Source organism: Methanobrevibacter sp. V14, assembly GCF_963082475.1.
GTDB lineage: Archaea > Methanobacteriota > Methanobacteria > Methanobacteriales > Methanobacteriaceae > Methanocatella.
In genome coordinates this window covers 1-57,671 of record NZ_CAUJAM010000004.1, presented here as the reverse complement: position 1 = coordinate 57,671, position 57,671 = coordinate 1, and the positions used below count along the sequence as shown (strand labels likewise).

Sequence of the window (57,671 nt, the reverse complement as noted above, 5' to 3'; positions counted from 1 at the left end):
GGTACGATTTCTAAAGCTTCTGCAAATGCATTTACTGCTAATTGTTCTCTTCCGGAAATAGATTCCGCATAATCTTTGAGTTTTTTAGCCATTGCAATTTCAGGAGCTCCTCCACCAGCAACAACTTCATCATCCTCTATGGTAGCTGCTACTACACCAATTGCATCTTCAATTGCCCTTACAATTTCATCTACAATGTGTTTGGTACTTCCCCTTACAAATAAAGTTACAGATTTTGCACCTGAGCATTCTTCTACGAAAATCATTTCTTCGCCGGATATTTTTCTTTCTTCAACAGTTCCAGCAATACCTAAATCATCAGCAGTCAAATCATCTAAGTTAGTAATAACATTAGCACCGGTTGCTCTGGATAATTTTTCAATATCGGATTTTTTAACTCTTCTTACTGCCAATACTCCAGCTTTAGACAAGTAGTGTTGTGCTAAGTCATCAATACCTTTTTGTGCAAATAATACATTTGCACCAGCATCAACCACTTTATCCACCATATCTTTAACCATTTTTTCTTCTTGTTCAATGAAAGCTTGCATTTGAGCAGGATCAGTAATTCTGATTTCAGCATCAACTTCAGTTTCTTTTACTTCCAATGGTGCGTTAACCAATGCGATTTTAGCATCTTTGATTTCAGATGGCATACCTGGGTGTACTCTTTCTTTATCTACGATTACACCTTCAACTAAGTTAGATTCTTCAACAACAGCTCCATCTTTTTTCTCGATTTTGATGTTATCAGCATCAACTACGCCGTTTTCTGCTACAGCTTCAACAGCATCTACGATTAATTTTGCTAATGGTTCACGTGCTGCTTCAGTTCCTTTACCAGTCATAGCAGTCATAGCTACTTTCATTAAGGTTTCAGAATCTACTTCATCGATTGCGATTTCATCTAAGATTTCTTGTGCTTTTTCAGCGGCTTTTCTGTATCCCATAGCTATGATTGTTGGGTGGATATCAGAATCAAGTAATCCTTCAGATTTTTTTAATAATTCACCAGCAATAATTACTGCAGTTGTAGTTCCATCCCCAACTTCATCTTCTTGGGTTTTTGCTACTTCCACAAGCATTTTTGCTGCAGGATGCTCAATATCCATTTCTTTCAAGATGGTTACACCATCATTGGTTACAACAATATCTCCAAGTCCATCGACTAACATTTTGTCCATTCCTTTTGGACCTAAAGTAGTTCTTACAGTTTCAGCTAATACTTTACCAGCTAAAATGTTATTTCTTTGTGCATCTTTACCGACAGACCTGTTAGTACCTTCAGGTAAAATAAAAATTGGTTGTCCTTGTGCCATTAATAATCACCTTTTTTAGTTTATAAATAATTAGATCAGTTTAAACATCAACATGAGAAAATAAGTTATAGTGTTGACAAAACCTTTCTACATAATACATGAGTTTAAGGTTATATAAATACTTTGCGATATAAAGTAAATTAAAGTAAGAAAAAGATGAATTGAAAATCCATATGAAAATGACTCTTGAAATATTGAATTGAGCGAAGAGCATTCTAATTGAAATTATATGAAACTGCCAAATAATTGGCATTAGGATTAATTAAATGAAAGAATATCTAAAAAATATGTAAGGAATTAAAATAGAATATACATGAAGATAATGAATATATGAAAAATGAAAAAAATAATTTGGCAAAGTTATCTGCCCTGTTTTTTCTCTAATCTGAAAGGAGGAGTAGCTTCCTGAGTTTCATAAGCTTCTTGTTCCTCTTGCAAATCATTAAAGAAATTATTAATTTCTTCTAATCTTACGATTTTATCTTCTTTTCTTTGTAACTCACTTTGAAGCCTAATATAGTCTTCACGTGAAACAGAATGTTCTTTTAAATAACGAAGTTCGCTTTCACGAGCATTGAGTTCAGTTTGCAATTCATTTTGAAGATTAATATAATCCTCTTTAGAAACAGACCTTTCCTTTAAATAGTTAATTTCACTATTTCTAGCATCAATTTCACTATCAAATCTTTCTTGAAGATTGATGTAATCTTGTTTAGGAACAGAATTTTCCTGTAACTCCGCAAGTTGACCATCTAAAGATTTAATTTCATGACTAAATTTAGACTGTAAATCTTCATAGTCTTTTTTAGGGATAGAGTCATGTTTTAAATCTTCGATTTCAGTGTTCATCGCATTAATTTCAGAGGTGAATTGAGTTTGAAGGGAAATATATTCATCTCTAGGAATTGTTTGTTGTTTTAACATATCGAATTCAGTATTAATTTGAGCAATTTCACTTTCTTTAATACGAATTTCATTATTTTTAAGCTCAATTTGCTTTTCAAGCTCTAAAATTTGTGCTTGAGCTTCAACATCATTTTCTAATTTAAGAATTTTAATTTTATATTCATCAATTGTTCTTGAAAGAGTGTTAATTTGAGCATCTTTTTCTGCATTACTTATATAAGACTCATTTAATCTTTCATTAACATCAGCTAATTCTTTTTTCTTATAATCACGCAATTGTTCTGCGAAATACTCTTTAATTTCATCAAGAGAATTATTTACATAATCCAATTCATAGATTCTATCTTCTTGATTTTTAATAAGAATATCTTTTTCTTCCATCTGCTTTTTCAAAAGATTAATTTCATCTTCAGCTTTAAATTTAATAACAGAAACTTCTTTTTCTTTATCTATGATATTTTTTTCAAGTTCTTTAATTCGCTGTGGAGTGTTGTCATTGGCTTTTTCTACTTCAAGCACGGTTAACTCTAATTTTAGTGAATTAAGTTCAAGTAGGCAAGAACGAATTAAAGATTGTAAAGTATCTTTTTCATCATCAATTCCAAGTTCCATTCTATCCCTTAGTTTAAATTTTTCCCAATATTCATTTCCAAATAATAATTTAATATTAAATTGAAAATTATGATATATTTTACAATATAATTCCTTGTTATAAAGTATTAATTTTATACTATTTAAATTAAACCCTTAAATTAATTGAAAAATGAAATTAAAAACAGATAGAAAACAGATAGAAAAACTAGAAAATATTAAAAAAAATAGAATAAAATAATTGATAAAATTAAAGTATTTTATCATTAATCAATTCTGCATTTAAAATAGAAGCTCCAGCTGCACCGCGAATGGTATTATGTCCAACCAAAATATATTTAAAGCTATTGTCAAATGCTGCATCTTTTCTGAGTCTACCAACAGTAACAGACATGCCATCACCACCATTTCTATCCATTCTCGGTTGTGGCCTGTCAGATTCCTCTTTGACAATTACTGGATTTTCAGGAGCTGAGAATAAATTAAGTTCCTGAGGCAAACCTTTAAAGTTAGCCATGTTGTCCTTTACATCATCAATTTCGAATTCATCAGCAAGGTCGATGAAAACCGCTTCAGTATGACCATCAATAACCGGCACCCTATGACATGATGCGCTTAATTTGAAATCCGCTCTAACTACATCATTTCCATCATATGATCCAAGCAAATAAAGTGATTCGCTTTCCATTTTTTCTTCTTCCCCTCCTATGTAAGGAACAAGATTATCAACAATAGCCATTGATGGAACACCATTATAACCTGCACCAGAGACAGCCTGCATAGTTGACACTCTAACCGATTTAACATTGAAATTATCAACAATAGGTTTTAATGTTAAAGCTAAAGCAATAGTAGAACAATTTGGATTAGTTACAATGAATCCATCCCAGTCATTTTCCTTTTGTTGAGCATCAATCATGTCTAAACATTCAGGATTGACTTCAGGAATTACTAATGGAATGTTTTTATTCATTCTATGTGCACTGGCATTACTTGCAACAACATAATCTTTTGCAAATTCCTTCTCAACAGTAAGTGCAAAATCGGCTGGAAGAGATGAAAATACAATATCCACATCATCATCCATAGATTCAGGATTAGTTTCAATGACCTCTATGTCTTTTACAGACTCGGGCATTTCATTATCCATATACCAAGTAGTGGCATCCTCATATCTTTTACCCGCAGACCTAGAAGATGCTGCTAAAGCTGTAACTTCAAAATCTGGATGATTTTCAAGCAATTGTATAAATCTTTGACCTACCATCCCAGTTGCTCCAAGTATTCCTACATTAACCATATTTAACACCTAGTCTAATCCTATAACATCATTCATGCTACTAACAACACCAGTTTCAGCATTTGGAATGTATCTAATAGCTTTAATTACCCCAGCAATAAATACTTCTCTTGAATGTGCTTGATGTTTGAGTTCAATTCTCTCCCCATCACCGACAAACATCACAGTATGATCACCAACAATATCTCCGCCACGGATAGCATGAACTCCAATTTCTTCAGGAGTTCTTTTTCCAACTAAACCATGCCTTCCATAAACTCCAACTTCTTCAGTGTCCCTGCCTAATTCTTCAGCAATAACTTCGAATGCAGTCATAGCTGTTCCGGATGGAGCGTCCTTTTTCTGGTTGTGGTGAGCTTCAATAATTTCAATATCGAAATCATATAACAATGGAGCTAATTTCTTTAAAGTATTGAAGAATACATTGACTCCAATAGACATGTTTGAAGAAATAACTGCCGGAACATTGTTTTTTTTAACATTATTAATGTTTGATTGCATTTGCTCTTCACTAAATCCAGTAGTGCCTACAACAATTCCAACACCACAAGAAGTTGCAATTTTAATAGTTTCAACTGCTGCAGGAGCAATAGTGAAATCAACCAATACATCAGAGTCTGTTGCTTTTAAAGTTTCTTCTAATTTTTCAGAACCGACAATTTCAACACCAATTTCCCCAATTCCAGCTTGAAGACCAGCATCTTTTCCTGCAAGAGGAGTGTTAGGCATTTCAATAGCTGCAACTACTTCCATATCATCCTGTTCTGTGATTTTTTTAATAATTCCAGAGCCCATTCTTCCTGATGCTCCAGTTACGGCTACTTTAATCATATTATTACCTGCTTAAATTAATTCTGAGTCTTTCAATGCTTTTTTAAGAATTTCAACATTTTCTTCTTTCATTTCGCCTAACGGTTGTCTTAAAGGTCCCGCTGGCAATCCCATAATATTCATTGCGGTTTTAACAGGAACCGGATTACTTTCAATAAATAATGCTCTGATTAATTCAAGCATTTCATAGTGAAGTTCCATAGCTCTTGTATAATCATCATTTAAGATACTGTCAACCATTAAAACCATTCTTCTAGCATCAACATTAGCAGAAGCAGAAATTACCCCAGTTGCTCCTACAGCCATGAGAGGCAAAGTCAATGAATCCTCGCCTGAAAGAATATTGAAATCATCTTCAAGCCCTTCCAAAGTAAGTGATCTGTAAATGTCGGATACTTTATCAACACTTCCACTAGCTTCTTTAACAGCGTCAACACCATCAATTTTAGCCAATTCTACAATAGTTTCAACATCCATATTAATTCCAGTACGGGAGGGTACATTATATGCAATAATTGAAATATCAGCTGCTTCAGCAACAGTTCTGTAATGTTCAATCATTGCATGCTGTTGTGGTTTGTTGTAATATGGAGTGATTAATAATGCAGAGTCTGCTCCAGCATCATAAGCATATTTAGTTAAAGAAATGGCCTCAGAAGTTGCATTACTTCCGGTGCCTGCTACAGTATCAACCCTGCCATCAACTTCATCAACTAAAATATCGATGATTTTTTGATGTTCTTCATGGGTTACAGTAGCAGATTCGCCAGTAGTGCCTGCACCTACTAAACCTGAGACTCCTTTCTCAATCAAATAGTTAATATTTGACCTGAATCCATCTTCATCAATTTCTTTATTTTCTGTGAATGGAGTTACCATTGCAACATATGTTCCTTCAAAGTTCATTCTAAAACCTCATTAATTAATTCACGTGCTTTATCACCATCTTCCCAGTTAACGAATAATACAATAGCTGTTTGTGATGAAATAATCTCGACAATGTTGATATCATTTTTCCTAAGTGGCTCTGTAATATCTGAAATAATTCCTGGAGTATCAATTATATCCGGACTTACAAATGTAATCATTGCAGTATCCCTTCCTAGAGATAGGGAACTTAACACATCAGTTTCAAGAACTACATTATGCAATAAATGATATGCCTTGTTCGAATCAGCTTTATCCACAAATGCGGTAATTGAGTTTTGACCAGCTGAAATACCGAAAATATTAATATCTTCCTCAGCTAGACTTCCAGTTAAACGAGCTAGCAAACCGGTAGTTTTTACCATTGCCTCTCCGACAATAGCTATAAGAGAAATAGGATTCTTGTACTTAGTTACACATTTCATCATGTCACCTTCATAAGGACCTACAATACGTGTGCCTTTAGAGGACAAATCCCCATTAGCGAAATTTATAATTTTTGCAGTTATTAATGGATCTTTATATTTTAATGCATGAGGATGTAAAACCTGAGCTCCATGAGTGGCTAAGTCTCTCATTTCTTCAACTGAAATTTTATCTAATAGTTCAGCCTCTTTTATTTTATTAGGATCAGTTGACATTACACCATCTACATCAGTTACAATTATCACTTCATTTGCATCTAAACAATGCCCAATTAAAAATGCAGTTACATCACTGCCCCCTCTTCCAAGAGTTGTGATTTCACCATTAGGGCCTTGTCCTAAAAATCCGCAAATAACTGGAATAATTCCTTGATTGACAATTTGTATAATCCTTTCAGTTATTTTATTAGTTGTATTAAAATCAATTTTTGCTTCTAAGTAATTGGAATCAGTTTTGATTGGCCATAACTCACTATAAGGATCAATAAATTCTGACTTTACACCTAAAGATTCGATAGTTGCTGAAAATAACCTAGCACTGGTCAATTCACCCATAGCCATAATTTCTGCCTTTTGTTTATCCGTTAAACTTCTACCAATAGCTTCATCAGATAATCCGATGAGGTCATCAGTAGTCTTATTTACAGCTGAAACTACAACTACTACTTGGTTACCTTTCATATATTCATTCACGACTGATTGCGCCGCTTTTTTGATTCTAGAACCATCACCTACCGAGGTTCCACCAAATTTTACTACTACTAAATCCATTAAGTTCACCTATTTCTTAAAAATATTAATTGAATTTTTGTTAGATTATCAATTAAATAAAATATACATTTCTATTTCTATTTAATCATATTAATAAACTTTAATTAAAACATGGGACTGTCAACTTGTTAGGTCTTGAGTGTGTATTTTGTGTTTATTTTTTTATTTTTCATTTTAATCTGTAGTTCATGTTGAATTTTCTTGTAGGTGTGGGTCTTCTGGCCAATTTTCTGTTTTTTTTAAATTTTTTCAGACGATTTGATGCATAATTTGATTATTGTTCGATGGATATTTGTCGTTTTTAGGTGTAATTTTCGATGTAATATCTGTTTTTAATGTGTTGTAATTAGTTTCTATTCCCCATTTTTGAGAGTAAATTTCAAATATCTTCTGTTGTCTATCATGTTTCTAATATATAAACTTTTCTTAGTTGAATAGAACAAGCAGTTAAAATTAATTAGATAAAATAAAAAAAATTGACCAAGAAAAATGGCCAATAGATTTTATTATATAAGCTATTTTGAAAATAAACAATTAGTAAATCTATTTGATTGCTAATTTGATATCTTCAGCTTTTACAGTTTTTCTACCAGCGTGGCGTGCGAAATTAACAGCTTTTTGTGCGATTTCGTCACCTTTTTCTTCTAATGCTTCAGCTAATGCAATTTTTGCATCGTCACTAATTCTTTGTGCGCCAGCATTTTTTAAGATACGACCGACTGGTGCGATTGGTAATTCACTCATAATTACACCTCCAATTAAAAGATAGTAAACAATAGTATATAAAGGTATCGGTAAAACTCAATAATAATCGCTCATATTATACCACAATAACTGTTACAAAATACTTTTGAATATTAAAAAAAAATATAGATATTATAAAAATTTAAAGCATAAAAAAAGACAATTATATAAAAATAAGAATAGTAAGAAAATTAAAAAATTATTCTTCCAATAATTCGCTTTTAAGATAAGTTGAGGTAGCTTCAGTTATCTTTACATCAACAAAGGTTCCCAATTCAACATCCTCAACAATAACTGGAATATATGAATTAGTTTTTGCTATATATCCACCTTTAGAACCTTTTTCAACAACCAAAACATTTTGAACCGTATTGACTAATTCCTTATTTTCTTCTTTGGTTATTTCCTGTTTAATTTCAGACAAAAATTTTGATCTTTTTTTCATTATTTCATGAGGAATCTCAACTAGAGATGATGAAATTGCACCAATTCTATGCTGATATTTTGACAGATGTATCAAACTTGGTTTTATCTCTTTTAATAATTTTACAGTTTCACCGAAATCTTCATCACTTTCAGTTGGATATCCAACAATAATATCAACAGCCAATGTCAAACTTGGAATTTCCTTTTTAAATTTTGATACAATTTCCTTATATTGTGAGATGGTATGGCCTCTTCTCATGTCGGACAATACCTTATCACTTCCACTTTGTACAGGTAAATGAATAAAATCATATACCTTCGGATGTTTTATTGCATCGATTATTCCATCAACATCATTTAATATGTTTTTAGGATGCATCATTCCAACACGAACTCTGAAATCTCCATTTAAATTAGCCACTTCTTTAATTAAATCAGATAGTTTTACACCACTGTCCCGACCAAATGCCGCAGTATCCTGAGCAGTCAATTGTATTTCACAAGCACCATTTTCAATAGCTTCCTGTGCTTCAGCAACAATATCTTCAATAGAATAACTATTTAAAGGTCCTCGCGCAAAACGAGTACAGCAAAAAGTGCATGCCCCTAAACAACCTTCACAAATCTGAAGAATATGAATTAAACTATCATCCCCGACTTTAGGAATGCCAACTTTAGATTCTTTTGAAAATCCTGTTTCACGAATAATTTCTCCACAATATGATGCATTAACCACACGGGCAGATTTATTTAATTGATGTGGGCCAATCCATGAAATATCCTCCCCGAGTTTATTTAATTTTTCAGGATCGATTTCAACCATACATCCTCCAACAATGATTTTTTTATCAGGATACTCTTTTTTTAATTTTTGAATCCTGTAAGTCATTTTATCTTCAGTAGGCAATTTGACATAGCAAGTATTTACAATGATTACATCTGCTTCCCCAATATTATCAACAAGAACCATACCATTTTCTTGCAAATTTCCAGCGATGATTTGTCCATCTGCTTGGTTAAATGTACAACCATAAGATTCAATGAAAACTTTCATTTAGATACCTTATTTAGTTTTTTTAAAAATATTTCTAGTTAAATCATAATCATAATTATTGAATTTAACTGGTTTAGAATAAACTCTTTTGATTACTCCTGCTTTTGCAAAGCCAGAAGTTAATTTTCTTTCCTGTGTTTTAATAACATGTACTTTAACTATGTGTTTATCAAGTTTAATAATATCTCCAAGAGCTATTTCAAAATCCCTTTCAAGGTCGAGTTTATATGAATCAACTTCACCATGCAAATCTACTGAAAATCCAATACGTGCTGGAATTTCAACTGAAGAAGCCCAAATTGTATCAACATCTTCCAGTTTTGATTTATTTACTCGCCTATCTCCAATTTCAATACCGGTTACCTCAACTTGACCTAAATCACTAAGTAAAGTGTCGCCAACTTTTAAGTTATCGCTTGGAGACAAATCAATTGTGGTTTTATGAGATTTGTCCTGCTCTGAAATAATTAATCTGTAAGGTCTAGGTTTCTTAAGAGAAATAATGTTCCTGTACACATGACCGCAATCTTCACATTTTAATAAGTACTCTTCTGTAAATTTCTTTTTTGTTGTTTTTTGTTTTGAATTTAATATTTCAATATTATCCGACCCGCAAATTGGACAATCCATTTTTATGCCTCCTTATTCAGAATCATTTAAATAGTGATTAACTAATCCTCCATCCTCTAATATAGACAACATGAATTTTTTAAATGGTTCAAAAGTTTTTGACACCCCTGTGGTTTTATTAACCAATGTTCCTTTTGACAAATCAATACTAATAACATCTCCATCTTTAGCTTCAATATCGCAAACAATAACCGGCAGCCCGATATTTATTGCATTTCTATAAAAAATCCTCGCAAATGATTTGGCAACAATGGCGCTTACCCCAGCAGTTTTGATTGCAACGGGCGCCTGTTCCCTTGAAGAACCACAACCAAAGTTTTCATCAGCCACTATGATATCTCCAGATTCAACATTTTGAGTAAAATCAGGCCTTTCACCTTCTAGAACATGATCTGCTAAATCTTGAGGATCAAATGTTCTTAAGTATCTTCCAGGAATAATAACATCAGTATCAATATTCCCCCCAAAGATCCATGTTTTTCCTTCAATAGTATCCATAAGTATCACTCTAAAAAAGATTAATAAATAAAAAAAAATAAAGTATCTGAAAAATCGCAAATACGAAGTTAAGGTGATTTTTGTAAGTTTATTCCTTTTTTCGTTTTAATGGTTTTGCGAATTTCTTTTCAACACCCGGACGATACATTGAATTGAATGTGCAGAATGGAATAATCCTACCATCCGGTGTTGCATAGTGGATAACACATTTTTTAACCCTATCTTCATCAAAATTAAACGGATCCATAAAGTGCATGCATGAGATAAGCATTGCATCTTTAGAAAAGTCCCCTAAAGCGTCATAATCCCCTTTAACGAATACATTTAATAAGACCTTAGTAATATCCAAATCTTTTGGAGTTCTACTGGTATGAACCATTTTAGTAAGATTTCCTGTTAAACCAGCTAAAACCCTTTTACGAGACCCGAATTTACCTTTTTTGAGTATTTCATTATATTCCTTTAATTTATTAAATAAATCTTCAACATCAATAAAGTCAGTGATTGGAATTAGTTTGTCTTTACCCTCACCTTCAGTTTTTTCTCTAAACACATAAGTAGCTATACCACAATGCTCATGACAGTTTAAAGTTACTTTTGCTGAATCTTCACCATGTAAACGAGAAATAAACTCAGCAATTGGTTCTACAGAAGATGGCGGGTAAAAAGAACTTGTCGGTACTTGGCCATCAGTTTCCTTCTCAATAATTTTAACAAAATCCGGAATAGTAATTCTTTGTTCTTCAACATGATCTGCAGGAGTCCTTCCAGCAAAGGAGACCGGTTGGAAGTTTACTCCATAAATTATGTCATTGTGATCAAATGCGAATTTAATAATCTCTCCAACTTGATGGTCATTGATGCCTTTAACTAAAGTCGGTACAAGAACAACGCCCAAACCAGCTTTTCTACAGTTTTCAATAGCCTGAATTTTATCTGGAAGCAAATTCCTAGCCCTATTGTAAATGTAAGGTTCGGGAGTTACTCCATCAAAGGCAAGGTAAACTGTATTCAATCCTGCTTCTTTAAGTTGTTTAGCAAAATTATCTCTTTTAGCTAATCTGATACCATTAGTGGCGATTTGAACATGAGTAAAACCTTCTTCTTTTGCCATTTTAATAAGATCAACTAAATCTTTTCTGACAGTAGGTTCTCCACCAGCATATTGAATAGCAGGACAGGGATAAGGTTTTAGATTCCTCAAATTTCTAAGCATTTGTCTAATTTCATCTTGAGTAGGTTCATAAATATAACCAGCCGCTGCAGCATTGGCAAAGCAGACTGGACATTTTAAATTACACCTATTTGTTACATCAATTAATCCTAATACCGTAGAAGTCTCATGTTTTGAACATAAACCACAATTACTTGGACAGGAAGCAGTATCTTCAACACAAGGATTATCAACACCCGTAATTGTTGGAATAAAATTCTCCATCCGATTGTATAAACTCTCATCACTCCAATAAGTGTTTACAAACTCTCCATGTTCATCGCAAGTTTTTTTGATGAAAACTTTCCCATCTTCATCGAAAACTTCAGCATCAACAGGTTTTCCACACTCTGGGCATAAACTTTTTGTATTTTTTATTTTCAAATAATCACCTTTTTACTAATAAAATTCTATTAGTACAAACTTACATAATATAATATATTTAAAACAATTTAATATTTAAATATTATTAATTTTATATATGTATATAAGTATAATTTCAAATGGTGAAAAAATTAAATGGCATTCAATATTCAAATAATTTCAATAGCATTCTTAACCACATTATATTTTATTCTTCCAGCATATTTTTCAAATGGAGGGGCATTAGCATTCGGTGGAGGAACACCAATTGATTTTGGAAAATGTGACTCAAAAGGTAACCGTTGGATTGGAGATGGAGTTACTTGGAGAGGGCTAATTGCTGGAACGTTAATTGGTATGATTACTGGTGCCATTCAAGGATATCTAGCCCCTATGATTTTAAATGGCGTTGAACCTTATTTAATAACCCCAATTGTGACTAATGTAGCTAATGGAATATTGATTGGATTTTTATTAGGTTTTGGAGCATTGGTTGGTGATGCTTTAGGCAGTTTTTTAAAAAGAAGACTTAGAATTGAAAGAGGCCAACCTGTTCCCTTTCTAGACCAATTAGATTTTATAATAATCGCAATAATTTTTGCAACACCCTTAGTTAGTGTTGATTGGATATTTATCATTATTGCCCTTATATTAACCTTGATAATTCACTTAATAGCTAATGGTGGAGCTTATTTAATTGGATTAAAAGATATATGGTATTAAACTAAATACTTCTCCATCATAACTGCCGTTCCAATAGCTGGAGCAACAGTACATTCATCATCAGTTAAGATATCCCCCATTGATTTAACCTCCAACTTTAAAAATTCAGCTGCCTTTCTATCTAAAATATCTTTTCCAAGACCTGTTGTCACTATTAAATCTAATTTTTGAGTATCGACAACCTGTTTTAGGCCATCAGCAATTTGTTCAACTTGTTTTTGATGAACAAATTTAGACATTTCAACAATATCCTCCATAGATAACATTTCTAAATCAGCACAGACTACACGTGCAATTCTGCGGGCACATTCAATTTTAGATTTGCCTTCACCATCAAAAGTATCACAGATATAATCATCTTCAGTGATTAAATCCAATACTGTGTAAATATCAGCAGTTTGAGCAAATAGTTCACTAGCTACCCTGTAAGTTTTTCCATTTAATTCAACCTTATCCAAAAAACTTGCAAGAGAGGTTCTCAGAGTACCTGTATAAACTAGCTCACCAGTTGCAGACCTATCAAAATCAGATTTTCCGATTGCGCACTCTTTACTATCTTTAATAGGAATAATGTCCGTTGTTGTACTTCCAGTATCGACAAATATGCAATTATCAGATATTAATGTTGCAATTTGAGCTGTTGCAATCCAATTTGCAGCCGCCGCTTTAAGTGGGGTTTTTTCAATTTCTTCACTGGATAACATTCCATCAACACCAACATATGCAACGGAACATGAAAACGTATCTTCACATTTTTTAACCACATCCAAAACTCCATCTTTTTTAGTGTCATAAGCATCGACAAGTTCAGCAGTCATTGAAATACCTACAGCATCAATTTCAGAAACCGGACAAATGTTTTCAATCAGTTCAATTAAAACTTGTGACAAATCATCATTATTACTCCACATTGGCAGATATGCAAAGTCAACTTCAATATTCTTAATTTCACCTTCTTCAAAGTCAACTATTGCCAAATCGGTGTTTGCACCCCCAATGTCAAATCCTGCAATTTTCATGTTATATTCTCCTAATTTTTAATGAGTCTCCAGATTTTTTAAATTCAATTTCACCATCTAGAGAAATATCTAACTCCCCAATAGCTATTTCTCCATCGATTAGTTCGATAATGGATTTGGCAATGTTGAAATTAGCCACTTTGTTCAATCCTACATAAGGTGTTGTAAATCTGGAATTTATTTCTAAAAGATAAACCGAATAAACATCTTTTTCATCTGAATTTATTAATAAATCAACACCGGCAAAACCCTTTATACCTTCAATAGATTCAATAGCTTTTGTTGCAATTCTAAAAGCTTCATCTTCATATTTACTTTCAAATGGTAGTTTACCACCCAGATAAATTCCTTTATCATTTTTAAGTTCAACATATTGTTCATTGAGACTTATAGGAATTGCCTTTTTGCCATCCGAAATTAAACTGACACTAATATCAATCCCATCAATATATTCCTGAACAATCACACGGGAACCGGGCTTGAAAATTTTATCCAAATCCAAAGTTAAATCTTCAATGTTTTCAATTATGACAATGTCTTCACAGTCAACACCCATCAATGGTTTTATGATTAATTTAAGTGGAGTTAAAGGATCTTCTGATTGCCATTTTTCATGCAGATTTTCAATTGCCCTTTTCCAGTATCCTTTTGAATCGATTTTAAATCTAAATGTTCTTGGTTGAGGAACATCCATTGGCAATGATTCATAAGTTTCATACTTATCCGATGTTTTAAAACAAGCTTCAGCTGATGAATTATATGTTTTAACATTATTGTCTTCCAATATTCTAGCAATATTGTATAAATTGTTGTTGTTTTCTGCAGATATGAAAATAGCATTGTTAAAGTTTGCTGCATTGTCAACTAACCAATCAACAACATCACAATCAATTAAAATAGGATTTGCATTATCATAATTTTTTATAATATATTCATAGGATTTATTAACTACAACATCAACATTAAAATCCTTCAAATCATCCAAAAGAGCAAACAATAATGCTTCTGCTTCTGAAATAATGCACTTGTCTTTTTCGCCAGAAGCGGTAAAATACTCAAATACCAATATGGACTCATTCTCTTTTATCATAAGTAATCATCATGCCTTTTAAATTTAAATCATCAGCCGGAAAACACATCTTATCCCCATCATAAGCCATGTGAATCAAAGCATTTTCTGTTTTTTCAAATTCGCCAACAGTTACATTTTCTGTAATTTCAGCCATTTTCCTTGTAAATGAATCCATAATATCTTCTGGAGCTTCAATGTCAAGTAACCCCTTATCATAATAATCTTCAATAGCATCAACTGTTAATTTTGCGGAATTTCCTTGACCATATGGATTTTTTGCATTTTTCATTTTATCTGCAAATTCTTTATCATCAAGGATTTTGCAAGCATTTTCAACTATGGCCTGTCTGTCAGATCCGACAAGAATATTGCCTCCTGCCGTTACTGTTTCTGGCCTTTCAGTATTATATCTTAACGTTAATGCAGGCACATCTAAAGTAATGGCTTCTTCTTGAAGACCTCCGGAATCGGTTAAAATTAAAGTTGATTTTGAAGTTAAAAGTAAAAAATCAAGATAACCTACCGGATTTACAATATGAACATTGTCTAAATCATTCAATTCATCAAATAATCCAAAGTTTTCCAAAGTTTTTTTAGTTCTCGGATGAATTGGAAAAATAATATTCAAGTCAGACAATTCTTTTAAAGCATCAATGATGTTAACTACCCTTTCTTTAATATCAACATTCTCTGCCCTATGCATTGTTAAAGTTGCAATATTTTCCATGTTTTCAATATCCAAGCCAGTAAGAGATTCATCTTCAAAACCTCTCTTTTTAGCTAAATCCAAATGTCTAAAACAGGCATCAACAACAGTATTGCCTGTTATGAAAAGATTTTTATGTGAAAATCCTTCAGACAGTAAATTAATAGCTGACTCCTCCGTTGGTATAAAATACATTATAGAAGCAACGTCCGCAGCTCTGCGATTAAGTTCTTCAGGCATTGTCATGTCAAAAGATCTAAGTCCCGCTTCAACATGGCCAACAGCAATATGTAATTTAGAAGCTACAAGTGCTCCTGCCAATACAGCATTAGTATCCCCTTGAACAAGTACAATATCAGGCTTTTCCACAAGAAGTACCTCTTCAATACCTCTCATCATTAAAGCAGTCTGTTTTCCATGAGTGCCGGAACCAACATGAATATTATAATCAGGAGTTGGCAGTTCCAAGTCTTTAAAAAAGTTATCTGACATTTCTTTATCGTAATGCTGGCCTGTATGTAAAACTATTTGATTGATGTTTCTTTTTGAGATTTCATCAATAATTGGTGCCATCTTAATAATTTCAGGCCGTGTTCCTAAAATTGTTGCTATTTTCATAATAATCACTTAAATAATATATATGTAAAATACTTTAAAACTTTTTATAAACAATTGAAATGCTGGGGAATTAAAAACCGTGCAGATCCTCTAAACTTTTTATCATAGCTTCACGAATTGCATATCTCTTTTGTAAATCCGTCAATGACCCCACAAGGTCACGTCTAAATCTTTCACAGGCATAATTGTCATGATTAAACTTGACTCCATCATATTGAATGTCCATTAAGATAAGATAGTCCGGCTCCATAACTTTAATATATGCTCTTGGTTCATCTTCTTTGGGATTTAATAATCTTTCAACCTCATCCAAATCCATTTTTCCAATAGCCACATCTACAAAGACCCTCATCATTTTACGAACCATGTTCCATAAAAATGATTCGCCATAAATATCCACAAATATTGGAGATAGCGTTTCATGAAGATTTGGGAAGTCTCTTTTGTGATAATCGGTGAAATTAACTTTCGTGATTTTAATATCGTCAATAGACCTGACAGTTGTTTTTTGAAATCTTTTAGTAAAATTAGTGAAGTTATGAGTGCCTTTAAATAATTCAGCACATTCATTTAATTTATCAATATCCAAATCCTGAAAGAGCATGTAACGGTATTGTCTCATCTGAGCATATCTCGGTTTAAAAGCATATCTTACCGGCGCACTTGCTAAAATTTGAATATCATCAGGTAAAGAATTGTTTATTTCGTTAACACGAACTTCTTTTTCAGACTGAAAACTAATTACATTGCCTAAACTATGAACTCCTGCATCAGTTCTACCTGCAATTCTAAATCTAGACTTTTTTAAATCATCAATATAGTTTAACTTACGTAAATGATAGATTAACTCTTCTTCAACTGTTCTAAGATTAGGTTGTCTTTGAAAACCATGGAAATTAATTCCTATATATCCAATTTTTAGTGCTGTTCTCTTCATCAATATACTATTAAACTCAATGTAAAATAAAGTTTATTGAAAAATAATATGAGAGCAAATAGCTATACTTTGATAGCTATTTACAGTTATATGACATTTATAACGGATCCCGTATCAATTCGTCAATACAGCAGAGATAATAAAAATTAAAAATAAAAAATTGAAAGATAGAGCATGCATATTATATTTTATTTTTATCATCCCAATTATTCAAATAATTAAATAATCCAAATAATTATAAGTAGTAATAAGCATATAAAACTTAGCATATAATTAATCTTTAATTATAGCTTAAAAATTAAAATGAACCAATTAAATTAAATATAATAAAAAAACAGTTAATATGCATTTAGATATTTTAATATAACTGAAGCAAATGACTTTATTAAAATAAACTGACAAACCCGAAAATTTATCAAAATGAGTTATATTTCAAAAAACAATTATTAAAAACATTATCTTGAAAAATAAATATTAATTTGCTCTAACATCATAATTTCAAATAAACATACCTTAAAAATAAAGAAACAAGCATAAATAATTAAAATAAAAAAAATGTAATAATTTTTTATGAAAAAATAATAAAATGCAATATAAGTATTTAAATGTATATTTACTATATTAACCTATTATCTTCCTCCTAATCATAAACGTGTTTGACAATTATTTTCTAAGTTTTACCATAACCTTATCGGTCTTTACTGATTTGTAATACCAATAGTCATGATAAGTTAACTCATCTTCCCCATCATCCCAATTACTCCATTTCCACTGACCTTTATTTTTAAAGTGAACTTTAGATAAGTAATTATCAGGATTTACAATTTTACCATTTTTATATACATATATTTTAAGTTTAAAACCTTTAGGTGTTTCCTTTTGATAAGTTTTAATCTTATATTTTCCACTATATTTTGTAACATATTTATTATTTTTAACTGCTACCTTAATATTGACATATTTACTTTTAGTAGCAGATTTCTTGACTATTAAATTAAATGTAGTGGAATCGCCTCTATACTTAGAATCTCCACTATATTTTACTTTACACACATATCTTTTAGCTTTGGATGGAGCTTTAAATGTTATTGAAAACTTTCCGTTTTTAACCTTAGCCGAATATTTTTTACCATCAACTTTTAATGATACCTTCCCCTTTGCAGTTTTTGCGATTTTATCAGTTTCATCATCAAAAATATAGCTGGTAATTTTAACTTTTTTACCGCTTTTTACAATTTTTGAATCGATTTCTAAGTCGCTTTCTTTTTTCTTATTTCCAACTGCTGAGAAATCATCATCGTCATCATCATGATCACGTGAATTAATTTTATCCATATTATTTTCAGAATCCAAAATATCAGATTCTGACAAACCCGTCATGCTATTTTCATTATTCTCAATAGCAGTTACGGCCGTAACTGCTAATAAACTTACAATAAATATCGTAAGTAAAACAAATTTTTTATTCAACATTTTTTCCACACCTGTAAAATATGTCTAACATTTATATAGTTTTATGTACAAAAGTACATAATCAATATTATTTAATCTACTAACATATTAAGTTATTTACTATTCATGTAATTTGTGTTAAACTCAATTTTGTTTTTATAAAATCTTATTGAGATTAATTTCTGAAGGTGTTTTTTATGGAAGATTAACTTATAAAAAACCTAGACGAATAGGTATAAATTGAAAATTCAAAAAAGGTATGTGAAGAGTCTGTTTGATAATGATATAATTTAAAACAATATTTCCAGAAAAAATAAAAAGAACATGCAAGAGTGCAAAAAAGAAAATAAAACTCAATGACATCAGATGGTTTGAGAAATCCGTATTTTCAAAAACTAAATTTAACAAAAATCAGCGAATTTTTTTACAGTAGGATCTTTAATTATCAATACGGTAAATTGTTTAAAAAAATAAATGAAATTAAATAAAAGAATTATTTTTTATTTAATTCGTTGAAATAAAATATTTCGTCTGATACTACTTCAAGTAATGATTTATCATGGCTTACAGCTAAAATTCCAATATTATTTTTTTTAGCATAATTTAATAATACATCCCATATTTGTACTTGTGTTACTGTATCAAGCATGGTACTGATTTCATCTGCAATGATAAATCTTGTTTTAGGATGTAAAGATCTCAATATTGAAAATCTTTGCAATTCTCCCCCAGATAACTCATTAGGCCATCTTTTTAACCAACCATCAGAAATACCAAATGTATCTCTTAATTCTTTTGATGGAACCCATGATTCCTCCAAAATATTTTCCATTTTCCATTTTGGATTCATAGTTTTTTCAGGATGTTGAAATATAAGTTGTACAGGATTATAATCCTTAGAATCTATAGGATTATTATCAATTGTTACAGTTCCTTCGTATCTTGGAATATAACCAGAAAGTATTTTACATAAAGTACTTTTACCACTACCACTATCACCAATTAAACCTATTACTTTATCATCAGGAACACTTATAGAGATATTATTTAATATAGGTGAATCTTTTTTATAAGCAAATGAAATATTATTTCCTTCAAGTTTCATCGTATTCCTCCCACAGGTGACATCTAACTTTATTATTTCCAATATCACATAATAATGGCTTAGTATCTTTACATATTTCTTTTCTTATTGGACAATTTTTATAATAAATACAACCTTCTTCATCATTTAATGGTTGGGCGCCCTCAGTTAATTTAAATCCATTATCCGGCAAAGCTCCTATTAATGCTTTTGAATATGGGTGCATTAACTTATTAACATCTTTAAAGTTTTCTACTTGATTAATTTCAATTACATAACCTGAATAGAATATTGCAATTCTATTAGCAGTTCTAATAGCTACTTCTATATCATGAGTAATTAAAATAATGCCTTTACCATCTTCAGCTAACCTTTTAATATCATTGATTGTTTCTTCTACGCTTTTAGCATCTAATCCAGGTGTTGGTTCATCAGCAACTAATAAATCTGGATCAGACAATAATGCGGTTGAAAGTAAAACTTTTCTCGCCATACCTCCAGATAGTTCAAATGGATACATTACATCTACAGATTCATCTAGATCATATTTAGCAAATACTTCTCTTTGATGGGATTTTTTACGTTTATAATCTTCTTCACCATTCGTTTTTCCAATAGCTTGCTGCGATACTTTCATTAAAGGATCCAGGTAATTGACTGATTGTGGAACTAAACAGATATTTTTACCTCTAATGGCCTTTTTATCTTCTTCTGTTAAAACTTTACCTTTAAAACTAATATCTCCCGTGCATGTTGCATTATTTGGAAGAATTCCCAATATAGCATGAGCAAGTAGACTTTTGCCTGACCCGCTAGACCCTAGAATAGCTACAACTTCTCCCTCTTCAACATCCAATGATAAATCAGAGATTACTTTTAGTTCCCTTTGTTGTAGTCCTTGAACATATTGAGTAAAACCTATTGATAAATTTGAAACACTTAATAATTCCATAAAAACACCTAATTTTGAGCCTCAGATGGATCTAATAACTTATGTACATACTCACCAATCAAATCAAATAACAATACAATGATTAATAAAGAAACACCAGGGAAAAATGCTAACCACCAGCAACCATTTGACAAATATTGCATGGATTCAGCTAAAATAATACCAATAGCCGGTTCATGTGGAGATAAACCAAATCCTAAGAAAGTAATACCTGCTTCATGCATAATTGCATGAGGAAACATTAATATAACACCCACCACAATTTGTGAAAGTAATAATGGGAACATATGCTTTGTTGCAATCCATAGTTTGGATTTACCTTGTTGTTCAGCTACTTTAATAAACTCCATTGTTTGTATTTGCTTTACTTCAGCCCTTAAAATACGAGCTAATGGTGTCCAATGAGTTAAACCAACACCCATAATTACCCCATAAAATCCTCCACCAAAAGAGATTGACAATAAAATAATAAGCAATATATGTGGAATAGCTGAGAACAAATCTATTATTCCTGCAACAAATTCATCTAATATTCTATTAACTCCTGAAAACAATCCTAAGACAATTGCAACTGCTGTACTTATGACAGATGCAAAAGCCCCTACTCCCATACTCAATCCAAGTCCTGCAACAGTTCTTACAAACATGTCCCGACCCATCCAATCAGTACCGAAAATATGCTCAAAAGAAGGCAATTGATTAAACTGTGAAAAATTAGTGGTTAATGAAGATACATCAATAATCATACTACTTATTAGGATAACTAATAAAAATAGTGTAGATATTCCAATTATAACCAATGTTTTAGTTCGGAGATTAGCATTATATATAAACCAAGGCTTTTTATCATCACTTTTCTTTTTAAACATCATACCTCATTCTCCTTAATACGTGGATCAATAAAGTAGTATAAGATATCTGCAATTAAATTTCCAACAAACACAAATACTGCACTTATTACAACTATCCCCAATAATAATGGCACATCACTTTGAAGACCTGCAGCAACAGCAGTTTGACCAATTCCAGGATATAAAAATACTTGTTCTACAAGTATTGTTCCTCCAAACAATTCACTGAAATTTAAGAATTGTAATGTTAAGGCAGGTAATAAAATATTACGTATGCCATGTCTTTCGATTAAATCCCAACCATCTTCACCTCTAGATTTGGCAAATAACACATAATCTGAAGACAATACATTTAATAGTTCATTACGTGTATACAATGCAATTGGTGCAACACCAACCATACTTAATGTAAGCGTTGGCAGCACAAGTCTTGCAAGCCATTGCCATATCGTTACATCCGTGCTCGACACTCCAATGGGAACACCTAATCCAACTGGAAACCATCCCAGTTCTACTGAAAAAATTACTAAAATAAGTAATGCTATCCAAAAGGTTGGTGCTGACTGCAAGATATAACAATAAACCCTTATGATTTTATCAATCCATGATCCCCTATTTTTACCTGATACAACACCTAAAACAAATCCTAATAACCCGCTGATAACCCAGGATAATAACATTAATACTAAAGATGCTGTGAATTTCTCAAATATAACATCACTTACAGGTTTTCTAAAAATTAATGAATTTCCAAGGTTTCCTTGAATAAAATTAGTAAACCAATTAAATATTTTAGTGGTAATAGGTTGACCTACACCCCAATACTGTTCTAATAATGCTCTTTGAGCTTCAGTCACAGGAGTTTCTCTTAAATATGCATTAACAGGGTCAATAGGCGAAAGATCCAATAATAAAAAACTAAAAATCGAAACTGCTACCATCAAAACAATGAAATGAATTAACTTATTCCTAAAAAAAAGCATCATACGTGAATCCATATTATCAATACTCAAAAACTAATACATGTTAAAAACTATTTTAAAAAAAAAATAAAAAAAAGAAAGAAATGATTATTTAGTTGAATTGGTACGTGTCCATTCACAAATGTTTTGCATATAGTCGTGACCTACGCTTGGAGGAGCACCCATATCAATATCATTCTTTACAAAATAACAGTAATCAAAATCAGCAATCCATAACCAAGGAGCATCTGCATTAGGTCCAAATCCAGAACCAGAACCAGTATTGGCAGCATCAGCCCAAAGACTATTAGAAGCATTGACATCATTTTCTCGTAAAGCAGATTCTAATATGGCATCTACTTCTGAATTACCATATCCATTTGGATTCATATAATTATCTTCACTATAATTTTCTTTACTATGATATTGTTGGTAAATATTCCTGTAAGGATTATCTGAAGATTGTTGGAATACAGCAGAATCTTTATACATTCTAGAATATATTGTATCCCAGTCTGTTCCTTCCAACTCAATATTAATTCCTAAATCTTTAGCTTGTTCAGACACGACTGTTGCAAGAGCTTGTCTTGCTTGATCATCAGAACTATACAATACCGTGAAGGTTGCATTAGTACCATTTTTCTCTCTAATTCCATCACCATCAGTATCAATCCATCCATCATCTTCCAATATTCTTTTAGCTTCTTTTTTATCATTATCTTTTATAATAGCATTTGGATTAGAATATTTATGACTATCAACACCAGTATAATCAACTACTGCATGACCTTTATAAACAGAATTAACGATTTCTTCACGATTAATTCCAACATTTAAAGCTTTTCTTATTGCAATATCTCCAGTTACATTGTTACCTACATCATTTCCACCAGTGGTTTTTACACCAGTATCATTTTGATATGGGAAAGTTAAACCTTGTGCACGAGGACTATAAAATTCTACCAAATTATAACCTTCAATAGTTTCATTTAAACCTGAAATCGGTACTTGAACAACACTAGCCTGATTAGATTTAGCAATTTGCATTGCAGCACTATCTTCCTCAGGGAACAACATAGTTATTTGTGTGAAATATGGCTTATCCCCATAATAATTATCATTTGCTTCAAAAATAGCTTGTTGACCTTTATCCCATTGTTTTAATACATAAGGACCAGTACCAATAGGATTTTCACCATAAGTCTCATTATTATAATCTTTTTCAGGTACAATCCCAATATATCTTAAATCATATGTGAAAGTAGACTGAGGTGAATTTAAAGTAAATTCGACAGTATTATCATCTATGGCTTTAGCTTCCTTTAAGTTGGACATGTCTAATTCAGAACTACTTGTTCTTGCTTCATTGAATGTGAATGCAACATCTTTTGCTGTTAAAGTTTCGTTATTGGAAAATTTAACGTCATCTCTTATTCCAACAGTCCATTTAAGACCATCTGAACTTATATTATATCCTGTTGCTAAATCATTGACAAAATTGCCCTTCTTATCAGATTTTAGAAGTGTACTTTGAACTAAAGGGTTAAAGTTCATGTGTCCACAACCCCAACCGGTCAACGGGTTGAAACCTGTTGCAGGTTCACCAGTTAGACCAGGAACTGTTACAACAATATGGGTTGGATCATCATCATTAGACGTTCCCAACATTGAAGCAACTGCAACAATCACAATAACAATGACAATTATAGCAACAATAAAATATTTCATTTTATTATCCATTTTCTTAAAACTCCATAATTCATTTAATCTATTATCAATCAAAGTAATACACCTATCATATAATTTAATAATAAATGTAATACTTTTTAAATTAATAATATGATTAGATATTTAATTCCATATTATTTAACTATTTCTAAAATAATTACTACAAAACTATGTGATTTCACTTTAAACAAAATTTTCATTAAAAAATTTTTAGCTTTAACATTATAGTTTACAGATAATAAATCGATTATAGTGAAATAACTTGAGTGCATAAATTAATCAAAAGAATACAGGAAAAAATAAATGAAACATTCTTTTAAACAAAAATCATGAATAATCATCTAATTTTACCCAAGTACTGTTAAAAAATCCAAATTTTAAAAACAAATTATAATTTAATTACATATTGAAAATCAGCAACTCCAGGATTGATTTCTAATCCATAAATATTTTTATCCATATGGACAGTTTCAAGCTCGTTATTTTCATCAAACGTGACAATGAACCCCATTTTTACCCAAAAATCTAAAGCACCATCTAATGTTTTGTGAGTGTGTAAATAAATTTCAGTATAATTTGATTCTTTTGCAAAATTCTCAGCAATACCAAACATTCTAGAAGCTAAACCACAACGTCGACATCTTTTATCAACAAACAATCTCCAAATACTTGAAGTATTTTCATTAGAATATGAATGTTTAAATTCAGGAAAATCTTTATCAAAAGCCCTTATCCCAATTGTTGATATAATTTCTTCATTTTCATTATAAGCAACAAAAAAATTATTTCTTTTTGGAGCAATATAATAATCCTCCAAATTTACAATATCCTTATGCCACTTTGGAACGTAACCATATCCAAATTCTTTTTTAATCATGTTAAATAAGAATTTTTGAACCTTTCTAATTTCATGCGAATCATTACTTAACTTTTTAATAGTAACATTCATTTTAAATACCAGCCATCAAAGTATTATTAAATCAATTGTTTTTATGTATTAAGTAATACTTTTTAATAATTTCTGAATAACATTAATTAATAAAATACTAAATCATATATAAAATTTATGCTTTGAAAAATAAATGGCAATTGAATAGAAAAAGTCATTAGATGTATAAAATGTTTCAATCTTATTTATTCATCACATAAAGGATTAAATTAATTGAATTATTGATTTAACCATTGATATATCTAAAAATGAAATTTTAACTGTGTTATGTCAAATTAATTCAAAATCCAACGTAAATACAATATAAATTAAAAGCATTAACACAAGAAGATACACAAGAAATCAGAGGAAAGAATATTGTTATAGTACCTCAGCAAGCAAACTTCTTAGATTCTCTAATGAAATGTTTTAAGCAAGCAATAAAACACCACCAGAATTAAAAAGTAAAAAAGAGAAAAAAGCTATAATTCCATTATTTGAAGGAATAACTAGAAAAGTACTTATTTCAACTGCACCACATTTGATGGTAGAATATGCCTTAAGGATATCAATAATCTTTAATATTTTCATTAATGTTAATAATCAATTCAAGGGTGTCCGCCAAAAATCTAAAATTAATTTTTGAAACTGATTAAAACTACTTCAATTCAAAAACAAAGAAAAATTTGCATCAAAAAAATTACTTTTGGCGAACACCCTCAAATAAAAAATGTAATGATTTCACATTTCATTTATTATTCCTAATGATATAAATTAATTAAAAAATTGTAATAAATAATACTTTTTTAAGAAATAAATCAAATTAGTAATATTTTTCTTAGATAATTTTAAATACTTCTAAAATAATAAACTTAATTCAATTGTTATTTAATTAAATTATTTTTTAATTTAATAAATTTATAGCAATTGAAAATTTAAAATTTGGAGAAAAAAATGGAACGCAAATACATTATTGGAATAATCATTGTAATAGTTATTGCTATTATTGCTGGAGCGGTCCTCATGGGAGGAACCTCCACTGAAAGAGCAGATGATGAACTAGTAGTTGCCGCTTACAGTCATGGAGGTGAACCTGAGGCCGGTTTTGACCCAATGCTTGGGTGGAATTACCTTGCAGAACCTTTAATTCAATCTACATTATTAAAGATGACACCAAACATGACATATAAAAACGATTTAGCAACAAGTTGGGAAGCAAATGATGATTTTACTGAATACACAGTTAAAATCAGAAATGATGTTAAATTTACTGATGGTACTCCATTAACAGCTGAAGACGTAGCATTCAGTTACAATGAAGCTTCAACAAATGGAGCAAGTAACTTAGACTTCAGTAGTTTAAAAAATGTCACAGCTAAAGATAATACCACAGTTGTATTTAAATTAAACAAACCAGATTCCACATTTGTTGATAAATTTGCATATCTAGGTATTGTACCGTCTGATTCTTATAATAACGAAACATATGGATCTAATCCAATCGGTTCCGGACCATATAAATTCGTACAATGGGACAAAGGTCAACAACTTATCTTAGAAAAAAATACTGACTACTATGGAAAACAACCAGAATTTAATAAATTAACAATTCTCTTTGAAATGAATGATGCTGCATTCAATGCTGCTAAAAATCATGAGGTAGATGTGGCTGCTGTACCATTAGCTTATGCTAATGAAACAATTGATGGCTACAACATGAAATTACTCGATACTATTGATGTAAGAGGATTATCCTTACCGGTTGTACCTAATACTGGTAAAACAACTGAAGATGGAAATCATATGGGTAACAATGTTACTTCAGATAAAGCAATAAGAAAAGCATTGAACTATGGTATTAATAGAACTGCAATAGCTGAAGGTGCATTAAATGGATTTGGATATCCTAACTATGACGGTATTGCACACCAATTACCATGGGCTAACGATGAAGTAAATGCTATTGAAGATGGAGATGTTGATAAAGCTAAACAAATCTTAAAAGAAGGAGGATGGAAAGACACTGATGGTGATGGAATCGTTGAGAAAAACGGTACAAAAGCATCTATCAATGTATACTACGCATCTGATGCTTCTGAAAGACAAGCTATTGCCGTAACTATCGCTGAACAAGCAAAAGAATTTGGTATTGAAGTGAATGCAACTGGTTCCAACTGGGACGAAATGGATGCAATTAAAAATACCGACCCTGTCGTATGGGGATTCGGTTCTACTGACCCATCAACCTTGATGAGCGAATATTATGGAGAATATGCAGGTCAGAGTTACAATAATCCAGCTTTAGTAAATAACAGTGCTGTGGATAAACATATTGATACAGCCAGATCAATGGATCGTGAATCCTCATACAGTGAATGGTCTGGAGTTTCCTGGGATGGAAGTGAAGGTATTTCACCATTAGGTGATGCGGCATGGTTATGGGCTGGCGAAATAAAATACGGATACTTTGTTGATGACAGTCTAGATATTTCTGAAGATACTGCATTATTACAACCTCACGGAGGGGATATCTTCTCCAACATTTACGACTGGCACAGAGTTTCTTCTATTGAAAAATAAAAATATTTAAATTATGAGTTGAATTATTACAATTTAACTCATCTCTTTTTTTTATTAGGGGTTTTTTTATGGTAAACTATGAAAAATTAGCAAAATTTTTAGGTAAAAAAATTGTTAGATTAGTGATTTTGCTCATTTTTGTTATATTATTAAGTTTCTTCCTTATAGACATGTCTCCTATCAACCCTGTAAAAACATATATTAGTAATATAATAATTTCACAAAATCAAATAGCTCAATTAGAAGCTTACTGGGGAGTTAATGAACCAATCACAACTAAAATGGCAAATTGGTTAGGGAATATTATTCAAGGAGATTTTGGAACTTCCCTTATTTTTAGAGTACCTGTAATTGATGTTATCAAAGAAAGATTCTTAGCATCATTAGCTTTAATGCTGTCCTCATGGATTCTGTCTGGAATAATAGGATTTACATTAGGAGTTCTCGCAGGATTTAAAAAAGATACAATTGTTGATAAAGCTATTAAAGTATACTGTTACATATTACAATCTGCACCAACATTTTGGATTGCATTACTTATTTTAATGATATTTAGTGTATATTTAGGTTGGTTCCCAACTGGTTTAGGTGTTCCAATTGCAACATTAAGTGAAAATGTATCATTTTGGGATTGGTTAAACCGTTTGATCCTTCCAATGATTACATTAAGTATTGTGGGAATAGCTTCAATCGCATTGTATACACGGGATAAATTAATTGAAGAGATGAATAGTGATTATTTTTTATTTGCTAAAGCAAGAGGAGAGAGTGGTTGGAATCTAATTAAAAGACATGGAATTAGAAATATTCTACTTCCAGCAGTTACATTGCAATTTTTAGGATTTTCAGAATTATTCGGTGGAGCAGTTCTTGTCGAACAAATATTTACCTATCCCGGAATTGGACAGGCTGCAGTATCAGCAGGTCTTAAAAGTGATGTGCCTTTACTTTTAGGAATTGTAATATTTAGTGCAATATTTGTTTACTGCGGCAATTTAATTGCAGATTTAATTTATAACTTTGTAGATCCAAGAATTAAGGAGAGTGAAGAAGATGGTTAATACTGAAAAAGGAAGTCTTTATAATTCTATTGGTAAAATGAATTTAAGAACAAAAACATTAATAACCATTGGAATAACTGTATTTATATTGATTGCAGTTGTTATTTCAAGCTTACTTATTAATTCAGCAGACATCACAACTAATTTCCAGGCAATGAATCAAGCCCCCTCATTTGAACATTTATTTGGTACTGATTGGATGGGAAGAGACATGTTCACACGTACCCTAAAAGGATTAGGGTTGAGTGTTCAAATTGGAGCTGGAGCATCTGTATTAAGTAGTTTAATAGCTATTGGAATGGCATTTATTTCAAGCACCAATAAATTCTTAGATGGATTTATTGCATGGTTAATTGATTTATTTTTATCAATTCCCCATATTTTATTAATTATTTTAATTTCAATTGCATTAGGCGGAGGAGCATTTGGAGTAACAATGGGTGTGGCTATTACACATTGGACTTCACTTGCAAGAGTTTTAAGAGCAGAAATCAAACAAATACAAACATCGGAGTTTGTTAAATTATCTGAAAGATTTGGAAAATCCAAATTATGGATTGCAAAAAAACACATTTTGCCGTTAGTAATCACACAGATAATTGTTGGTACCATTCTAATTTTCCCTCATGCAATTATGCACGAAGCCAGTGTAACATTTTTAGGATTCGGTTTATCACCTCATGAACCTGCAATCGGTATCATTTTATCAGAATCTATGAAATATCTTGCAACAGGTAACTGGTGGTTAGCATTATTCCCTGGTTTGGCATTATTAATTATTGTATTGCTATTTGATATTGCAGGCGAAAATATTAAGAAAATACTTGACCCAACAAGCGCTAATGAATAGGTGAGAAGATGGATAAAATATTAGATGTGGAAAATGTATCAATTTCATTTATCCAATACACACAAGGATTAAATCAAAGAAATTTACATGTAATTACCGATTTAACCCTAGACATGACTGAAGGTGAAATTTTAGCAGTACTTGGTTCAAGTGGTTCTGGAAAAAGTCTACTTGCACATGCAATATTCGGAATCCTACCGGAAAATGCTAATTTAAAAGGAAAAATAAAATATAAAGGAAAAGAATTATCACAAAAAGATAAAGAAGAAATTCGTGGAAAAGAAATAGGATTAATCCCTCAATCAGTTAATTTCCTAAATCCACTGATGAAAATATCTGACCAAGCAATTGGACATACTGAAAGTGATGAAGAAAAAAAAGAGAAAAAACAAAAGCAAAGAGAACTCTTTAAACGTTACAATTTAGGTCCTGAAGTGGATGACATGTACCCCTTCCAATTATCCGGAGGAATGGCAAGAAGAGTGCTTGTATCAACTGCATTATTATCAAGTCCGAAACTTGTAGTGGCTGACGAGCCAACACCAGGGCTTGATGAAAAAACAGTCAAAGAAACATTAAATCACTTCAAAAATATGAAAGAAGATGGAGTTGGAGTGCTTTTAATTACACATGACATTCATGCCGCATTAGAAATAGCTGATAGAATTGGAATATTCTATGCAGGTTATGTAATAGAAATAGCTGAGAATAAAGATTTCTCCGGAGATGGTGAAAACCTACTCCATCCTTACACAAAAGCATTATACAAAGCATTGCCTGCAAATGGATTCCATCTAACACATGGGCACCAACCTTTACACGGAGAAATCCCTAAAGGCTGCCCATACTATGAAAGATGTGAAATGAGATTTGAAAAATGTAAGAGTGAATGCCCACAACTAATTGATCTTGGAAATAAAAAAGTTAGATGTTTTAAATACCAAGAAGGTGCATAAAATGGAACTTAAAGGAACAAACATTTCATTTAAATATCCACTAGCAAAAGAATTCTTACTAAAGGATATTGACATATATCTGGACAACAATAAAATCATAGGTTTAGTTGGAGATAGTGGTATTGGAAAATCAACACTATGCGAAATACTATCTGGATACCTAACAAATTTTGAAGGAAATGTGGAACTTGATGGGGAAAAATTACCTCAAAAAGAGTTCTGCCCAGTGCAATTAATTTACCAGCACCCAGAAAAAGTAATGAATCCGAAATGGAAAATGAAAGATGTCCTTGAAGAATCCTGGAATGTTGACGAAAATCTTTTAGACGAATTCGGAATTCAAAAATCTTGGTTTACCCGATTTCCTCAAGAACTTTCAGGAGGAGAACTTCAAAGATTTTCCGTATTAAGAGCCCTCAATCCAAAAACAAAGTTCTTAATTGCAGATGAAATGACAACGATGCTTGATGCAATAACACAAGTGCAAATTCTAGATGCTGTGTTGAAAATAGTTCGCCAAAGAAAAATGGGATTTTTGCTTGTAAGTCATGATATGGATCTTGTTAATACAATCTGTGATGACATAATCTATTTTGAAGATATTAATGGTATTTAATCATTAATATCCATTACTTTTTGTCTATGCTTGCGCATAATCCTGAAACCCATCAATTAAACTTTAAAAACTAGAAATCATTAATGAAACAATAATTGGAATTGACATCTAAGCAATGCTTTTTTTATGATTACCAATCATTACCTCAATATTATTTACAGAATCATTATTAATCAGGATAATAATTAAAAGTTATTCAAATATAAGATTAATTATTTGAAAAATTTTAAAAAATAAAAGAAAAAAATAAAAAAAAGAATTATTCTTTTTTAGCAACATAAATTTCTTGTTTAGTGCTTGCATTTGCATCGAAAACAATATCTTCCGCATTTTCTTTAATGTCCTGAAATGTTTCTTCAGCATCTTTTTTAGTAGAAATTACACCAGCCATTCCTTTTGTGGCTAAATCTTTAGCAGCTTGTGATTTAATGATTTGTGCACCAATTATTGCTGTTGCAATTCCACCTGCAAATAATAATGCATGTTTATGTTCTTTTGCAAATGCAGGTAAATGTTTTTTGAATACCATTAAAATTCCTCTTGAGTTATTCTTTAGATTCAACAACTATCTCTTCAGCTTCAGCTTTCATATCAGATACAATTTTTTCTGCATCTTGTTTAATTGAAATGACTTCAGCCAAAGCATTAGTAGCAGTATCTTTTACAATATCGGATTCCAATACTTTTTTACCGATTACTGCTGCAGCCACTCCACCAGTAAATATTACTGCCGCTTGGTGACCAATTGCTAAACCCACTAAACGTTTCAATACCATATCAATCCCTCACGAAATTAAAATTTATTCTTCAGCTATTTCTTCAGCTTCTTTTTTCATATCTTCAATCGCTTTTTCAGCATCTTGTTTAGCAGAAATGACTCCTGCCATAGCGTTAGTTGCAGTCTCTTTTACAACACCAGACTCTAACACTTTTTTACCAACAATTGCAGTAGCAACACCACCTGCAAAAATTAATGCAGCCTTGTGTTCAATTGCATGATCTAAAATTTTTTTAAAAACCATATTGATCCCTCTAATTAATTAAATTTATTCTTCAGCTATTTCTTCAGCTTCTTTTTTCATATCTTCAACAGCTTTTTCAGCATCTTGTTTAGCAGACATTACTCCTGCAACAGCTTGAGTAGTAGCATCCTTTACGGTTTTTGATTCAATGATTTTTTTACCGATAATCGCAGTTGCAATTCCACCTACAAATAATAATGCAGATTTGTGTTCAACGATTTTATTCATGTATTTTGGGTGTATCATTTTTAATTACTCCTAAATTTTTAAATTCAAATCAATTAATATTCCTTGTTATAACATTATGAAAAAAGTAGTATATAAAGTAATCGGTTTAAAAGGTTTTTTAGGTTAATCTAATAATTTATATTTAGTTATAACTAATTTAGGAAACTCTAAACCCTTTTTAAATTTAGTCATTCCGAAAAATGAATAAAAAGAAATTAGAATAAAGGATCTTTTACCATCCCAATTCTAAATGAATTTAATATAACAAGCAAGGTCAGTCCTAAATCTCCAAAACCAACAGACATCATTAATGTGATAACGCCTAAAATTGCAAGTACAACACATAACAATTTAACTGCAATTGCTACACTAATATTTTGTTTAATAATTCCCATTGTTTTATGAGATAATGAGAATAAATACGGGAGTTTTGAAATATCATCTTGCATTAATGCAACATCTGCTGTTTCAATAGCTACATCAGAACCTGCAACACCCATAGCAATACCTATATTTGCACGTGCTAAAGCTGGTGCATCGTTAATACCATCACCAATCATAGCCACATTACCAAATTTATTCCTGATGGTATCAAGGAGGTTCAATTTATCTTCAGGAAGCAAATCAGAATATACATAATTAATTCCAATTTCATCTGCTACTTTACGAGCTGCCAGTTTATTATCTCCTGTAAGCATGACAGTCTGAATACCTTGACTGTTTAAATCAGCAACTACTTCAGAAGCATTAGATCTGAGTTTGTCCGCTACAGTAATAATGCCCAATACTTTTTCTGAATTTCCAACAAAGACAATTGTTTTTCCTTCAGAAGTGCGTTTATTAATATCGTCTCTTGAGATATCAAATGAACTTCCTTCAATTAATGATTCATTAGCAGCATAATATTCAACACCATTAATGATACCAACGATTCCTTTACCTGGAACATTTTTAAACTCGTCAATATCATCAAATTCAATATCATTCATTGTTGCATAGTCCACAATAGATTGTGCAATAGGGTGAGACGATTTATGCTCTAAAGAAGCTGCAATATTAACAATATCGTTTTCTGAGAATGCCTCATCGACAACTTCAACTTCACTTAAAACTAATTTGCCCTCTGTTAAAGTACCAGTTTTATCAAAGATTACGGCTTTAATATCCCTCATTTCCTCAACATAACTACTTCCTTTAATTAATACTCCATTTTTTGTAGCTGAAGTAATGGCAGATACCATGCCAACTGGTGTTGAGATTAAAAATGCACAAGGACAGGAAATTACTAATAATGAAAGTGCTTTATAAACCCAATCAATTAATGGCTGACCAAATAATAAATTAGGAACAAGTGCAACACAAATTGCAGCAACCATCATGACCGGAGTGTAATATTTAGCTACTTTCTCAACAAGAGATTCAGTTTCAGACACATTTAGTTGGGACCTTTTAACTAATGTTACTATTTTAGAAATTACAGAATCTTTTGCTTTTTTAGTAACAACCATCTCTAAGTATCCATCTTCATTAACAGTCCCGGAAAATACTTCATCCCCAATCTCTTTTAAAACAGGAACACTCTCTCCAGTAATGGAAGCTTGATTAATTGAAGATGAACCATATACAACAGAACCATCTAAAGGAACTTTATCTCCAGGTTTGACAATGACAATTTCACCAATATTAACATCATCAACATTTCTTAACTCTTCAGAATCTCCTACTTTAACTCTAGCGGTTTCAGGAGCAATCTCGACTAAAGATTTAATGGAACGTTTTGCACGGTGTTCTGCATAATCTTCTAAGAATTCAGCAATAAAGTAAAGGAATGTTACGGCAGCACCTTCTTCAGGATGCCCTATGATGAATGAAGCAACACAAGCAATACACATTAACATTGCCGGGCCAATAGTGTGCCTTTTAACTAATGAGTTATATGCAAGAATTGCAATTTCATAACCTGCAATTAAAGCACCTAACATGAATATTAAAGTAACGATAGTTGGGTTAAATGATAAGAATTCTAAAATATGGCCTGCAGCAAAACATATTCCACTTCCAACGATGATTTGAATTGGTCTATTAGCTATTAAAGGTTTACCCTCTGCCAATAATTCTTCATTTTCCTCACCAGGGTCATGATCATCATCTGCACAATCAGGACATCCGCAAATACTTATTTCAACATCATCATCATGGTCATGACAATCACAATCAGAATCACTACAAACATCCCCATCAACATGCTCATGATGATGCTCGTGACCATGACCCTCTGCACAATCAGAATCACTACAAACATCCTCTTTAACATGAGAATGCTCATGCTCGTGGTCATGATGTTGGTGATCATGGTCGTGACCATGATCATCTGCACAATCAGGACATCCACAAATACTTATTTCAACATCCTCATCATAATCTATTTCTTCTCTGTGATCATATACATTTAAATCAGTTTTTTCCTGATAATCTTTTAATAATCGTTTATTATAATGATTAGAATCTGTACAATGTACTTCGTCGCAATTTGAATCGTAACAGATATAATTATAATGTTCTGGATTGTGACAGTCTTCATCTTGACAATCTGCATCGTAACATCTATTATCTGTCATAATATCACCAATTAAAAATTATTCTAATATATGTTCCAAACCTACTTTGTAAATCATTTCAATGTGAAGGTCTGTAAGAGAATATCTTGCCAGTTTTCCTTCTTTTTGATATTTAACAATGTTATTAGCACGTAAGATTCTTAATTGATTTGAAACAGTTGTTTGGTTTAAATCAAGTGCCTCACAAATGTCACATACACATAAATCTTCAATGCTAAGCAGGGAAATAATTTTTAATCTTGTTGGATTTCCAAATATTTTAAAAAACTCTGAAAGATCAGTGAATTCATTTTCATTAGGTATACGTTCTTTAATACGTTCAACAACATCTTCATGAGAGTTGAAAACTTCACACATATCATAATTTTTCTTTTCAAGATTATTATTTTCCATGGTCATCACACATATCATATATTTACATATTATGATATGTTTATATATTTAAATGTTTTCATATCATGATATTATGATATGTTATTAGAAAATGATTTTTACTAAAAAAACAATTAGAACAATAGCTAAAAAGTAATAAAGTAATTAAACTAAATTAATTACTTTTTAACAGTACCAATTAAAGTACCATTAATAACCCAGTCAAAATCTATTCTTTCAAGCCAGCCAGCTTTAGTGAACATGTCCATGAAACAAAATCCCATTAACTGACCGTCCTCTTTTAAGATACTATTAACTAAACTCATTAACTCATCAGTATCAACATCATATTTAGGCATTGAAAGCCCACCCAACAATACTACAACATCAGAATCATGAGGATCAGATACTTCATCTTTTAAAACCATAGCATATGATTTTGACTCAAATTCATGACATTCCTCAATATCCAATAATGGAATGAAATGATTTTCCTTATCTCTTACTGCATAAGCCATAAACTCGGCAAATGGAGTACAAACACCTGGAGATCCAATATAAGTAATCTTCTGAGCATCTCCAACTTCTTTTTTAAAAGTTGCTAATTGTCCATTTAATCCTTTCCATTCATATGCGTCTTCCATCAAATCAACTCCTTAAACATGATTTATATTTAATCTCATTATTAAAAATTCTATTTAAATTGCTAATATAATTATTATTCAATATCTTTAAGTGCTTCAACCATATGCAAATCACCAATTTTATCTGAAAACAATAAATTAACACCAACAGATATTGAAAACGTTATAAAAGCAGCGAGTAAAATATTTCCCCAAGTTAAAGAAGGAATATAATACAAAGAATCCCCTGCAGCATTCATCATCAAGGTCATGAAGTAAAATCCCAATGGAATTCCTAAAATAAATCCAATGGCTGTGAAAAACAAGTTCTGAGTGAGGAGTAATTTCCTTAGCACATTTGTTTTAAACCCTAAAACTTTTAAAGTTGCGATTTCCCTCTCCATTTCAGTAAATGATAAAATACCTAAATTATATAACACTAAAAAGGCCATTATAACTGCTACAACAGTTACAACATAAACCATCATCATTACAGATGAAGTCATCTGATTCCAACTTTTTTCCATTTTATCAATACTTGTCTCAGATTTAATTGAATCAAAGTGTTCTCCAAACTCGTCAGGTGTTAATATGGAAGTTGGAGTGAAATTTAAACCCTGATCTTCTAAAGTGTCTGGAGACATTATTAAACCTTGTGATACTGGTTCTGCATGAATTTGACCTATTTTAGAGCTTACCCACTTATCATTTCCAACAATATGCCATTTAATTTTATCTCCAATGCTTAAATTAAATCTCTCAGCAAGTTTTTTAGAAATGGAAACATCCCCCTCATCAATATCAATAGGATTTCGATTACTATCAGTATAAGATATTAAATCAGTGTTATTTGTAACTAAAAGCGTTACCGTGTCTTCCATACCATTAGCTTTAAGTTCCATAGATTGTTGCATTATAAAGCTACCACCAGTTTCATTTAAAATATAATACAATTCCATGGGATTTGTATCCTGAGATAAAGAGAGTTTAGCCCCATAATGACTTATATCCTCATATTCCCATGATTTTAATTCATTCATACTATCATTCATGCCGAATGCAGCTATTAAAAGTGCAACACATCCCATTACCCCCACAATTGTCATTAAAGCTCTGAATTTATTTCTTCTCGCATCCCTTATGTTCCAACGAATATTGAAATTTAAATGATTCCACATTTTCATTTTTTCAATAAGCATTTTAGAGGAATTGCCTGGTGCTTTAGGCCTCATAGTATTGGCGGGATTTTCTTTTGAAATTCTTATACATGAAATATAAGTTACAAAAACAGATGATGCAACCATCAATACTGTAATATAAATAAAACTCATATCAAATCCAGGATTCCAAGCAGGCATACTATAACGTGCCATCATTGATGGATAAAACATTTTAGGAATAATCATAGGTCCTGCAACTAATCCCAAAATAGCTCCAGCTAAAACCGGCAAGAACCCATGTGAAATATAGTGTAAAATTATTGATTTGTCTCTAAAACCGACTGCCTTTAGAATTCCAATTTGAGTTCTCTGATTGGAAATAATTCTTGTCATCGTGGTTAAAAGTGTTAGAAAAGTAACTAAAACAAACACTATTGGGAAAACATCCCCAATCATTTTATGCTGCGCCATTTCATCTCCAAATTTCGCAACACTAAGTTGGTCGGCTTGTTTTGTAAATGATAAATAATCAATCGAATCATCTAATTTATCTTTAAAATACCTATCTGAATGGTTATATTTGACAAGTACCGTATTATATTCAATGTCTCCAGGATATGCCCCGCTAGACAAATATGCAAATCCTATTTGTGAAAAATCAGGAGTGAGGGAACTTGAAGAAGTTTCGTAAATGTATTCAGGAGAATATCCCAAACCTTTAATTTCTTTTTTAAATGTTTGATTGTCAAATTCAAATTTGATTTTATCCCCAATATGCAAATCCCTAGCATCAGCAAAACGTTTATCTAACCATACTCCAGATTTATCTGAAGGATTGAAATCTTCACCTTCAGTTGAATAAAATTTAGAAACCGACCCGTCTTTGGTGAAATGCAGCGTTATGTCTGGCTTGCCCTCCATGTCAACTACTGATTGAACTACAGCTTGCCTATCTGATTGCGTTGAAAATTCGTTAATTTTATTAATAGCTGCCTCATCAAAATCGTTATTGTAAATCCACCCATCAGCAAGATTAGTATCCATGTAAAACTGACTTGAGGTTTGCTCTAGCCCATAATATTCAGCATAAATACCACAGTAAGCAAAAATGCCCAAAAATGCCATTAGAAATATTGCAATAAATTGTGTTCTATTGATTTTTATATCCCTTAGCATTTTTTTAAATAACGACATGATATAATATTAGAAAATTAAAATATAAAAAACCTATTTAAATGGATTAAATGCATTATTAAAATCATGACTAAAAAAATTTAAATTAAAATAGGTATTTTACATTAACATCAAGATATACATCAATTTAATATGATATATTAGTGAGATTCAATTATTTTATCTAAAATTAAAATAAGCTCATCAACACTAATTCCAGAGCGTTTACTCATATCTGAAATATCCGCTTTTCTCATCATGACTTTAGCCATAGGAGTTTTAAGCATTTTAAATTTTGTATTTGTTTTTGGAAGTTCATCTTTTAAAAAAGGATATTTTTTTATTAAATCCATCAATTTAGTGTCTGGTGTAATTTCAACCAAATTAAATCACCTTAACATCAGGATTTTTCTCGCCAAATTCTTCTTTGAGTTTAGCACATATTTCTGGTCTTTCAACACCTTTTTCTTCCATCTTTTTAATGGTCTTATATGCATTAAATAGTGTTGATGGCCCGATTTCAGAACTAAAGTATCCAATTCCTTGATTCCAAGCGAAAAGTTCAAACACATCATCTAATGCTCTTGAATCAATTCCATGAATGTAACCTTTAACAAGTTCTCGTGTTGCCTGACGCATTCTTCCAGCACCAACAGCATTAGTTAGTGACAGCAACAATCTTGTTTCATAATCAAGAAAACGATTTTCATCACTCCAAGTCAAATCCCAAAATTGTACCGCTACCTCCCCCAGACCATCATCGATTATTGGCATGTTTGTAAGTGCAACTGGCCTCATTGGAATGTCTTTAGTAGGTTGTTTTAATTTTATTCTGTAGAAATATGCATGGAATTCATGGTCATCTACTTTTTCTGTATGATGTTCAAATCCCAAATCTTCCATTACTTCATATAAAGGAATTGGATCAAAAGTTTGAATAACCTCCAAACCATTATCTTTTTCTATTTTCATTGCAAGTTTTTTTAATGCTGGAAAAAAGTTTCCAGATAATCCTCTAACATCTTTTACTTTAAATTCAGAAATTTTATCTTTCCAATTATCATAAGACATATTTTCACCTTAATATTTAATTATGCCTAAATTTTATATAAAGATTTTGTCACTTTTTAAGTATTAAATGTATAAAAAAAAGATTAATATGAGTTAATTAACTCATTAAAAAGAAAAACTGTTTCATCGACAGACATCTCAGCACGTTGACTGACTTCTGACAAATCTGCTTCCCATAAAGAAATTTTACCCATCGGAGTTACTAAAAATTCAAATTTCCAGTTACTTTTGGCCAAATCTCTTTTAAGTAAGGGATAAGTATTGAGTAAATCCATGTATTTTGATTTTTCAGTTACTTCAATCATGATAATAGTTTAAATTAAACCCATTTAAAAGTTTTGTCACTTGAAAAGTATAATAAGTAGGTTAGCTACTCATTATCTTTAAGTGATTCAACCATGTCTAATCTCTTGAGTTTACCTGAAAACATTAAGTTTACTAAAATTGAAACCACATATGTGATTAAAAAGGTTACAACAAATGTTTTAAGTGTTAAAGTTACAGATATGAAAAATGAATCGCCCATTGTTGAAAACATATACTGTATTCCCAACAATCCCAAAGGAATTCCAATTATAAATCCAATGGTAGTAAACCATAAATTTTGTGTTAAAAGCAATTTCCTTAGTTTACCCGTTTTGAAACCTAAAACTTTTAGAGTAGCTAATTCACGTTTAATTTCAGTGAAAGACAATAAACCCAAATTATACAGTACAATTATTGATAATAATGTTGCAAATACTACCAATAAATAACTCATACTCATAGATGATTCCATCATATCATCCCAACTTTCAGTTAAAGAATCAATTGAAAGAATTGTTTTGATGCCCTTATAATTATGATCCACATCTTCTGAAGTGATTATGCTAGTTACATTATAATCAATACCCAAATCATCTAATTTTTCTTTAGATATTATTAAACCTTGAGAAGTTGGGTCACCATGAATTCTATCAATTTTTGTTTTTACCCATTTATCTGAACCCATTATGTGCCATTTAACAGTATCACCGACACCAACACCCAATAAATCAGCCATTTTTTGTGAAATTGAAACTTCATCATCCCCAATTTCAATAGGATTTCTATTAGTATCGGTTGGAGTGTACAGTTTATTATCGTCAAGGACTTCTAAAACTCCCGATTTTTTAACGTCCCCCGATTTAATCTCAATTGAACCTTCCATTAATTTTTCACCATCAACATCCTCAACAACATCATCAATTTGAGAATCAGTTGCATTTTTTTCAACAACTAATTTTGAAGAGTAATGATTAATGTCATCATAAGACCATGATTTCATTTCATCAAAACTATCCATAGCTCCAAATGAAGCAATAATAATCATTGTACAACCTAAAACACCAACAATACTCATTAATGCTCTGAATTTATTTCTTTTAGCATCACGATAATTCCAACGAGCATTAAACGATAATTTTTTCCAAATTTTAGATTTCTCAAATAGTCCTGAAGAGGAGACCTTTGGAATTTTTGGCTTTATAGCTTGTGAAGGACTTTCTTTTGAAATACTCCTACATGCAATATATGAAACTAAAAATGACAAAATGACCATGGCTACAGTTGCAAAAATAAAACTAACATCAAAACCACTTAACCAATAAGGTAAACTATACAATGATGTAAATTCTTCAAACACCACTGGAGGTATTGTTAAAGGTCCTAAAATAAAACCTAGAATGCTTCCTGCTAAAACCATCCAAAATCCATATGAAATATAATGAATCATTATTGTGCGATTTTTAAATCCTAATGCTTTTAAAACACCTATTTGAGTTCTTTGATTTGAAATTATTCTTGTCATTGTAGTTAATAAGGTTAACATTGCAATAATAATAAATATTAATGGAATAAATCCTGTCATCACTTTGTGTTGATCAGTTTCATCTTGAAACCCTGCAAAACTTGGATTGACAGCCCTGTCCATAAATGTAGTGTAATCATCGCCTAATTTATCATCAAGTTCATGTTCATAATCACTCGCACTTCCATCAAATTTAACAAGTAAAACATTATATGGAACATCAGCCATTGGAAATGCTTTATAAGACATGTAAGCGAAACCCATTTTATCAAAATCTGGAATCATTGAAGTGTCTGAGGTTTGATAAACATGCTCTGGAGAATATCCTAAACCTTTAATTTCCTTTTTGATTTCTAATCCGTTAACTTTAAAAGTAATATTATCCCCAATATCTAAATTTTTAGCTTCAGCAAATCTTATATCTAACCATACACCCTCTTTATCAGATAAATCAAATTTTTCACCTTTAACCGAATAAAATTTAGATATATCATCATCGGCTAAAAAATGCAGCCTAATGTCCGGATCATTTTTAAAATCAACTACCGAACTTAAAACCAATTGTTTTTCTACATCTTTTGTTGATTCAATGTCCTTAACTTTATCAATTAAATCATTACCAACATTGTTTGAATAAATCCAACCATCAGCTAGATTTGTTTCATTATAATAAGTATTTGCAGTTTCTTCCAAACCAAAGGATTCAGCTCCAAAACCTACAAATACAAAAATGCCTAAAAAGGCCATCAAAAATATAGAGATAAATTGAATCTTATGACTCTTAATATCTCTAACCATCTTTTTTGATAACATTTACTCACCACTTTTAAGAGATTCTACCATGTCAAGATTTTTAATTTTACTTGAAAACATTAGGTTTACAATTATTGACAATGCAAATGTTATTATTGCAGATAAAAGGAAATTGGTAATTGAAATTGAAGGAACTATAAAAAAGGAATCACCTGATGATTTCCACATGGCATCCAATATGAAATAACCTACAGGCAAACCAAATATAAATCCAATAGCTGTAAACCACAAGTTTTGTGTTAACAATAATTTTCTCAAAGCTCGTGTTTTGAATCCCAATACTTTCAATGTTGCAATTTCCCTTTCAATTTCTGTAAATGACAACAATCCTAAATTATAAAGTACAACAACTGCTAAAAGGGAAGCAAAGAATATTAAAATATAAATTAATAACCACATAGCACTCATAAGTGAATCATAACTAGAAGTCATGTCTTCCATAGTATTTGCTGCTTTTACACCATCATATTTCTCATCAACTGGCTCAGAAGTTAATATGCTAGTTGCAGTGTAGTTTATATCCAAATCCTTCAATTTTTCAGCAGACATGATCAATCCCTGTGAAATTGGATCGGCATGGATTTTATCGATTTTTATTTTAACCCATTTATCTGAACCCATAATATGCCATTTAATAGTGTCACCAACATCAACATCCAGCAAATTGGCCATTTTTTGTGAAATTGAAACTTCATCATCATCAATTTTTATCTTATCCCAATTAACATCAGTTGGAGTTATTAAATCAGTGCCATTTAAAACTAAAAGCGAACCCGATTTTTTAGCCGAATCAGATTGTATTTCAATAGCTGATTCCATTATTTTATCACCATTAACCTTATCAGCTATTTCATCCACTTCAGAGGCAGTTGTATCTTCATCAATCACTAGTTTTGAGCCATAATGATTAATATGTGAAAATTCCCATTCCTTTAAATCATTTGCCCCATCATACATTCCAAATGCACATACTAAAAGTGCAGAACAACCCATAACTCCAATAATAGTCATTAGTCCACGAGATTTATTTCTTTTGGCATCACGGTAATTCCAACGAGCATTAAATGATAAACGTTTCCAGAAACTAAATTTTTCAACAAACCCGGATGATGAAACCTTAGGCATCTTAGGCCTTATTGTATCGGCTGGTTTTTCAGAGGAGATACTATTAACTGAATAATATGAAACTGCAAGAGACATTATAACCATTAAAGCAGCCACATATACAAAGCTCATACTCCATGCAGGATCCCAATAAGGCATTATATATGTAGAACTCATTGATGGATGAAACAGTGGAGGCAATGTCATTGGCCCTAAAATCAAACCTAAAATTGCACCAATTAAAACCAACCAAAATCCATAGGATATATAATGTAGAATAATTGAAATATTACTGAATCCACTGGCCTTTAGAATACCAATCTGATTTCTTTGATGAGTAATAATCCTTCTCATTGTTGTTAAAAGTATCAACATTGCAATTAGAATAAATACAACAGGGAACAAATCCCCCATCATTTTATGCTGGTCTATTTCATCAGCAAATTGAGCTACACTTGTATGTTCAGACCTATCAACAAAAGAACTATAATATCCATCTAATCTATATTCCAATAACTTCTCGTATGTATCTGAATCTCCATCAAATTTAACTTCCAAAACATTATATGAAATGTTATCTCCAGGAAATGCCTTATAAGATAAATAAGCAAAACCAATTTTGTCAAAATCAGGGATAATTGAAGATGATGAAGCATGGTAAACGTATTCTGGAGAATATCCCAAACCTCTAATTTCTTTTTTGATTTTATGACCTTCAAATGTAAAAGAAATTTTATCTCCAACTTTCAGGTTTTTAGCATCGGCAAAACTCTTATCCAACCATACACCATTTTTATCATTAATATCCAATGGTTTTCCTTCGAGCAAAAAGAATTTTGAAATAGTGTTATTTTCAACAAAGTGCAGAGTAACATCAGGATCATTTTTAAAATCGGCTACCGAATCGACAACATATTGTCTTTCCATTTGATTAGTTGCACCCAGATACTCAACTTGATATAAAAATAAATCATTAATACCCATTGAATAAATCCAACCGTCAGCCAGATTGGTATCTTCATAGTAGTTATCAATATTAACTTCAAGACCTATTGATTCACCACCAACACCTGAAAATACAAATACTCCTAAAAAAGCCATTAAAAAGATAGAAAGAAATTGGGTTTTATGTTTTCTGATGTCTCTTAACATCTTTTTGAAAAGCATATGCTCACCATTCTAAATCAGTTACTTTTTTAGGATTTTCATTAATTGCCATATCTTCAATTTGACCATTTTTAATTCTGATTACTTTATCGGCCGCTTCTGCAAGTATTGCATTGTGTGTTACTATAACGACGGTTGTGTTTTGGTTGTTACTCATATCTTGAAGTAAATTGAGAATCAACACACCTGTTTTTGAATCAAGTGCACCTGTCGGTTCATCACATAAAAGCATAGTAGGTTGTTTTGCAACAGCTCTTGCAATTGATACTCTTTGCTGTTCCCCTCCAGATAATTGTGCTGGGAATTGATTTGAATGATCCTCAAGACCAACTGATGAAAGTACAGCTTCACCATTGATATTTACATCTACAATATCTTTCATTAATTCAACATTTTCCAATGCAGTTAAATTAGGAATCAAGTTATAAAATTGGAAAATAAATCCAACATTATTAGCTCTGTATTCAGTTAGTTGATTATCATTAAATGATTCAACATGATTGCCTTTAACAATGATTTCACCAGAAGTAACTGAATCAAGACCTCCCAATAAATTTAGAAGTGTTGATTTGCCTGCCCCTGAGGGTCCCAGAATTACAACAAACTCCCCTTCATCGATTGTAAAATTAACATTGTCCATAGCTTTTAAAACGTGACCGCCAGATTTATAGATCTTGCTCACATTCTTAAATTCGATAATTGTGCTCATTAATATTACCTTCTAATGTATAATTGTCCATTCAATAATATATCAAATAAAGTATTTAAATTTAGGTATTCCCAAAAAATCAATTTCTTAAAAAGAATTTCTTTAATTTTGCCTCATCGGTTTTATAATTGTCAATAATTTCCCCACCACAGAAATGCAATATATGAGAACAGGCCTCCATAATTAACTCGAAGTCATGAGTTATAATAAATGATGTGATTCCCATTTTTTGAAGATAAACAAGGTTTTGGCTAACTTTCATCATATTTTTTAAATCAAGCCCACATGTTGGTTCATCAAAAATTAATATTTCTTTTTTAGAAGCAATTGCAGATGCAATAGCTACTCTTTGTTTTTCTCCCCCAGATAAAGCCATAGGATGAGAATCTTTTAAATCAATCAAATTCAAGTTGGTTAAAATTTCTTCAGCGAGTTTTTCATTTTCCTCATCCATACTTAATAATACTTCATCTAAAACACTTTCAGTAAATAACTGATGATTTACATCTTGCATTACCATATATGTCTTTTTTAATCTGTCTTTTCTTTTTAACACTTTACCCTCGAAAAATAGCTCTCCTTTACATGATCTTTTAAGACCACATAAACAATTTGCAAAAGTGGATTTTCCAGCGCCATTTTTCCCAATAATTGCTATTATCTCATTTTTTGGAATTTTAGCATTCTCAATATTTAAAGCTTGAGTTTTGCCATAATTAAGTTTAAAATTTCTAAGTTCTAAAAATTCATTTTTTGAAGAATAATAATTCTTTCTTTTGCAAGTTATATTATCTAAGTTTAATTGTCTTAAACCCAATTTTCTATAATCTAAATTTTTAAAATCCAAAGCTGAATACTCATTAGCAATTTTTCCATCTTTTAAAAAAATTACTCGATCAATAACATCTTTTAAAAAGAATAATTTATGTTCTGCAATGATAACTGTTTTACCTTGTGATTTCCATTTCTTTATGATATCTTCCAAATTCCAACTTGATTGTGAATCTAAATTAGATGAAGGTTCATCTAAAACTAAAATTTCTGGAAAAGTGGCTGAAACAGAGGCACAAGCAATTTTCTGTTTTTCACCACCAGATAATTTAAAAATATTTTTATCAAGCAACTGTTTTAAATCAAAATCATTTACAACAGATTTTAATCTATTTTTAATTTCATTTTCTTCAAAACCCAAGTTTTCACATCCGAAAACTAATTCAGAAGTAGTATCCACATTGAAAAACTGTGTTTTGGGATTTTGAAAAACCGAACCAATATGTTCTGAAATTTCATATATTGGCAATTTACTAACTGATTTATCATTTAAATAAACTTCACCTTCCCTTTTTCCATCAAAAAAGTTAGGAATAAGACCATTAAAAAAACGAGTCATTGTTGTTTTTCCACAACCAGACTCACCACAAAGAAGGATAACCTCACCTTTTTTAATATTTGAATTAATGTCAGATAAATTATTCCCATTGCCATTATTCCCATAGGAAAATGAAACTTTATCCATTTTAAGCAAATAATCTACCTCCAATGAAATTATAAATATAAACTCCAAAACCAATAAAAGTAATAGCTAAAAGTAGGAAATCCCATATTTTAAATTTAACTTCATATAAATGAGTTCGCTGTTTAGGATTACTTAGACCTCTTGTTAGAGAAGCCGCAGATAGTTCATCTGATGTTTTAACAGCACTAATCAAAATTGGAATCATATAAAACTCAACTAGTTTTAACGGATTTTTTAGAGATTTAAAGTTTAAACCAAATCCTCTCATTTTCATTGCATTAGTAATTGATTTTATTTCTTCAATAACTGATGGAATATATCTAAACACGACTGAAAGTGGAATAATAATAGATTTGGGCACATTACTTTTTTCCATTGATGTCACAAATTCACTTACTTTTGTTGTATTTATTGTATAATATCCCATCATCATAATGGACAACATTCTAGTGGCAATATAACTAAAAGACACAAACAATATTGTTAAAATACCTGTTGAAGTTGGAAGAATGAAATTTTGAAGACATTTAGCAATTATGTAGATTATAATGTATATTACTGCAGATTTAACATGATTTGAAAACAATAAACAAATACATGGAATTAAAACTAAAATACCACTAATATATAATGAAACATCATTAAAAACCATGAAACTTAACAATACAAGAATAATAATTTTGGTTCTTGGATCAATATTAAAATTCAGTTCTAATCCCATCAATATCGCCTTAAGCTATACCTGCTTTTTCAAAGTGTTTTTTCAATACCAATTTTCCAATATATGCACTTAATAATCCAAAGACGAATGTTAGAACTATTAGTACAATGCAAAACTCTGGTTTTAAGAATGGGAGAACAAAATCCACATATTCACTGCCCATTGAAGCGGCCATAGATTTTATATAATAATCTCTTAAAATGAAAAATGGCAACATATTACCCATTATACCCAATATAAAAAATCCATAACTAACAATAACATGTTTAATAGATGAATAATTACCCATTTTTAAGATACAATCTGCAATTAAAGCACTGGAAGTAAATATGATTAATGGAACCCATGTATGACCACTTAAAAACATCACAATTCCTAAAATTAAACCCATCAAAGTAACCATTCCAAATTTAGAAACCCTAGTTATAAATAACATATATGGGATTCCACAAACCAATGCTATAATAATTGGAAGCGCTACCATTATTCCAGGTATAAAACCTAACATTCCGAAAATAAAAATTACTACAGTCAACATCACTGAAAAAATACCAACAATGATTAAGTCTTTTATATTAAATCTTTCACTCATTAAAATTCCTCCGAAGTTTTTGTTAAATATTGAATAACGAAGAATGTTTAAATTTCCCATTCTCCACTTAATTTTTGTAAATCCACCATCTTTTTAAATAATCCGTCATTAGCTATTAACTCATCAGGTGTTCCTTGTTCAGCGATTTTACCATCATCCAAAACAACGATTTTATCTGCATTTGCAATAGTACGCATTCTATGAGCGATAATCATGACTGTTTTATTTTTAATTAAAGTGGATAAAGCTTTTTGAATTTTTGTTTCGTTTTCTACATCTAAAAAGGATGTAGCTTCATCTAAAAGGATAACATCAGCATCTTTAAGTAAAGCTCTTGCAATAGAAATTCTTTGTCTTTGACCACCAGACAATAACTCGCCATTTTCACCAATGACCGTATTATAACCCTCTGGAAGTTTTTGAACAAATTCATCACATTCTGCAAGTTTAGCTACTTCAATTACCTCTTCATCAGTTGCATCTTTTCGGCCAACACGTATGTTTTCTAAAATAGAATCATTAAATAATACAACATCCTGGAAAACGATTGAAAAGTTTTCTAGAAGTTTTTCGGAATCTAATTTAGATAAATCCTGACCTCCAAGAGATACTGTACCAGAAACTGGATCCCAGAATCTCGCAGATAATTTAGATAGAGTACTTTTACCTCCACCAGAAGGCCCTACAAGTGCAGTTACTTCACCTTGATGAGCTGTGAAACTAATATCAGTTAAAACGTCTTTTAAATTATCATAATTAAAATTAACCTCCTTAAATTCAATATCATAACCATCTAATGAATAGTCAATCAATCCGCCTTCAATAACTTGGCGTTCAATTTCCTTACTTCTATCAATTTTATTATCCATAATCAATATTTCAGCTAAAAATAGCAATCCATTTTCAACTGGATTATATATTGATGCAGAAGCGATTAAAAAGATTAAAAGTGTATAAATTGAAATCTGACCATTCATTATCAAATAGGAACCTACAAAAATTACTGAAATAATTCCTAATTTTAAAACAATATTTCCAGTAATAACTCCTACAGATGACATCAATTCTGATTTAATTCTTGACTTCTCAATATTAGATGTGATTCTAACTAGTTTAGAATAATAATCATCTTCATAATTATATGATTTTAAATCACGAATTGAATCTATACATTCTTGCATAGAATCTCCACATTCAAGTAAATCAGCCATTACAATATTGGAACCTTTTTTAATTATTTTTCTTGAAATAAATAATATTAAAAATGCAACTGGAACCACCCATAAAAGTGCAATGCCTAATCTCCAATCAAAGATCAATAAACCAATTGCAACAAATATTAATGAAACAATAGAACCAATCAATTGTGGAATTGCATGTGAAAAAACATGCTCTAAATCAGTACAATCATTCATAATTGTTGATGTTAAATCTGCTAAGTCTCTTCTTTCAAAAAAGGATAACGGCAGCTTCCTTAAATTTTCACCAAGATTGATTCTTCTATTTTCACTTTCAATATAGGTAGTATTATATACAAAATGATATTGTTTCCATGAAAGTGCAAATATGATTCCTAAAACAATCAAAATTGCTACAATAAACATCCCCAAGTTAGGATCAATTATCTCACCACCAATTAACGGATTAATCCATATGTAAAGTAATGCTGCATATAATCCTACTGGAAACATGAATGAAATGTTCTGAAGTGATGTGTATATTATTCCTTTAATTAAATTATCAGCACCTTTTTTAGTTAGTCCAAATCTTTCAATAAAATATTCGGATAACATTTAAATCACCTCACTTTTAACTTTCCATTGAATAGAGCGATTAAATTCATCCCACATTCTTGAATACAATCCTTCATTTTCAACTAAATCATCATGATTACCTTCTTCTACAATCCTTCCATTATCAATTACAAATATCTTATCTACATTTTTAATAGTAGATAATCTATGTGCAATCATAATAACAGTTTTATCTTTTGTAATTTCTGAAATTGCTTTTTGAATCATGTATTCATTTTCAGGATCAGACAATGCAGTTGCTTCATCTAAAATAATTATTGGAGCATCTTTAAGTATTGCTCTTGCAAGAGCTATTCTTTGTTGTTGACCTCCTGAAAGATAGGTTCCTTCACTTCCGATTATAGTATCAATTCCTTCAGGAAGATCATCTATAATATCATCACATTGTGCAAGGCTTAAAGCTCTTCTAACCTCTTCTCTTGAAGCACCTTTGCGACCAATTGCTACATTTTTGTAAATTGAATCTTTAAATAAAGTGGTATTTTGGAATACAAAGGAAATATTTTCCATTAACTCTTTTATGGAAATATCCTTTACATCAACATCCCCTATTTTAATGGAACCCTGATTTACATCCCAAAATCTTGGAATTAAAGAAGCGATTGTAGTTTTACCTCCACCAGAAGGTCCGACCAATGCAATTGAATCATTTTCATTGATTTTTAAATTAATATCATTTAAGATGTGCTCATCTGAATCAGTATTTTCATAATCAAATACAACCCCTTCAAACTCTATTGAATGATTTTTAGGTTTTTGAGGATTTGAAGATTCAACTAACGGTTCTTCATTTAAAATTTCCTCAATACTGTCAAGGGCATGAGATGCAAGCATCCAATCCTGTGAAACCATCATAATTTTATTCATCATTACTGCACACATTGGTGTAAATATTACATAAAATATAAAATTAGATAAGAATTTTATATCAATAAGGGATCCGGCAAGTAATATTCCTGCTGGAATCAACAGCGCAAAAAATCCGTTAATAGATACAGTGAATGCAGTCATTGGAAGTTGAGTTGACAAAGCATAATTTGCTGAAAATCTTCCATAATTCCTAATTGCATCAATGAAATTTTTAAATGAAAAAACAGTTTGTTGAAATGCTTTTGTAACAGGTATTCCCCTTACATATTCAACTGCTTCAGCATTCATTTTTTCCAAGTATATTTGATATTGAACCATTAAATTTTGTGATTCACCTGAAAACATTGGATACATCAATATAAAACACAATATAATTGGAATAAGACAAATTAAACCTAATAACCAATCGAAACTAAATAATAAAATTAAAAATACTATTGGAGTTACAACTGCCCCCACAAAATCAAATATCTTATGAGCAAGGAATCCTTCAGTTTTTGAAGTACTGAAATCAATGACTTTTCTCAAACCACCACTTGTATGATTTGAAAAGTATCCTAAAGGCAGGGTGAGCAAATGGTTCATGGCTGCATTTTTCATATTTTTTTCGTTTCTAAAAGCTGACAGGTGAGTGCACATCAAACCAACGAAATTAATTAAAATCCCCAAAAATGCATAGAGAAATGCTTTAAATGCATATTCCCCTAAGTTTTGTGCTTGAGAAAAATTTGGAGCCACCATCAATATCTCATTAACAACATCCCAAATATATACAAAAGGAATTAACAAAAATATTGCACTTATAGCTGATAATACACAACCTAAAATGGTTAAATATTTATAGTTTCCAGAATAATTCAATAATCGGATAAATTTATTTTTATTTTGAGCGTTTGGCATAAATATCTCCTTAAACTCTAACTTAGGTTTGCCTAAAAATTTAAAATAGTCTGAAAAGACAACCCATTTAAAATAAATTAAAAATCTAATAAAAGAGAAACTTTAGCTATTTTTTAAAACATAACTTAAACAAACCTATTTTCATTTATAAAGTTAATATTAAAAAGTATATAAATATATTTGAACTAAAAAGACATAAAATATACCAAAAGGACAATATTAAATTTTGTAGTCCCTTGGTGTGCAACCAACATACTCTTTAAAAGCCTGGCTAAATTTTGAAGGAGATGTATATCCAACCATTTTTGATATTTCACTAATAGAATAATCCCCTTCTTCAATTAATTTGCAAGCATAATCAAGTTTATACTCTTTTCTCCATTTAAAAATAGGTTTTCCATAAACTTCCTTAAAACAATTCTTAATAGAAGTTTTACTAATGCCATACTTCTTAGCAAGCTCTTCAATGGTGATTTTACTTTCTAAATCATTAATCAAATCATTATGAACATGATTAATTATGTCTGCTTGTTTTTTGGATAATGAAATGGATTCATCCTTTGAAAAATCAGTTATTGAAAAAAATAATAATAATTCACAACATTTTAATTTATAATAAGAATCTTTAATTCTTTCATCAACATTATATAATTCACCAATTACATGATCTATTTTATCATTAGATCTAGCTAGCATATACCCCTGAGAAGAATATAAACTTTCATATAATCCAATCAAATCAAAATCCGGGATATATTCCTTAATATAATCATTAGCAATATCTACATCGATGAAAATCTCCAAACCTTTATAATAGTTTAATGGAAAATCAGAAATAGATTTAGTTAAATTGTAAACGCTAACGCATAAATCTCCTTTTCCAAAATAAACCGTTTTATCATCAGCAACTTCATATGAATATCTGCCTTCCAAGCAATGATTAATTTCCAATAATCGATTATTAACTTTTTCTTCAATAAATAAATCATTTATATTCTCGACATATACATCAATATAAGAAATTACAATTCCTGGAAAAATTGAATATGTCACCAGTTCACCGTATTCAGAATTATTTCCCAGCTTAAATGTCTTTTTTAATCCTTCATCAACAATATTAAAATCAGAAATTACAACTTTGCCAAACAGTTTATAGAGATTTTCATTCATAATATTAACTATATAATCAATACATATAAAACATTTCAAAATTATAAATAATAATATAATAAAATATTACAGGAAAATCCAAATGTCATTTAAAAAAGATGAAATGTTAATAATGCCTGCAGTCGATATAAAAAACGGCAAATGTGTTCAGCTTGTTCAGGGAAAACCTGGAAGCGAAATGGTTGAAATAGAAAACCCCGAAGAAATTGCTCTCCATTGGCAAGATTTGGGAGCTAAAACTATACATGTTATTGACCTAGATGGAACAATTGATGGAGTTGTCAACTTTCCAGTGATTAAAAAAATCTTAAAAGAAATATCAGTTCCAATTCAACTTGGCGGCGGGATCAGAAATGTTGAATATGCTAAAAAACTCTTAGATTTAGATATTGAAAGATTAATAATTGGAACAATGGGAATTCAACACCCTAAAACCATTGAAGAACTTTCAAAAGAATATGGTTCAGACAGAATTATGATTTCGCTTGACAGTAAAAACAACAAAGTGGTTATTAAAGGATGGCAAGAAAAAATTGATAAAAGCCCATCAGAATTATCTAACGAGTTTAAAGAACATGGTGCAGGCAGTATTTTATTTACAAACGTTGACGTTGAAGGATTATTAGGTGGATTTTACACTGAACCCGTAGAAGAGTTAAAAAAATCTGTAGATTTGCCAATCGTGTATTCAGGCGGAATCACCACAATAGAAGACATCAAAAAATTAAAGGAAAGTGATGTGGAAGGAATTGTAATCGGTTCTGCACTTTATAAAGATAAAATTGATTTAAGTGAAGCTTTAAAATATCAAAAGAGGATTTAAGATGAAAGTAATGGCGACCGGAACGTTCGATATACTCCACCCAGGACATGGAGTTTACTTAGAAGAGTCAAAAAAACTTGGTGGAGAAGATGCTGAGCTTTATGTTGTTGTGGCAAGAGATGCAACAGTTAAGAAAAGAAAAAGAATACCTATTGTTGGAGAGGACCAACGTTTAGAATTAATTAAAATGTTAAAGCCTGTAACTGACGCTTATCTCGGTGATGCAAATGGAGATATCTTTAAAATTGTTCGTGAAATCGACCCGGACATTATCACAGTTGGAGCTGATCAAATACATAACATTAGTAAATTACAGGAAGCAATTGATAAAAGAGGATTAAAAGCTAAAGCTATGCGAATAGAAAAATATCGCGATTGTGAACTTGACAGCAGCTGCAAAATTATTAAAAAAGTAAAAAGAACTAACTTTGAAGGTAAAATTTTAGATAATTGTGAAGATTAAGGAGATTAAGAAATGTTTAATATAGCAATAATAGGAGCAAGCGGATATACCGGTGGAGAACTTTTAAGAATGCTTTTAAACCATCTTGAAGTAGAAGTAACTGACATTACCTCAAGACAATACGATGGTACCCCTGCACATAAAGTTCACCCACATATAAGAGATTCAGGGCTTGTATTTACAAATAAAAGTCCTAGTGATTTAGATGCAGATGTTGTATTTACTGCAACACCTCACGGAGCATCAATGAAAATTGTACCGGAAATCTTAGAAACTGGAGCTAAAGTAGTTGATTTAAGTGGAGACTACAGATACCGTGATAGAGAAATTTATGAAAAATGGTATGGAATGGAACACACTGATAAAGAAAACAAAGGCACCTTTGGACTTCCAGAATTATACAGGGATGAAATTAAAAAAGCGAATCTTATTGCAAATCCGGGATGTTTTCCAACTGGAGCCATTTTATCCTCATATCCATTAGTTAAAAATGAGTTAGTTGAAAGAATCATTATTGATTCAAAAACTGGAGTTAGTGGAGCCGGAATAAATCCATCCAGTACAACACATTACCCAAATATTGCGGATAATGTAAATCCATACAAAATATCCTCTCACAGACACATGTCTGAGATTCAACAAGAATTACATGGATTTGATGATGTTAAAGTATCATTTACCCCTCACTTAGTACCGGTAAACCGTGGAATTCAAACTACAAGCCATAGCTTTTTAAATGAGAAAAATATAGATATTACACCAGAAGAAATAAGAAAACTTTACGAGAAAGAATACGGTGAAGAATTCTTCATTAAACTTATGGACGAAGGAGAAATCCCGCACCTAAGTTCTGTACGCGGATCTAACTTCGTACATATTGGAGGATTTGAAATTGATGAAACTGGAAGAATAATAATGTTATCATGTATTGACAATCTCGTTAAAGGAGCATCGGGTCAAGCTATTCAAAACATGAACATTATACTTGGAATTGATGAAACCTTAGGATTAACACACTTTGGTCTTCATCCTTAAATTCGAAGGAGGTTGAATATGAAAAGAGTTATAATCTATTATTCACAAGGTGGAACAACAGATTTGATTGCAAAAACATTAGCTAAACATTTAAATGCAGATTTAATAAGAATTTATGATTTAAAAAATCGTGAAGGATTAAGAAATAAATTGATTTCATCAATTAATGCATTTAGAGAAACAAAAACCGAAATTATTCCTGCTCAAGTTGATTTAAGAGATTATGACACAATATATTTCGGAACACCTACCTGGTCAAGAAATCCCACCCCTGCAATCTTAACTATAGTTGACAGATGCGACCTAAGAGCAAAAGATGTTATTTTATTTGCTACAATGGACAATCGTGGAAATTCAAACATTGAAAGACTTGAAGAAAAAGTTAAATTGCGAGGAGGAAGAGTTATTGAAAGCTTTAGTATCCAAACTAAAGACAAAAGTCCTGAAAAATTAGTTAATGATGCTGAAGCAATGATCGAAATTAAAGATTTAAAAATGTATTAGGTGCAAACATGAAAAAATCAGAATTGAAAATTAAAGCTATTGAAAATGGCACTGTAATTGATCACATTAGTGCTAATAAAGCACTACACATCATTAAAATATTAGGATTACCAGATTCTGAAACTAAAAATGTTACAGTAGCTATGAATGTTTATTCTGGAGAAATTGGTAGGAAAGATATTGTAAAAATTGAAAATAGAGAATTAGACCCTAAAGAACTTAATCAAGTAGCTTTAATTGCGCCTAAAGCAACTATTAACATTATCAGAGATTATAAACCAATTAAAAAAGATAAAATTGTTCTCCCAGATAAAATTTCCTCAATAATCAAATGTACCAATCCAAAATGTATCACAAATTACGAGAATGAACCAATTATACCCTATTTTAATGTAATCAACAAATACCCTCCTGTTGTTAGGTGCCATTATTGTGAAAAATTAATAAAAACAGAAGCTATTGATAAGCAATTTGAATAATGTTTATCTTATATGATCTGCTAGTCTTTTTGATAAGGCAAGTATTGTCAATATCGGTGGTTTTCCAGGTGATATTGGCAGTACACTTGCATCACAAACAAATAAATTAGAAATTTTTGTTTCCAAATTCCCATCCACTATTTTCCCTATTTTTGCAGTTCCACCAGGATGTGCTCCTCTATAAACTGTTGAACCGATAGTTTTTGGGTCAACACCTGCTTTTTGTAAGATAAATCCTGCAGTAGCAACTCCTTCAGCTAAATATCTAATATCATTTATAGTATTAATCTTAACAACATCTCCAGCATCATCCACATAACCTTTACACTCATCAGATGTTTTTACCATGATACTTAATATATCCCTATCAGTTACGGAATCATCATCAATATTTCCACGAATAAATGAGGAAAAGTGAGGTGACAATACAAAATTTCTACCAATTACAAGACCTGCCATTTGTACTTCACTATTAAAATTAATATCTTTTATGTATCCTCCAACACTTACAAACGGATCAAAGAATATTTCACGACCAGCATCTTTTATACCCGAATTTCTTAAAATTAATGTGGAACTAATAGCGCCAGCAGATAATACTACTTTATCTGCTTCAATAATTTCTTCATTAGCATCTTTAATATATTTTACACCACAAACTTGATTATTTTCATTAATAATTTCAATTACTTCAGCATCACATATTAATTTAGCTCCAGCATCGACTGCTTCATCAATAAAGTCTTTTCCAGACCATTTTGCATCTACTGGACATCCCAATGCACATTTTCCACATTGAATGCACTCATCTTCTCTAATTGATTTAGGCATTTTTAGTGTTTCAAGCCCCATTTCTCTTCCGGCATCTAGAAACGCCTGAGTTCCCCTACCAATATGAGAATCATCAAGTTGATGAACATCAATTAAATCCTCAACATACTTATATTCATCTGTTAAATCAATACCATATTCATGTAATTCACTATCCAATGCCCTTACCATATTGGACATTGAAACAATAGTTGCACCACCAATGCAAGTGGCTGTTAGCAAATCTATATCATTAGAATATTTATCATAATAGTCAAATGCATCTTTTGAATTTATATAAGGTCCTTTTTCTAAAATAGTTACTGAAACACCGTTTTTTGCAAGTTCACGAGCTATTAGAGCCCCTCCCGCTCCAGTACCTATAACTACAAACATTCAATCACCAAAATATTTCATTAACAATGGTTATATAAACTTTGATCTATAAAAAAATTATGTTTTATCAGTTAAAATATATTAATACAACAAAATAAATATTTATATGGTGAAATTATGAAAAATGAAATTTTAATTGCAGTTTTAATTTTAATTTTCACAATAGGAATTGTATCTGGAGAAGATATAAATATAAATTCTATAAAGGCACCTGATTCATACAAAACAATAGATGATGACACACTTGAATCTCCTCTTACTAATTTACACATTGATATAGGCGATTTTGAATTAGAATCAGATGATAACGATACCGACGATAAATGGTATAAAAACAATACAAATTGTAATTATACTGTAGTTAATGGAACTATCCACAATACATTTAATTTCACAGATGAAATAAATCAAAGGTATGGTTGTGTTGAATTAATTAAAATTAACGGAATACCAACTACTATCACTGTTTGGGGAGTTGAAGGGACTCCTGATAAAATCATCAGCAATGCCAGTGAATGTCTTGAAAAAGTAAATGAATTAAACAGCTTTGAACCCATCGATCCTTCAAGTTACAAATAATATTAAATTATTATTGAG

General features: G+C 31.0%; 56 protein-coding genes (1 of these 56 running past the window's edge). 12 read left to right on the top strand and 44 right to left on the bottom strand.

The window, feature by feature from the left end:
* From thsA to tes, 11 genes are all read right to left on the bottom strand, one after another.
* Positions 1 to 1,319, bottom strand: partial view of a thermosome subunit alpha gene (gene thsA / locus Q9968_RS01925; RefSeq protein ID WP_305512940.1) — the 5' portion only. 292 nt of this gene lie to the left of the window's left edge; 1,319 of the gene's 1,611 nt are visible here — the first part of the coding sequence; it begins with the start codon at positions 1,317 to 1,319; the stop codon falls past the left edge of the window.
* Between the two features lie 360 nt (positions 1,320 to 1,679).
* Positions 1,680 to 2,837, bottom strand: coding sequence for a hypothetical protein (locus tag Q9968_RS01920; protein ID WP_305512939.1), 1,158 nt, complete (start codon positions 2,835 to 2,837; stop codon positions 1,680 to 1,682).
* 229 nt (positions 2,838 to 3,066) lie between these two features.
* Entirely contained in the window at positions 3,067 to 4,116 is a 1,050-nt protein-coding gene (asd, locus tag Q9968_RS01915) for an aspartate-semialdehyde dehydrogenase (RefSeq protein WP_305512937.1), read from the bottom strand.
* Between the two features lie 9 nt (positions 4,117 to 4,125).
* Complete coding sequence (gene dapB / locus Q9968_RS01910; RefSeq protein WP_305512935.1) at positions 4,126 to 4,947, bottom strand: 4-hydroxy-tetrahydrodipicolinate reductase; 822 nt, start codon at positions 4,945 to 4,947, stop codon at positions 4,126 to 4,128.
* A 12-nt stretch (positions 4,948 to 4,959) separates the two neighbouring features.
* Entirely contained in the window at positions 4,960 to 5,853 is an 894-nt protein-coding gene (gene dapA, locus Q9968_RS01905; RefSeq protein WP_305512933.1) for a 4-hydroxy-tetrahydrodipicolinate synthase, read from the bottom strand.
* Positions 5,850 to 7,070 (bottom strand): aspartate kinase, encoded by a 1,221-nt coding sequence (locus Q9968_RS01900; RefSeq protein ID WP_305512931.1) that lies wholly within the window; start codon positions 7,068 to 7,070, stop codon positions 5,850 to 5,852. Before Q9968_RS01900 ends, dapA begins: the two co-directional genes overlap by 4 nt.
* Positions 7,071 to 7,613: 543 nt before the next feature.
* Positions 7,614 to 7,814: a histone family protein gene (locus tag Q9968_RS01895; RefSeq protein WP_042691314.1), complete on the bottom strand. Its 201-nt coding sequence runs from the start codon at positions 7,812 to 7,814 to the stop codon at positions 7,614 to 7,616.
* A gap of 199 nt (positions 7,815 to 8,013) precedes the next feature.
* Complete coding sequence (locus Q9968_RS01890; protein ID WP_305512923.1) at positions 8,014 to 9,294, bottom strand: tRNA (N(6)-L-threonylcarbamoyladenosine(37)-C(2))-methylthiotransferase; 1,281 nt, start codon at positions 9,292 to 9,294, stop codon at positions 8,014 to 8,016.
* Between the two features lie 9 nt (positions 9,295 to 9,303).
* Positions 9,304 to 9,924, bottom strand: coding sequence for an HVO_0476 family zinc finger protein (locus Q9968_RS01885; RefSeq protein ID WP_305512921.1), 621 nt, complete (start codon positions 9,922 to 9,924; stop codon positions 9,304 to 9,306).
* A gap of 12 nt (positions 9,925 to 9,936) precedes the next feature.
* A complete protein-coding gene (hacB, locus tag Q9968_RS01880; protein WP_305512919.1) occupies positions 9,937 to 10,422 on the bottom strand; it encodes a homoaconitase small subunit in 486 nt (161 codons plus the stop codon).
* An 88-nt stretch (positions 10,423 to 10,510) separates the two neighbouring features.
* Complete coding sequence (gene tes, locus Q9968_RS01875; protein ID WP_305512917.1) at positions 10,511 to 12,019, bottom strand: tetraether lipid synthase Tes; 1,509 nt, start codon at positions 12,017 to 12,019, stop codon at positions 10,511 to 10,513.
* A gap of 135 nt (positions 12,020 to 12,154) precedes the next feature.
* On the opposite strand from tes, the gene Q9968_RS01870 reads away from it, so the two are divergent.
* Positions 12,155 to 12,721: a CDP-2,3-bis-(O-geranylgeranyl)-sn-glycerol synthase gene (locus tag Q9968_RS01870; RefSeq protein WP_305512915.1), complete on the top strand. Its 567-nt coding sequence runs from the start codon at positions 12,155 to 12,157 to the stop codon at positions 12,719 to 12,721.
* On the opposite strand, the gene Q9968_RS01865 is transcribed toward Q9968_RS01870, so the two are convergent.
* From Q9968_RS01865 to Q9968_RS01810, 12 genes are all read right to left on the bottom strand, one after another.
* Positions 12,718 to 13,740 (bottom strand): hydantoinase/oxoprolinase family protein, encoded by a 1,023-nt coding sequence (locus Q9968_RS01865; protein ID WP_305512913.1) that lies wholly within the window; start codon positions 13,738 to 13,740, stop codon positions 12,718 to 12,720. The genes Q9968_RS01870 and Q9968_RS01865 overlap by 4 nt on opposite strands.
* A 1-nt stretch (position 13,741) precedes the next feature.
* Entirely contained in the window at positions 13,742 to 14,830 is a 1,089-nt protein-coding gene (locus tag Q9968_RS01860) for an ATP-grasp domain-containing protein (RefSeq protein WP_305512912.1), read from the bottom strand.
* Positions 14,814 to 16,136 (bottom strand): non-hydrolyzing UDP-N-acetylglucosamine 2-epimerase, encoded by a 1,323-nt coding sequence (gene wecB / locus Q9968_RS01855; RefSeq protein ID WP_305512910.1) that lies wholly within the window; start codon positions 16,134 to 16,136, stop codon positions 14,814 to 14,816. Before wecB ends, Q9968_RS01860 begins: the two co-directional genes overlap by 17 nt.
* A 70-nt stretch (positions 16,137 to 16,206) precedes the next feature.
* Complete coding sequence (gene truA / locus Q9968_RS01850) at positions 16,207 to 17,073, bottom strand: tRNA pseudouridine(38-40) synthase TruA (RefSeq protein ID WP_305512908.1); 867 nt, start codon at positions 17,071 to 17,073, stop codon at positions 16,207 to 16,209.
* Positions 17,074 to 17,736: 663 nt separating this feature from the next.
* The gene (locus Q9968_RS01845) at positions 17,737 to 18,546 is read right to left on the bottom strand and encodes a hypothetical protein (protein WP_305512906.1); all 810 of its coding nucleotides are present in this window, start codon (positions 18,544 to 18,546) and stop codon (positions 17,737 to 17,739) included.
* Positions 18,547 to 19,018: 472 nt separating this feature from the next.
* Positions 19,019 to 19,630, bottom strand: a complete 612-nt coding sequence (locus tag Q9968_RS01840; protein ID WP_305512904.1) for an ATP-binding cassette domain-containing protein — start codon at positions 19,628 to 19,630, stop codon at positions 19,019 to 19,021.
* A complete protein-coding gene (locus Q9968_RS01835; RefSeq protein ID WP_305512902.1) occupies positions 19,620 to 20,561 on the bottom strand; it encodes an ABC transporter ATP-binding protein in 942 nt (313 codons plus the stop codon). The genes Q9968_RS01840 and Q9968_RS01835 overlap by 11 nt, the downstream gene beginning before the upstream one ends.
* An 8-nt stretch (positions 20,562 to 20,569) precedes the next feature.
* Positions 20,570 to 21,430: an ABC transporter permease gene (locus Q9968_RS01830; protein ID WP_305512956.1), complete on the bottom strand. Its 861-nt coding sequence runs from the start codon at positions 21,428 to 21,430 to the stop codon at positions 20,570 to 20,572.
* Positions 21,430 to 22,419, bottom strand: coding sequence for an ABC transporter permease (locus Q9968_RS01825; protein ID WP_305512954.1), 990 nt, complete (start codon positions 22,417 to 22,419; stop codon positions 21,430 to 21,432). Before Q9968_RS01825 ends, Q9968_RS01830 begins: the two co-directional genes overlap by 1 nt.
* Before the next feature lie 63 nt (positions 22,420 to 22,482).
* Positions 22,483 to 24,114, bottom strand: coding sequence for an ABC transporter substrate-binding protein (locus Q9968_RS01820; protein ID WP_305512899.1), 1,632 nt, complete (start codon positions 24,112 to 24,114; stop codon positions 22,483 to 22,485).
* A 376-nt stretch (positions 24,115 to 24,490) separates the two neighbouring features.
* A complete protein-coding gene (locus Q9968_RS01815; protein WP_305512897.1) occupies positions 24,491 to 25,051 on the bottom strand; it encodes a GNAT family N-acetyltransferase in 561 nt (186 codons plus the stop codon).
* Positions 25,052 to 25,459: 408 nt separating this feature from the next.
* Complete coding sequence (locus Q9968_RS01810) at positions 25,460 to 25,621, bottom strand: hypothetical protein (protein WP_305512896.1); 162 nt, start codon at positions 25,619 to 25,621, stop codon at positions 25,460 to 25,462.
* Between the two features lie 363 nt (positions 25,622 to 25,984).
* Between Q9968_RS01810 and Q9968_RS01805 the strand changes: the two genes are divergently transcribed.
* The 5 genes from Q9968_RS01805 (at position 25,985) to Q9968_RS01785 (ending at position 31,093) form a co-directional block, all read left to right on the top strand.
* Positions 25,985 to 27,610, top strand: coding sequence for an ABC transporter substrate-binding protein (locus Q9968_RS01805; protein ID WP_305512894.1), 1,626 nt, complete (start codon positions 25,985 to 25,987; stop codon positions 27,608 to 27,610).
* A 68-nt stretch (positions 27,611 to 27,678) separates the two neighbouring features.
* Complete coding sequence (locus Q9968_RS01800) at positions 27,679 to 28,671, top strand: ABC transporter permease (protein ID WP_305512892.1); 993 nt, start codon at positions 27,679 to 27,681, stop codon at positions 28,669 to 28,671.
* Entirely contained in the window at positions 28,664 to 29,521 is an 858-nt protein-coding gene (locus Q9968_RS01795) for an ABC transporter permease (RefSeq protein WP_305512890.1), read from the top strand. The genes Q9968_RS01800 and Q9968_RS01795 overlap by 8 nt, the downstream gene beginning before the upstream one ends.
* 8 nt (positions 29,522 to 29,529) lie before the next feature.
* Positions 29,530 to 30,477, top strand: a complete 948-nt coding sequence (locus tag Q9968_RS01790; RefSeq protein WP_305512888.1) for an ABC transporter ATP-binding protein — start codon at positions 29,530 to 29,532, stop codon at positions 30,475 to 30,477.
* A 1-nt stretch (position 30,478) separates the two neighbouring features.
* Complete coding sequence (locus tag Q9968_RS01785; RefSeq protein ID WP_305512886.1) at positions 30,479 to 31,093, top strand: ABC transporter ATP-binding protein; 615 nt, start codon at positions 30,479 to 30,481, stop codon at positions 31,091 to 31,093.
* Between the two features lie 259 nt (positions 31,094 to 31,352).
* Here the strand turns inward: Q9968_RS01785 and Q9968_RS01780 are convergent, their stop codons facing one another.
* From Q9968_RS01780 to Q9968_RS01685, 20 genes are all read right to left on the bottom strand, one after another.
* Entirely contained in the window at positions 31,353 to 31,622 is a 270-nt protein-coding gene (locus tag Q9968_RS01780) for a DUF6110 family protein (protein WP_305512884.1), read from the bottom strand.
* A gap of 16 nt (positions 31,623 to 31,638) precedes the next feature.
* Positions 31,639 to 31,869, bottom strand: a complete 231-nt coding sequence (locus Q9968_RS01775) for a hypothetical protein (RefSeq protein WP_305512882.1) — start codon at positions 31,867 to 31,869, stop codon at positions 31,639 to 31,641.
* A gap of 24 nt (positions 31,870 to 31,893) precedes the next feature.
* Entirely contained in the window at positions 31,894 to 32,115 is a 222-nt protein-coding gene (locus tag Q9968_RS01770) for a hypothetical protein (RefSeq protein WP_305512880.1), read from the bottom strand.
* Positions 32,116 to 32,139: 24 nt separating this feature from the next.
* Complete coding sequence (locus Q9968_RS01765) at positions 32,140 to 32,361, bottom strand: hypothetical protein (protein WP_305512878.1); 222 nt, start codon at positions 32,359 to 32,361, stop codon at positions 32,140 to 32,142.
* Between the two features lie 197 nt (positions 32,362 to 32,558).
* Positions 32,559 to 34,961, bottom strand: coding sequence for a cation-translocating P-type ATPase (locus tag Q9968_RS01760; protein ID WP_305512876.1), 2,403 nt, complete (start codon positions 34,959 to 34,961; stop codon positions 32,559 to 32,561).
* A gap of 18 nt (positions 34,962 to 34,979) precedes the next feature.
* Positions 34,980 to 35,354, bottom strand: coding sequence for a helix-turn-helix transcriptional regulator (locus Q9968_RS01755; protein ID WP_305512874.1), 375 nt, complete (start codon positions 35,352 to 35,354; stop codon positions 34,980 to 34,982).
* A 158-nt stretch (positions 35,355 to 35,512) separates the two neighbouring features.
* On the bottom strand, positions 35,513 to 35,977 hold the full coding sequence (locus tag Q9968_RS01750; protein WP_305512872.1) for a DUF2124 domain-containing protein: 465 nt from the start codon (positions 35,975 to 35,977) through the stop codon (positions 35,513 to 35,515).
* Between the two features lie 74 nt (positions 35,978 to 36,051).
* Positions 36,052 to 38,241: an ABC transporter permease gene (locus Q9968_RS01745; RefSeq protein WP_305512870.1), complete on the bottom strand. Its 2,190-nt coding sequence runs from the start codon at positions 38,239 to 38,241 to the stop codon at positions 36,052 to 36,054.
* A 209-nt stretch (positions 38,242 to 38,450) separates the two neighbouring features.
* Positions 38,451 to 38,672: a DUF1858 domain-containing protein gene (locus Q9968_RS01740; RefSeq protein WP_305512868.1), complete on the bottom strand. Its 222-nt coding sequence runs from the start codon at positions 38,670 to 38,672 to the stop codon at positions 38,451 to 38,453.
* A 1-nt stretch (position 38,673) separates the two neighbouring features.
* Positions 38,674 to 39,360: a DUF2249 domain-containing protein gene (locus Q9968_RS01735; RefSeq protein WP_305512867.1), complete on the bottom strand. Its 687-nt coding sequence runs from the start codon at positions 39,358 to 39,360 to the stop codon at positions 38,674 to 38,676.
* Positions 39,361 to 39,443: 83 nt separating this feature from the next.
* Positions 39,444 to 39,665 carry a hypothetical protein gene (locus Q9968_RS01730; protein ID WP_305512865.1) on the bottom strand — a complete coding sequence of 74 codons (222 nt, stop codon included), beginning with the start codon at positions 39,663 to 39,665 and terminating at the stop codon, positions 39,444 to 39,446.
* Between the two features lie 65 nt (positions 39,666 to 39,730).
* Complete coding sequence (locus Q9968_RS01725; protein WP_305512863.1) at positions 39,731 to 42,001, bottom strand: ABC transporter permease; 2,271 nt, start codon at positions 41,999 to 42,001, stop codon at positions 39,731 to 39,733.
* Positions 42,002 to 44,272 (bottom strand): ABC transporter permease, encoded by a 2,271-nt coding sequence (locus Q9968_RS01720; protein ID WP_305512861.1) that lies wholly within the window; start codon positions 44,270 to 44,272, stop codon positions 42,002 to 42,004. It lies immediately after the preceding gene.
* Positions 44,273 to 44,276: 4 nt separating this feature from the next.
* A complete protein-coding gene (locus Q9968_RS01715) occupies positions 44,277 to 44,981 on the bottom strand; it encodes an ABC transporter ATP-binding protein (RefSeq protein WP_305512859.1) in 705 nt (234 codons plus the stop codon).
* A 79-nt stretch (positions 44,982 to 45,060) separates the two neighbouring features.
* A complete protein-coding gene (locus Q9968_RS01710; RefSeq protein ID WP_342765938.1) occupies positions 45,061 to 46,506 on the bottom strand; it encodes an ABC transporter ATP-binding protein in 1,446 nt (481 codons plus the stop codon).
* Positions 46,499 to 47,218 carry an energy-coupling factor transporter transmembrane component T gene (locus Q9968_RS01705; RefSeq protein ID WP_305512857.1) on the bottom strand — a complete coding sequence of 240 codons (720 nt, stop codon included), beginning with the start codon at positions 47,216 to 47,218 and terminating at the stop codon, positions 46,499 to 46,501. The genes Q9968_RS01710 and Q9968_RS01705 overlap by 8 nt, the downstream gene beginning before the upstream one ends.
* A gap of 10 nt (positions 47,219 to 47,228) precedes the next feature.
* A complete protein-coding gene (locus Q9968_RS01700; RefSeq protein ID WP_305512855.1) occupies positions 47,229 to 47,810 on the bottom strand; it encodes an MptD family putative ECF transporter S component in 582 nt (193 codons plus the stop codon).
* A gap of 47 nt (positions 47,811 to 47,857) precedes the next feature.
* Positions 47,858 to 49,603: an ABC transporter ATP-binding protein gene (locus Q9968_RS01695; protein WP_305512853.1), complete on the bottom strand. Its 1,746-nt coding sequence runs from the start codon at positions 49,601 to 49,603 to the stop codon at positions 47,858 to 47,860.
* Positions 49,604 to 51,394 (bottom strand): ABC transporter ATP-binding protein, encoded by a 1,791-nt coding sequence (locus Q9968_RS01690; protein ID WP_305512851.1) that lies wholly within the window; start codon positions 51,392 to 51,394, stop codon positions 49,604 to 49,606. It lies immediately after the preceding gene.
* Positions 51,395 to 51,613: 219 nt separating this feature from the next.
* The gene (locus Q9968_RS01685; RefSeq protein ID WP_305512849.1) at positions 51,614 to 52,564 is read right to left on the bottom strand and encodes an AraC family transcriptional regulator; all 951 of its coding nucleotides are present in this window, start codon (positions 52,562 to 52,564) and stop codon (positions 51,614 to 51,616) included.
* A gap of 82 nt (positions 52,565 to 52,646) precedes the next feature.
* Here Q9968_RS01685 and hisA point away from each other — a divergent pair, with 82 nt between their 5' ends.
* Genes hisA through pyrI form a run of 5 tightly spaced genes read left to right on the top strand, consistent with a single transcriptional unit; the run spans position 52,647 to position 55,868 of the window.
* On the top strand, positions 52,647 to 53,387 hold the full coding sequence (gene hisA / locus Q9968_RS01680) for a 1-(5-phosphoribosyl)-5-[(5-phosphoribosylamino)methylideneamino]imidazole-4-carboxamide isomerase (RefSeq protein ID WP_305512847.1): 741 nt from the start codon (positions 52,647 to 52,649) through the stop codon (positions 53,385 to 53,387).
* A gap of 1 nt (position 53,388) precedes the next feature.
* Complete coding sequence (locus Q9968_RS01675) at positions 53,389 to 53,850, top strand: adenylyltransferase/cytidyltransferase family protein (protein ID WP_305512845.1); 462 nt, start codon at positions 53,389 to 53,391, stop codon at positions 53,848 to 53,850.
* A 12-nt stretch (positions 53,851 to 53,862) separates the two neighbouring features.
* Entirely contained in the window at positions 53,863 to 54,885 is a 1,023-nt protein-coding gene (gene argC, locus Q9968_RS01670; protein ID WP_305512843.1) for an N-acetyl-gamma-glutamyl-phosphate reductase, read from the top strand.
* An 18-nt stretch (positions 54,886 to 54,903) separates the two neighbouring features.
* On the top strand, positions 54,904 to 55,389 hold the full coding sequence (locus Q9968_RS01665; protein WP_305512841.1) for a flavodoxin: 486 nt from the start codon (positions 54,904 to 54,906) through the stop codon (positions 55,387 to 55,389).
* Between the two features lie 8 nt (positions 55,390 to 55,397).
* On the top strand, positions 55,398 to 55,868 hold the full coding sequence (gene pyrI, locus Q9968_RS01660; protein WP_305512839.1) for an aspartate carbamoyltransferase regulatory subunit: 471 nt from the start codon (positions 55,398 to 55,400) through the stop codon (positions 55,866 to 55,868).
* A gap of 3 nt (positions 55,869 to 55,871) precedes the next feature.
* Here the strand turns inward: pyrI and Q9968_RS01655 are convergent, their stop codons facing one another.
* The gene (locus Q9968_RS01655) at positions 55,872 to 57,074 is read right to left on the bottom strand and encodes a GMC family oxidoreductase N-terminal domain-containing protein (RefSeq protein WP_305512837.1); all 1,203 of its coding nucleotides are present in this window, start codon (positions 57,072 to 57,074) and stop codon (positions 55,872 to 55,874) included.
* A 117-nt stretch (positions 57,075 to 57,191) separates the two neighbouring features.
* Between Q9968_RS01655 and Q9968_RS01650 the strand changes: the two genes are divergently transcribed.
* Positions 57,192 to 57,653 (top strand): hypothetical protein, encoded by a 462-nt coding sequence (locus Q9968_RS01650; RefSeq protein ID WP_305512835.1) that lies wholly within the window; start codon positions 57,192 to 57,194, stop codon positions 57,651 to 57,653.
* The last annotated feature ends 18 nt before the right edge of the window (positions 57,654 to 57,671 follow it).

Bases quoted from the DNA above. Each gene is read 5' to 3' on its own strand.
- Q9968_RS01690 (WP_305512851.1), bottom strand. From the start codon at position 51,394: ATGCCAAACGCTCAAAATAAAAATAAATTTATCCGATTATTGAATTAT.
- asd (WP_305512937.1), bottom strand. From the start codon at position 4,116: ATGGTTAATGTAGGAATACTTGGAGCAACTGGGATGGTAGGTCAAAGA.
- truA (WP_305512908.1), bottom strand. From the start codon at position 17,073: ATGAAGAGAACAGCACTAAAAATTGGATATATAGGAATTAATTTCCAT.
- Q9968_RS01820 (WP_305512899.1), bottom strand. From the start codon at position 24,114: ATGGATAATAAAATGAAATATTTTATTGTTGCTATAATTGTCATTGTT.
- Q9968_RS01830 (WP_305512956.1), bottom strand. From the start codon at position 21,430: ATGTTTAAAAAGAAAAGTGATGATAAAAAGCCTTGGTTTATATATAAT.
- Q9968_RS01835 (WP_305512902.1), bottom strand. From the start codon at position 20,561: ATGGAATTATTAAGTGTTTCAAATTTATCAATAGGTTTTACTCAATAT.
- Q9968_RS01870 (WP_305512915.1), top strand. From the start codon at position 12,155: ATGGCATTCAATATTCAAATAATTTCAATAGCATTCTTAACCACATTA.
- Q9968_RS01780 (WP_305512884.1), bottom strand. From the start codon at position 31,622: ATGGTATTCAAAAAACATTTACCTGCATTTGCAAAAGAACATAAACAT.
- Q9968_RS01890 (WP_305512923.1), bottom strand. From the start codon at position 9,294: ATGAAAGTTTTCATTGAATCTTATGGTTGTACATTTAACCAAGCAGAT.
- Q9968_RS01770 (WP_305512880.1), bottom strand. From the start codon at position 32,115: ATGGTTTTTAAAAAAATTTTAGATCATGCAATTGAACACAAGGCTGCA.
- Q9968_RS01785 (WP_305512886.1), top strand. From the start codon at position 30,479: ATGGAACTTAAAGGAACAAACATTTCATTTAAATATCCACTAGCAAAA.
- Q9968_RS01790 (WP_305512888.1), top strand. From the start codon at position 29,530: ATGGATAAAATATTAGATGTGGAAAATGTATCAATTTCATTTATCCAA.
- Q9968_RS01735 (WP_305512867.1), bottom strand. From the start codon at position 39,360: ATGTCTTATGATAATTGGAAAGATAAAATTTCTGAATTTAAAGTAAAA.
- Q9968_RS01720 (WP_305512861.1), bottom strand. From the start codon at position 44,272: ATGCTTTTCAAAAAGATGTTAAGAGACATCAGAAAACATAAAACCCAA.
- Q9968_RS01895 (WP_042691314.1), bottom strand. From the start codon at position 7,814: ATGAGTGAATTACCAATCGCACCAGTCGGTCGTATCTTAAAAAATGCT.
- hacB (WP_305512919.1), bottom strand. From the start codon at position 10,422: ATGGATACTATTGAAGGAAAAACATGGATCTTTGGGGGGAATATTGAT.
- Q9968_RS01725 (WP_305512863.1), bottom strand. From the start codon at position 42,001: ATGTTATCAAAAAAGATGGTTAGAGATATTAAGAGTCATAAGATTCAA.
- Q9968_RS01700 (WP_305512855.1), bottom strand. From the start codon at position 47,810: ATGAGTGAAAGATTTAATATAAAAGACTTAATCATTGTTGGTATTTTT.
- argC (WP_305512843.1), top strand. From the start codon at position 53,863: ATGTTTAATATAGCAATAATAGGAGCAAGCGGATATACCGGTGGAGAA.
- Q9968_RS01695 (WP_305512853.1), bottom strand. From the start codon at position 49,603: ATGTTATCCGAATATTTTATTGAAAGATTTGGACTAACTAAAAAAGGT.
- Q9968_RS01840 (WP_305512904.1), bottom strand. From the start codon at position 19,630: ATGAAACTTGAAGGAAATAATATTTCATTTGCTTATAAAAAAGATTCA.
- Q9968_RS01885 (WP_305512921.1), bottom strand. From the start codon at position 9,924: ATGGATTGTCCAATTTGCGGGTCGGATAATATTGAAATATTAAATTCA.
- dapA (WP_305512933.1), bottom strand. From the start codon at position 5,853: ATGAACTTTGAAGGAACATATGTTGCAATGGTAACTCCATTCACAGAA.
- Q9968_RS01845 (WP_305512906.1), bottom strand. From the start codon at position 18,546: ATGTTGAATAAAAAATTTGTTTTACTTACGATATTTATTGTAAGTTTA.
- Q9968_RS01900 (WP_305512931.1), bottom strand. From the start codon at position 7,070: ATGGATTTAGTAGTAGTAAAATTTGGTGGAACCTCGGTAGGTGATGGT.
- Q9968_RS01775 (WP_305512882.1), bottom strand. From the start codon at position 31,869: ATGGTATTGAAACGTTTAGTGGGTTTAGCAATTGGTCACCAAGCGGCA.
- Q9968_RS01755 (WP_305512874.1), bottom strand. From the start codon at position 35,354: ATGGAAAATAATAATCTTGAAAAGAAAAATTATGATATGTGTGAAGTT.
- Q9968_RS01665 (WP_305512841.1), top strand. From the start codon at position 54,904: ATGAAAAGAGTTATAATCTATTATTCACAAGGTGGAACAACAGATTTG.
- Q9968_RS01810 (WP_305512896.1), bottom strand. From the start codon at position 25,621: ATGAAAATATTAAAGATTATTGATATCCTTAAGGCATATTCTACCATC.
- Q9968_RS01805 (WP_305512894.1), top strand. From the start codon at position 25,985: ATGGAACGCAAATACATTATTGGAATAATCATTGTAATAGTTATTGCT.
- Q9968_RS01655 (WP_305512837.1), bottom strand. From the start codon at position 57,074: ATGTTTGTAGTTATAGGTACTGGAGCGGGAGGGGCTCTAATAGCTCGT.
- Q9968_RS01815 (WP_305512897.1), bottom strand. From the start codon at position 25,051: ATGAATGTTACTATTAAAAAGTTAAGTAATGATTCGCATGAAATTAGA.
- Q9968_RS01860 (WP_305512912.1), bottom strand. From the start codon at position 14,830: ATGATAAAAGAGAATGAGTCCATATTGGTATTTGAGTATTTTACCGCT.
- hisA (WP_305512847.1), top strand. From the start codon at position 52,647: ATGTCATTTAAAAAAGATGAAATGTTAATAATGCCTGCAGTCGATATA.
- Q9968_RS01795 (WP_305512890.1), top strand. From the start codon at position 28,664: ATGGTTAATACTGAAAAAGGAAGTCTTTATAATTCTATTGGTAAAATG.
- Q9968_RS01750 (WP_305512872.1), bottom strand. From the start codon at position 35,977: ATGGAAGACGCATATGAATGGAAAGGATTAAATGGACAATTAGCAACT.
- Q9968_RS01650 (WP_305512835.1), top strand. From the start codon at position 57,192: ATGAAAAATGAAATTTTAATTGCAGTTTTAATTTTAATTTTCACAATA.
- Q9968_RS01865 (WP_305512913.1), bottom strand. From the start codon at position 13,740: ATGAAAATTGCAGGATTTGACATTGGGGGTGCAAACACCGATTTGGCA.
- Q9968_RS01760 (WP_305512876.1), bottom strand. From the start codon at position 34,961: ATGACAGATAATAGATGTTACGATGCAGATTGTCAAGATGAAGACTGT.
- Q9968_RS01745 (WP_305512870.1), bottom strand. From the start codon at position 38,241: ATGGCATTTTTGGGCATTTTTGCTTACTGTGGTATTTATGCTGAATAT.
- Q9968_RS01800 (WP_305512892.1), top strand. From the start codon at position 27,679: ATGGTAAACTATGAAAAATTAGCAAAATTTTTAGGTAAAAAAATTGTT.
- Q9968_RS01765 (WP_305512878.1), bottom strand. From the start codon at position 32,361: ATGATACACCCAAAATACATGAATAAAATCGTTGAACACAAATCTGCA.
- Q9968_RS01685 (WP_305512849.1), bottom strand. From the start codon at position 52,564: ATGAATGAAAATCTCTATAAACTGTTTGGCAAAGTTGTAATTTCTGAT.
- Q9968_RS01705 (WP_305512857.1), bottom strand. From the start codon at position 47,218: ATGGGATTAGAACTGAATTTTAATATTGATCCAAGAACCAAAATTATT.
- Q9968_RS01730 (WP_305512865.1), bottom strand. From the start codon at position 39,665: ATGATTGAAGTAACTGAAAAATCAAAATACATGGATTTACTCAATACT.
- dapB (WP_305512935.1), bottom strand. From the start codon at position 4,947: ATGATTAAAGTAGCCGTAACTGGAGCATCAGGAAGAATGGGCTCTGGA.
- wecB (WP_305512910.1), bottom strand. From the start codon at position 16,136: ATGAAAATAGCAACAATTTTAGGAACACGGCCTGAAATTATTAAGATG.
- Q9968_RS01920 (WP_305512939.1), bottom strand. From the start codon at position 2,837: ATGGAACTTGGAATTGATGATGAAAAAGATACTTTACAATCTTTAATT.
- Q9968_RS01675 (WP_305512845.1), top strand. From the start codon at position 53,389: ATGAAAGTAATGGCGACCGGAACGTTCGATATACTCCACCCAGGACAT.
- pyrI (WP_305512839.1), top strand. From the start codon at position 55,398: ATGAAAAAATCAGAATTGAAAATTAAAGCTATTGAAAATGGCACTGTA.
- Q9968_RS01715 (WP_305512859.1), bottom strand. From the start codon at position 44,981: ATGAGCACAATTATCGAATTTAAGAATGTGAGCAAGATCTATAAATCT.